Below are 55,018 nucleotides of genomic sequence, written 5' to 3'. Positions count from 1 at the left end.
ATCGGAAAAATATCGCGCCCAATGATGGTGCCGTCGCTTTGCCTGAGTACGGCCATGGGAAAAAAATATGGGCGGCTGAAATCTGCATAAGCTTCGTAGCTGAGGTTGGCCCCGCTGGGTAGTTGCACGCAGGTGCCGAATTTCTTCGAATAGAGTGCAGCAAGCGCCAGTATGCTAAACGTCGCAAGCAATAGGATAGTTGCCAGTAGCAAAAGGGTTCCTCTAAGGAATACTCCCAACATCTAATAGTGGCTCATATACGGATCATTGTGGAAGTGGTCTGTCACCATAGGGGACCAGTCGGGCGCTTTGTTCGGACAGCTTTGTGCGTGACTACTTAAGAAACAATGAATGTTGCCGGGAAATGTGTTTGGTTTGATCCAAAGCCGCGCCAGCGAGTGCCCGTGGGATGGCGCCGCCACGGCTGATAAGTGCGCTTTATGGTGCCATATCCATCCGACCTCATAGCGAGACGCAAACGCCCTCAAAGCGCCAGCCCGCCGGGACGGGCAGTCGCTGGCGCGGCGGCCTTCGGCCCTGTCCTGCGATCTAGGTCGCGAAGTCCCGATCTCCCGAACGGGGTGCCGGTCTCATTTGGCAACTTCGAGCTTGAGTACTTCTGTCGGTAGCCCCGCGTAGCTGTATGTAGCTCGTGCCAAGCGAGCTGCCCGCGAATCCCCAGTTAAGAACACGTGGCATCGGCTCGCGTTTTCAATATGCTCGCAGTCGCGAAACTGACTAATAAATCTTTCAAGATAGCGGCTTTGCCCGCCTTTCTTTGGTCTTTCAAACGCGGCTACGCCCAGACTAAAAAGAAGGAATGCAAAACTCGAAATGCTACCTGCTTCAATCTCGGCTCGCCCGAATTCTCGTGGGTAGAAACTATCAATCCCAACTGAGTCTGGCAGTTTGGAAAATAGATACTCGGCAATTTCATCGTCTGGTATTTGATCCAGTTCAGCTTGCGACCTTGGTTTTTGTTTTTTGAATTCTCTATGAAAATTTCGGGCTTCAGTGTCCAACTGGCTAATGCTCAGATCGTTAATCTCATTTTTGATTGGTTCAAACTGTGAGCGAACCATTTCTACAATCTCGCTTGGATCAAATTCGTTCTCGCAAATTATGTGCATTTCTTGGCGAAATGCTTCTATGTAGCCATCAATCGAATGGAGAATTTCTTCTCTTTCATTTTCGATATCCAGAAATCCGGCACCCATGTGAAGAGCTGCTAGCAGCCTGAGTATTTTTTCGTTGGCCAAGTGAGACTTGAGGGTAAAGTCAATTTCTTCCGGAATGACTTCTCGTACTATATTGGCTTTTAGAGCTGTCGACCGGATCTCAATCTTGGGCAGGTTGGTGACAGGGGGCAAGTAATAGGCTCCAATTCCCTCCAATGCCTCAATGAACTCAAGTGGTCTATCGCTGCGGAGAATCTCGCGAACGTGCGTGTCAGAAAACGTGATTGCCCAACTATCCAGTCGCTCAATAGCCGCCCTAAAAAGAGTAGAACCGCTTTGCGATCGGCGGAGATGGCTAATAGGGCCTTGGTCTAGGTAGACTATCTGTTGGATATTCATGCTGTCGCTATAGTGCCTTTGAGCGATGTGTTTAGTTAAGGTCTGGCTGTGTCGGAAACTGTATCGCTTCAATGTGAGTAAGAGTATCCTGAGTCGCCATCTTAAATTGCGAGAAACCCTATAGACACCCACCCCCAACACTGCTAAACGCTCCCAATCTTGCGGCCTCGGATTCGTTCCGGGGCCTCTGATATTTCTAACCGGGGACCTTCGGGGCCCTATACCCTTGGCACCTACGGGGGCCTATCACATAGCAGGGAAACCCCTGCACTTGCTAAACGGAAGACAGAAAGCATGGCACTCAAGTCGTACAAGCCGACGACGCCGGGCCAGCGCGGGCTGGTGCTGATCGACCGTTCGGAGCTTTGGAAAGGACGTCCGGTCAAGTCTCTCACAGAGGGTTTGACCAAATCGGGCGGCCGGAACAACACCGGACGGATCACTTCACGCCGCCGCGGCGGTGGCGCAAAGCGTCTCTACCGGATCGTTGACTTCAAACGGAACAAATTTGATGTGGCGGCAACCGTCGAGCGGATCGAATATGACCCGAACCGGACCGCATTCATCGCACTGGTAAAATACGAAGACGGCGAGCAGGCATATATCCTGGCTCCGCAGCGTCTGGCTGTTGGTGACAAAGTCGTGGCATCCGCCAAGGCCGACATCAAGCCGGGCAACGCAATGCCGTTCTCGGGCATGCCTATCGGTACCATCGTCCACAACATCGAGATGAAGCCTGGCAAGGGCGGTCAGATCGCACGTGCGGCCGGTACTTACGCTCAGTTCGTTGGTCGTGATGGCGGCTACGCTCAGATCCGTCTGAGCTCGGGCGAGCTTCGCATGGTCCGTCAGGAATGCATGGCCACCGTTGGTGCCGTGTCCAACCCCGACAACTCGAACCAAAACCTCGGTAAAGCCGGCCGTATGCGCCATAAGGGCGTTCGTCCGTCGGTTCGTGGTGTTGCAATGAACCCGATCGATCACCCGCACGGTGGTGGTGAAGGTCGTACCTCGGGTGGCCGTACGCCGGTTACTCCGTGGGGTAAGGACACCAAGGGTAAGCGTACCCGTAACAAGAACAAAGCGTCCCAGAAGCTGATCATCCGCTCGCGGCACGCCAAGAAGAAGGGACGTTAATCCATGTCTCGCTCTGTTTGGAAGGGTCCTTTCGTCGATGCTTACGTGCTGAAAAAAGCCGAAGCAGCGCGCGAGTCGGGCCGTAACGAAGTCATCAAAATCTGGTCGCGTCGTTCCACCATTCTGCCCCAGTTCGTGGGTCTGACCTTTGGTGTGTACAACGGCCAGAAACATATCCCCGTCAACGTCTCGGAAGACATGATCGGTCAGAAGTTCGGTGAATACTCGCCGACCCGGACCTATTATGGCCACGCCGCAGACAAAAAAGCGAAGCGGAAGTAAGTCATGGGCAAGGAAAAGAACCCCCGCCGCGTGGCTGAAAACGAAGCAATGGCGAAAACCCGTATGCTTCGCACCAGCCCGCAGAAACTGAACCTGGTTGCGCAAATGATCCGCGGCAAGAAAGTTGAGAAGGCTCTGACCGACCTGACTTTCAGCAACAAGCGTGTCGCGCAGGACGTCAAGAAGTGCCTGCAGTCCGCAATCGCGAATGCCGAAAACAACCACAACCTGGACGTTGACGAGCTGATCGTCGCCGAAGCATGGGTTGGCAAGAACCTCGTCATGAAGCGCGGTCGTCCGCGTGCCCGTGGCCGTTTCGGCAAGATCATGAAGCCGTTCTCGGAGATCACCATCAAGGTGCGTCAAGTTGAGGAGCAAGCCTAATGGGTCATAAAGTAAATCCGATCGGCATGCGCCTGCAGGTCAACCGCACCTGGGACAGCCGCTGGTACGCCGACACCAAGGACTACGGTGATCTTCTGCTGGAAGACCTCAGGATCCGTGAGTTCATCAACAAAGAGTGCAAGCAGGCCGGTGTTGCCCGTGTGATCATCGAACGTCCGCACAAGAAGTGCCGCGTTACGATCCACACCGCACGTCCCGGTGTCATCATCGGTAAGAAAGGTGCAGACATCGAAGTTCTGCGCAAAAAGCTTGCTCGCATGACCGACAGCGAACTGCACCTGAACATCGTCGAAGTGCGCAAGCCCGAGCTTGACGCGCAGCTGGTTGCCGAGTCCATCGCTCAGCAGCTGGAACGTCGTGTTTCGTTCCGTCGCGCAATGAAGCGGTCGGTTCAGAACGCCATGCGCATGGGCGCCCTGGGTATCCGGGTGAACGTCGCTGGTCGTCTGGGCGGCGCTGAAATCGCACGGACCGAGTGGTACCGCGAAGGCCGCGTGCCTCTGCACACCCTGCGTGCCGACATCGATTACGCACATGCCGAAGCGATGACCCCCTACGGGATCATCGGGATCAAGGTCTGGATCTTCAAAGGTGAGATCATGGAGCACGATCCGCAGGCACGTGACCGTAAAGCACAGGAACTCCAGGACGGCCCTGCACCTCGTGGTGCTGGTGGCGGTCGTCGCTAAGGAGGGAAAGATATGCTTCAACCAAAGCGTACTAAATTCCGCAAGATGCACAAAGGCCGGATCAAGGGTCTCGCCAAGGGCGGCTCTGATCTGAACTTTGGCACCTACGGCCTGAAAGCTCTTGAGCCTGAGCGTGTAACTGCACGCCAGATCGAAGCTGCACGTCGTGCCATGACGCGCCACATGAAGCGTCAGGGTCGCGTCTGGATCCGCATCTTCCCCGACACTCCGGTAACTGCAAAGCCGATCGAAGTTCGTATGGGTAAAGGTAAGGGTTCGGTCGACCGTTGGGCATGCAAAGTCAAGCCTGGCCGCGTGATGTTCGAAATCGACGGCGTCAATGACGACATCGCCCGCGAAGCCCTGCGCCTGGCCGCGATGAAGCTGCCGATCAAGACCCGCGTCGTGGTCCGCGAAGACTGGTAACCGAATTGGGGCTTAGGCCTCCATCGTGACAAGATTGACCCCCGCCGGGAAACCGGCGGGGTTTTCTTTTCGGGGGCTCTGCCCCCGCTGCGGCAAGCCGCAACTCCCCCGGGATATTTCGAGCCAAATGAAGCAGGGGCCTTCGTCTTCATCTGGCGAAAAATATCCCGGAGCGCGAGGCAGAGCCTCGCTAAACTCCCTATCGAAATTGCCGGGCGGTTGGTCTAATACGTCTCTATGCCAAAGATTGAATCACTCTTCGTAACCCGTCTCTACCTCGCAGCTTTGTCCGAGTTTGATCCGACGATCGACGCGGGAGAGTTGGAAAGCTCTTGCCTTGTCATCGCTGAGGATGACGAAGCCGGACAGGAATGGTGCGAAGAGAACGGCTATCCCGGCTACACCAGCTACGCCTCGCTGACTGATCTGCCTTGGCGGTTCCCGATCTTTGCCGATCTGGTAGCGGCATTGGACCAGCACGTGGCGGCCTTTGCCAAGGATTTGGAGTTCGATCTGGGTGAGGGCGCGCTGAAGCTTGAGGACTTGTGGATCAACATATTGCCCGAGGGCGGCATGCATTCCAGCCATCTGCATCCCCACAGCGTGATCTCGGGCACGACCTATGTGGCGATGCCTGAAGGGGCGAGTGCGCTGAAACTGGAAGACCCCCGCTCAGGCCGCATGATGGCCGCGCCGACGCGCCTCAAAGGAGGGCGGCGGGATTTGCAGCCGTTCATCTATTTGAAGCCGCAAGTGGGGGATGTCTTGCTATGGGAAAGCTGGCTGCGCCACGAGGTGCCGATGAACATGGCCGAGGAAGAGCGGATTTCGGTCAGTTTTAATTATAAGTGGGATTGATGGGAACGAAGTCAAGAGACTATCTTTTGAGCACGTATTCGCAAACAACTTGAGTTAGAGCTTTTGAATGGGTCGTTGGTTCTCGAAAACTGTCTTTTTCACCTCATTGGTTGCTGCGAGTTCTGGCTACAGTCAGCCTTCTGACGTAGGGCTGCCAAGTTCGGAGGAAATAATTGAACTCTACACGGCTGACACGACTGGACGTGCCCCGGTTCCGGAGCTTCTGCGAAAAGCGATGGTCGGTTTTTATGATCCAGAGTTTTTAAGAACTGAACTGCCGCAATACTCAAGAACAACTTTAAGGGCTTCTGAGCGAGTTCGGTCGGTAAGAGAAGTCGGAAAAATGGGGTTACTTGCCACTGGATTTGCTGTGTCCAAAACACTGTCCCGTGAAGAGACTATGAATTGGTACATAAACACACTTTACTGGGGTCGAAGCTGTTATCGGCCAAATGACGCCGCCCTGGTGTATTTTGGTAAGGAAATTGACGACCTTTCGCTTGGGGAGACTGCTTATCTTGTGGGAATAGTCATAGCGCCTTCAAACTTCGATCCTGACCGCTACCCCGATCTCGCAGATGAGCGCAGAAACGTGACACTAGATGAACTCGCGAAAACTGTGTTTTTCTCTGAAGATGAAATAGCTAACGCAGTTCTTGAAGATCTAAACTTCGCTCATCCGCTCGAAAAATGTGACAGACCAAGAGAACGTTGAGTTTCTCCCCAACGGATTGCTCAAACTTCCTCTTGCCACCCACCCCCTAAACCCTTATACGGCGGCATCCTGCGGTCTCCCGGCGTTGTCGGGCGATTCGTATGTCTATCATTCATCCACCAGGTCCAAGGTGACCCTGCAAGGGGGCCTTCTGGTGTTTTGAGCAAAGGAAAAAGGCGATGAACGCCCAAGAACTGCGTGACAAGACCCCGGACCAGCTCCGCGAGGAACTGGCCAACCTGAAGAAAGAAAGCTTTAACCTGCGCTTTCAACAGGCGACCGGTCAGCTGGAAAACACTGCTGGTATCAAAGCGGCCCGCCGCAATGCTGCCCGTGTCAAAACTATTCTGAACGAAAAGGCCGCAGCTGCGGCATCCGAGGAGTAATCAGATGCCCAAGCGTATCCTGCAAGGCACCGTGACCAGCGACGCCAATGAACAGACAGTAACCGTATCCGTCGAGCGCCGCTTTACGCATCCGGTTCTGAAGAAAACCATCCGTAAGTCCAAGAAATACCGGGCTCACGATGAAAAGAACGCCTTCAAGGTCGGTGACACAGTCCGCATCATCGAATGCGCACCGAAATCGAAGACGAAACGTTGGGAGGTTCTGGAGGCGTAAGCCACCAGGACTTTTCCATTTGTCGAAACCCTGGGGGACCTAAACAGAACAGCCCCCACAGGTCGGGAGAAACCACATGATCCAGATGCAGACCAATCTGGATGTTGCTGACAACTCCGGCGCACGCCGAGTTCAGTGCATCAAGGTCCTGGGTGGTTCCAAGCGTAAATACGCCTCCGTCGGCGACGTTATTGTCGTCTCGGTGAAGGAAGCCATCCCCCGCGGCCGCGTAAAGAAAGGTGACGTCCGCAAGGCCGTCGTCGTACGCACCGCCAAGGAAGTCCGTCGTGAAGACGGCACCGCGATCCGTTTCGATCGCAACGCTGCCGTTATTCTGAACAACAACAACGAGCCGATCGGTACCCGTATCTTTGGCCCCGTTGTTCGTGAACTGCGCGGCAAGAACTTCATGAAAATCATCTCGCTGGCTCCGGAGGTGCTGTAATCATGGCTGCTAAACTCCGCAAAGGCGACAAGGTCGTCGTGCTGGCCGGTAAGGACAAGGGCAAAGAGGGAACCATTTCCTCGGTCGATCCGAAAGCCGGCAAAGCAGTGGTCGAAGGCATCAACATTGCCATCCGCCACACTCGCCAGTCGCAAACGTCGCAAGGTGGTCGCCTGCCTCAGGCAAACCCGATCGAGCTGTCGAACCTGGCACTGCTGGATAAAAACGGCAAAGCAACCCGCGTTGGCTTCCGCATGGAAGGTGACAAGAAGGTTCGTTTCGCCAAGACCACGGGGGACGTGATCGATGCTTGATACCGCAACCTATACCCCGCGTCTGAAAGCTCAGTACGCCGAGACCATCAGTGCTGCTCTGAAAGAAGAGTTCGGCTACAAGAACGACATGCAGCTGCCCAAGCTGGAAAAAATCGTTCTGAACATTGGGTGTGGTGCCGAAGCCGTCAAAGATTCGAAGAAAGCAAAAGCTGCTGTCGAGGATCTGACTGCGATTGCCGGTCAACAGGCCGTTGCAACCAAGGCGAAGAAGTCGATCGCGGGTTTCCGCGTCCGTGAAGATATGCCGCTGGGCGCGAAAGTGACCCTGCGCGGCGACCGGATGTATGAATTCCTGGATCGTCTGATCACAATCGCGCTGCCGCGCGTTCGTGACTTCCGCGGTGTGAAACCGTCTTTCGATGGTCAGGGCAACTTTGCCATGGGCATGAAAGAGCACATCGTGTTCCCGGAAATCGATTTCGACAAAGTCGATGAGGTCTGGGGCCTGGATATCGTAATTGCCACCACAGCGAAAACCGACGCTGAAGCGAAAAGCCTGTTGAAAGCATTCAACATGCCGTTCAACGCATAAGCGCCGGGAGGATTGAGACATGGCTAAGAAAGCAATGATCGAACGCGAGAAAAAGCGCGAACGCCTGGTGGCCAAATATGCCGCAAAGCGTGCCGAGCTGAAAGAAATCGCGAATGACGAGAGCCGCCCGATGGAAGAGCGTTTCAAGGCGCGTCTGAAACTGGCGAAACTGCCGCGCAACAGCTCGGCCACCCGTCTGCACAACCGTTGTCAGCTGACCGGTCGTCCCCACGCTTACTACCGTAAGCTGAAGGTCAGCCGTATCGCGCTGCGCGAGCTGGGTTCTGCTGGTCAGATCCCCGGCATGGTGAAATCGAGCTGGTAAGGGAGACATAGATATGAATGATCCTATCGGCGATATGCTCACCCGTATCCGCAACGCGCAAATGCGCGGCAAGTCCACCGTTTCCACTCCGGCATCCAAGCTGCGCGGTTGGGTTCTGGACGTGCTGGCGGACGAAGGCTACATCCGTGGCTATGAAAAGACGACCGGTGAAAACGGTCATCCGGCCATCGAAATCAGCCTGAAATACTACGAAGGCACCCCTGTTATTCGTGAGCTGAAGCGGGTCTCAAAACCCGGTCGTCGCGTTTACATGGGCGTCAATGACATCCCGCAGGTCCGTCAGGGTCTGGGTGTGTCGATTGTCAGCACTCCGAAAGGTGTGATGTCGGACGCAAACGCTCGCTCCAACAATGTTGGCGGCGAAGTGCTCTGCACCGTCTTCTAAGGAGGTCTGCAATGTCTCGTATTGGTAAAAAACCGGTCGAGCTGCCCAGCGGCGTTACCGCCTCTGTGTCCGGCCAGACCATCGAAGTCAAAGGTCCGAAAGGCACCCGCAGCTTCACCGCGACCGACGACGTAACGCTGTCGGTTGAAGACAACGTCGTGCAGATCAACCCTCGTGGCATGTCCAAGCGGGCGCGCCAGCAGTGGGGCATGAGCCGCACCATGGTTGCCAATCTGATTGAAGGCGTGACCAACGGCTTCAAGAAAGAGCTGGAGATCCAGGGTGTTGGTTACCGGGCTCAGATGCAGGGCAACACCCTGAAGCTGAACCTGGGCTACAGCCACGATGTTGATTTCGTTGCTCCGGAAGGTGTCACAATCACCGCACCGAAGCAGACCGAAGTTGTTGTGGAAGGTATCGACCAGCAGCTGGTTGGCGAAGTTGCGGCCAAGATCCGCGACTGGCGCCGTCCCGAGCCGTACAAAGGCAAGGGTATCCGCTATAAGGGCGAGTTCATCTTCCGCAAGGAAGGCAAGAAGAAGTAAGGACGAACACAATGGCAAACAGCAAAAGAACCCTGTTTCTGAAGCGCCGCCTGCGCGTTCGGAACAAACTTCGCAAGGTCAACGCGGGTCGCCCGCGTCTGTCCGTGCATCGTTCGAACAAGAACATTTCTGTTCAGCTGATCGACGATGTGCGTGGCGTGACCCTGGCTTCGGCCTCGAGCCTGGAAAAAGATCTGGGCGTTGTTGGCAAGAACAACATCGAAGCGGCCACCAAAGTGGGCGCGGCCATCGCCGAGCGTGCAAAGAAGGCAGGCGTCGAAGAGGCCTATTTCGATCGCGGCGGCTTCCTGTTCCACGGCAAGGTGAAGGCTCTGGCCGACGCTGCGCGTGACGGTGGTCTGAAGATCTAAGACTAAGCGCATCCCGAAAAGTGGGAACCGGTTTTCGGATCAAGATGCGCGATATCAAAGATTGAGGGCGGGTTTCGGTCCGCCCCGATGATCCGGGGGCCTCGACGGCAGTCGAGGCTCACTTGGATTGAAGAAACGGCGCCGTATGCGCCACATGAGAAAAGGGATGCCAAATGGCAGAACGTGAAAACCGTCGGGGCCGTGGCCGCGACCGTGAAGAAACACCGGAATTTGCAGATCGTCTGGTCGCAATCAACCGCGTGTCGAAAACCGTAAAAGGTGGTAAGCGCTTTGGCTTCGCCGCTCTGGTGGTTGTCGGCGATCAGAAGGGCCGCGTCGGCTTTGGCAAAGGTAAAGCGAAAGAAGTACCTGAGGCCATCCGTAAAGCAACTGAACAAGCCAAGCGTCAGATGATTCGCGTGCAACTGCGCGAAGGTCGTACCCTGCACCACGACATGACAGGCCGTCACGGTGCCGGTAAAGTGGTTATGCGCACCGCGCCTGAAGGTACCGGTATCATCGCCGGTGGTCCGATGCGTGCTGTGTTCGAAATGCTGGGCGTCAAGGACGTTGTGTCCAAGTCGCTGGGCTCGCAGAACCCGTACAACATGATCCGCGCCACCATCAACGGCCTGCAGAAAGAGCAGAGCCCGCGTTCGGTTGCGGCACGTCGTGGTAAAAAGGTTGCAGACATCCTGCCCAAGCGGGACGAAGCGCCTGCCGCCGACGCGCCTGCTGAAGCTGAAGCGTAAGGAGAGCACGTCATGGCAAAAACAATCGTCGTCAAGCAGATCGGTTCTCCGATTCGCCGCCCCGCTGAACAGCGCGCGACCCTGATCGGTCTGGGTTTGAACAAGATGCACAAGACCCGTGAGCTGGAAGACACTCCTTCGGTTCGCGGCATGGTCAACAAGATCCCGCATCTGGTTGAGATCATCGAAGAGCGCGGCTAAGCGCCAACCTTTCGAAGCAAAAGAGACGCCTCCGATCCGTTCGGGGGCGTTTTTGTTTGCAGCACGTCAGCCACCGAGTTGAACAGGACCCGAGGACGCCACTTTTCAACCGGGTGCCCAGGATCAATTGAGGTGCATATCGTCGGATGGAAAATATCACGCTGGCCATTCCCTTAGCGCATAGCGGCTAGACCGAAACTTAGGTTGTTGGCGGTATCCGGCACGCTTATCTGACCGCTGTCCCCATAAAGGAACAGAAATAACCCGGAGAATACGCTCCGGTCAGGAAAGGACTCTCTAATGGCATATACAGCAACATCCTCTGGTCGCGGTTTCAGCGTGGCTGCCAGCCTCAGCAAATTCGTTGCGCAGGTGAGGAAATCGTTTGCGCTGCGTGCGGAGTACAGCCGCACATACTCTGAGCTGCAGGGTCTGACAGATCGCGAGTTGAACGATATCGGTGTACGTCGCTGCGACATAAAGGACATCGCGCGCGATCACACGTTCTGCTCGTAAATTGCGAACTCGGCCGTTTATCCAGAGGCGCCATTTGGCGTCTCTTTTGGATTCAGCGCCCCTCGTGTCACGGAGACGGATTTTTTCGCCAGCGGGATTGTGACGCCGTGCCGTATCAGGCAAATGCTATTGAAACGGCTTAGGTGCATCAATCCAACGGAATAAACTCTTATGGCGCGAGAATATCAGATAGGGATGCTGTGGGTCGACGGACCGCTGAGCTTTCTCGAACAGGTCTGCATCAAGTCTTATCTGGATGTCGGCCAAAGCGTACGCCTGTACACCTACGGCAACGTAACGAACATTCCAGACGGTGTAGAGCAGAGGGACGCGCGGGAAATTCTGCCCGTTTCCGAATTCATCACCCATAGCAGAACCGGCAGCCCCGCGCCGCATTCGGATAAATTTCGATACCGGATGTTGGCGCAGGAGCCAGATTTGATCTGGGCGGATACGGATGCCTATTGTCTGAAACCTTTCACAACGCCGAACGGCCACTACTACGGTTATCTCGAAGGAGAGGTGGCAATTGGTGTGCTTGCTTTGCCGCAGGATAGCGAGACTCTGGGTAAGCTGATTGAATTTACCCGCGACCCATATCGTATTCTTCCCTGGATGCCCCCACGCCACCGCAAACCGCTGGAAGAAGCGCTGCTAAACGGGACCCCAGTGAACGTTCCCGAGGTGTATTGGGGCGCTTGGGGGCCAAAGGCGTTCACATGGGCGCTAAAGCAGACAGGTGAGATCAAGTATGCGCTGCCTGAGCACGTTTTTTACCCTTTGAACTACACGCGCCGGCGTGCCCTGGCCCGACCGGGCGCAAGAGTCGACCAATTCATGCACGAAGACACAGTTTCGATCCATCTGTACGGCCGACGTATGCGGGCTATCATGCGAACCAAGTACGGTGGAAAGCCAGATCCCGAGAGCTTGATCGGCAAGTTGGTCGAAAAACATGGAATCGATCCGCTCGCAGCACCGATACAGCCGCATGGTGGGGATGAGGGAAGCGCGGCAGGCATCCAAGAATAGCGCGGTAAGTGCCTGCGGGCTTGCCAACCGGGATAAGCGGGCTTATACGCCTCCGGTGGACTTTGGTCCCAAAGAATCGAAATCAAGAAACGCCGTGGTTGACCCATTACGCTTCGGGGTCATATCCGGCTTAGGAGAAGCGATATGAAACTGCATGAATTGCGCGACAATCCCGGCGCCGCACCGAAACGGACACGCGTCGGCCGTGGTCCCGGCTCGGGCAAGGGTAAAATGGGTGGCCGTGGTATAAAAGGCCAGAAATCCCGTTCGGGTGTGGCTATCAACGGCTATGAAGGCGGCCAGATGCCGCTGTATCAGCGTCTGCCCAAGCGTGGCTTCAACAAGCCCAACCGCAAGGCATTCGCCGTTATCAACCTTGGCCTGATCCAGAAATTCGTCGACGCCGGTAAGCTGGATGCGTCAGCTGCGATCACTGAAGACGCGTTGGTTGCGTCTGGTCTGGTCCGCCGCAAACTGGATGGTGTCCGCGTTCTGGCCAAGGGTGAAATCAGTGCAAAACTGAACCTGGAAGTGACAGGTGCTTCGAAAGCTGCTGTTGAGGCGGTTGAGAAAGCGGGCGGTTCACTGACGGTCACAAAAGCCGCTGCGGCAGAGTAAGCGCTTGTGAGCGGGGCAAGACCCGCTTACATAGACGTCAGAGTTTTCCCAAACGCCGCCCGAGCCGGAAAACGGTTTCGGGCGGCGTTTCCATAAGAGAGACCGATTCATGGTATCAGCAGCAGAACAAATGGCAGCCAATACAAGCTGGTCTGCCCTGGGAAAAGCCACCGATCTGCGCAACCGCATCCTGTTCACGCTGGGTTTGTTGATCGTCTATCGTCTAGGCACCTTTATTCCGGTGCCTGGGATTGACGGTCAGGCCCTGCGTGAGTTTATGGAGCAGGCGGGGCAGGGCATCGGCGGCATGGTTTCGATGTTCACCGGCGGGGCGCTGGGGCGGATGGGTATTTTTGCTCTCGGCATCATGCCCTACATTTCTGCCTCGATCATCGTGCAACTGCTGACCTCGATGGTTCCCGCGCTCGAACAACTCAAGAAAGAGGGCGAGCAGGGCCGCAAGAAAATCAACCAATATACCCGTTTCGGCACCGTGGCGTTGGCGACCGTGCAGTCTTATGGTCTGGCCGTTTCGTTGGAATCGGGTGATCTTGCGACGGATCCGGGCCTGTTTTTCCGGATGTCGACCATGATCACTCTGGTCGGTGGTACGATGTTCCTGATGTGGCTGGGCGAACAGATCACCGCGCGCGGCATCGGCAACGGCATTTCCTTGATTATTTTTGTGGGCATCATCGCCGAAGTTCCGGCTGCATTGGCGCAGTTCTTTGCCTCGGGTCGGTCCGGTGCAATCAGCCCCGCCGTGATCGTTGGCGTGATCGTGATGGTCATTGCCGTGATCACTTTTGTCGTGTTCATGGAACGGGCATTGCGAAAGATTCACATTCAGTATCCGCGCCGACAAGCCGGTATGAAGGTGTATGAGGGTGGTTCAAGCCATCTGCCGGTCAAAGTGAACCCGGCAGGCGTGATCCCAGCGATCTTTGCAAGTTCGCTACTGCTGTTGCCAGTTACGATCTCAACCTTCTCATCCGGAGCAACCAGCGGGCCGGTGATGTCGTGGCTGTTGGCGAACTTTGGCCCCGGACAGCCGCTGTATTTGTTGTTCTTTGCCACAATGATCGTTTTCTTCGCCTACTTCTACACGTTCAACGTGTCATTCAAGCCCGACGATGTGGCGGATAACCTGAAAAAACAGAACGGCTTTGTACCGGGTATTCGTCCGGGCAAGAAGACCGCCGAGTATCTGGAATACGTCGTGAACCGCGTGCTGGTTTTGGGCTCGGCCTATCTGGCAGCTGTTTGTCTGTTGCCTGAAATCCTTCGGAACCAGTTTGCCATCCCGTTCTATTTCGGCGGTACCTCTGTTCTGATTATCGTCTCTGTGACCATGGATACGATCCAACAGGTTCAGAGCCACCTGCTGGCGCATCAATACGAAGGGCTGATTGAAAAGTCTCAACTGCGCGGCAAGGGTAAGAAACGCGGCAGGAAGGGACCCGCTCGTCGATGAATATCATTCTCCTTGGCCCCCCGGGCGCCGGTAAAGGGACGCAAGCGCGCCACCTCGTTGAAACACGCGGCATGGTACAGTTGAGCACCGGCGACATGTTGCGTGAGGCTAAGACCTCGGGCACCGAGATGGGCCAGAAGGTTGCGGCGATCATGGACGCCGGCAAGCTTGTCACCGATGAAATCGTGATCGGCCTGATCGAAGAGAAGCTGACCTCGGAAACCGGCGCTGGCTTTATCTTTGATGGCTTCCCGCGCACCTTGGCACAAGCTGACGCGCTGGCGGCGTTGCTCGCGAAAGTGGGTCAGTCGCTGCATACCGTGATCGAGATGCGCGTTGACGACGAGGCGCTGGTTAAGCGTATCACGGCGCGCTCGACATGTGGCGGATGTGGTGAAGTCTACAACGATATCACCAAGCCAATTCCGGCTGATGGTAAATGCATCAATTGCGGTAAGGAAAATGACTTCCGGCGTCGCGCAGACGACAACGAAGACAGCCTGCGCACGCGTTTGATGGAATACTACAAAAAGACCTCGCCGTTGATTGGGTATTACTATGCCAAAGGCGACCTGCGTCCGGTAAATGGACTGGCCGGCATCGAAGAAGTCACCGCCTCAATCGAGGCGATTTTGGGCTGACTGCGTGTTGGGGCTTGACGGCCCCTTCAAAAGTACATATCGACCCACATCCCTATGGGAATCATGTTTGCGTGCGGGATTCGTCCGGCGCGCTTTAACGACCTCGTACAAATGCTGGACCCTCTGGCCTCACTGCCACGGTCAAGTGTTGTGAAAAAAGGTTCTGGAGCTACGGAACCGCAACAAAAAGGAAAGTGACACGTGGCACGTATTGCCGGCGTAAACATCCCGACTGCCAAACGGGTACCAATCGCCCTCACATATATCACCGGTATCGGCAACACCTCGGCCAAAGCGATTTGCGAAGCCGTAGGCATTGAAGCGTCTCGTCGCGTCAATGAACTGTCGGATGCCGAAGTTCTGGCCATCCGCGAACATATCGATGCCAACTACACCGTCGAAGGTGACCTGCGTCGTGAAGTTCAGATGAACGTCAAGCGCCTGATGGACCTGGGCTGCTATCGCGGTCTGCGTCACCGCCGCAACCTGCCGGTTCGCGGTCAGCGTACCCACACCAACGCACGTACCCGCAAAGGCCCTGCAAAGGCCATTGCCGGTAAGAAGAAATAAGGGAGGGTCTGACTGATGGCACGTGACAAGACACGCGTTAAGCGTAAAGAGCGTAAGAACATCGCATCGGGCGTTGCCCATGTGAATTCGACCTTCAACAACACCAAGATCCTGATCTCGGATGTGCAGGGCAACGCCATCTCGTGGTCGTCCGCTGGCACCATGGGTTTCAAGGGATCGCGGAAGTCGACGCCCTACGCTGCTCAGATGGCTGCGGAAGACGCGGGTAAAAAGGCGCAGGAACATGGCGTAAAGACGCTTGAAGTCGAAGTCCAGGGCCCCGGTTCGGGCCGTGAATCTGCTCTGCGTGCACTGGCTGCAGTGGGCTTCAACATCACGTCGATCCGCGACGTGACGCCGATGGCCCACAACGGCTGCCGTCCGCCTAAGCGCCGCCGCGTGTAAGGAATTTTGAATTGAGCTGGGGCTGTGTTTTTTGCACGGCCCCAGCGCGTCATTTTAAACCTCGGGCGTCTGCACCTTGTTGGTCATGGGGCGCGGACAGGAATGGAGGGATTACATGATCCACAAGAATTGGGCAGAATTGATCAAGCCGACCCAGCTGGAAGGCAAGCCAGGCAACGATCCTGCGCGCCAGGCAACCTTGGTTGCCGAACCGCTGGAGCGTGGCTTTGGTCTGACTCTGGGCAACGCGCTGCGCCGCGTTCTGATGAGCTCGCTGCAGGGTGCGGCTATCACCAGCGTCCAGATCGATAACGTATTGCACGAGTTCTCGTCGGTCGCAGGCGTTCGTGAAGACGTCACCGACATCATCCTGAACCTCAAGCAGGTTGCGCTGCGCATGGAAGTCGAAGGCCCCAAGCGCCTGTCGATCAATGCCAAAGGCCCCGCTGTTGTCACCGCTGGCGACATCAGCGAAAGCGCCGGTATCGAGGTTCTGAACCGCGATCACGTCATCTGCCACCTGGACGATGGCGCTGATCTGTTCATGGAGCTGACCGTCAATACTGGCAAGGGTTATGTCTCGGCCGAGAAGAACAAGCCGGAAGACGCGCCCATCGGACTGATCCCGATCGACGCGATCTATTCGCCGGTCAAAAAGGTTGCCTATGACGTTCAGCCAACCCGTGAAGGTCAGGTTCTGGACTATGACAAGCTGACGCTGAAGATTGACACCGATGGGTCGATCACGCCTGAGGACGCGCTGGCGTTTGCCGCTCGTATCCTGCAGGACCAGCTGTCGATCTTCGTCAACTTCGACGAACCGGAATCGGCTGGTCGCCAGGACGAAGACGATGGTCTGGAGTTCAACCCGCTGCTGCTGAAGAAAGTGGACGAGCTGGAACTGTCGGTCCGTTCGGCAAACTGTCTGAAGAACGACAATATCGTCTACATCGGCGATCTGATCCAGAAAACCGAAGCCGAGATGCTGCGCACCCCGAACTTTGGCCGCAAATCGCTGAACGAGATCAAAGAAGTGCTGTCCGGCATGGGTCTGCACCTTGGCATGGATGTCGAGGATTGGCCGCCCGACAACATCGAAGATCTGGCGAAGAAATTCGAAGACGCGTTCTAAGCGCGTCGTCCCCAATGCCCGGGCGTCCGGGGACTGTATGGGCACTTCCGCCCCAAGGAGAGCCGGTGACACGCATCGCCGGCCAGACAAAGCAAAACGCGAAAGAAGGAACTAGAAAATGCGTCACGCACGTGGTTACCGCCGCCTGAACCGTACTCATGAGCATCGCAAGGCTCTGTTTGCGAACATGGCTGGCTCGCTCATCGAGCATGAGCAAATCAAAACAACTCTGCCCAAGGCAAAAGAACTGCGCCCGATCATCGAAAAGCTGGTTACTCTTGGCAAGCGCGGCGACCTGCACGCCCGCCGTCAGGCCGCAGCACAGCTTAAGGAAGACAAAGACGTCGCCAAGCTGTTCGAAGTTCTGGGCCCCCGCTATGCCGAGCGTCAGGGTGGTTACGTCCGAATCCTGAAGGCTGGCTTCCGCTATGGTGACATGGCTCCGATGGCGATCATCGAATTTGTTGATCGTGACGTCGACGCCAAAGGCGCGGCGGACAAAGCCCGCGTTGCCGCCGAAGAGGCCGCAGACGAAGAATAAGAAAGCCCAAGCTTTCCTGATCAGGCCCCGCGTTCCAAACGCGGGGCTTTTTCCTTTCCACGTACAAAAATTTATATTTGATCGCGGCAACCCATCGAAAGCGATTGTGTTGTGGACCAGCGTCTTCTTTCAAATGATATGTCGGCCGGACCCCTGACGTTACCAAACCTGATAGTCTGATGGTGCTACAAAAAAACACACGCGGCCAGCATTGCCGCTGTGTCGAACCCGCTCCCCATGCTTGCATTACCTTTCACGGACGCGCATATCCATCACAACTCTGTAGGTGGAGGTCACTATGTTCCGCGCGACACTTATTGCTTCTTTGTTGGCCTGCGCTTCTATGGCGTCCGCTGACACCCGCGTTCCGCAATCGCAGGCCGAAATCAGCATAGGATTTGCGCCGGTCGTCAAGCAGGCGTCGCCGGCGGTCGTCAACATCTATGCCAAGATTGTCAGGAGGGGCCGGGCGAACCCCTTCTTCTCGGACCCGTTTTTTGAAGATTTCTTTGGCGGGGGGTTTGGCGAGCCGCGCCCGCGGGTTCAAAACTCGCTTGGATCGGGTGTGATCCTGTCCGCCGATGGCTACGTGGTGTCCAATTACCACGTGGTAGGATCAGCCACCGAGATTCGCGTGGTGACGACGGATCGCAGAGAGTATTCGGCGCAAGTGGTGCTGGGAGATAAGGAAAGCGATATCGCCATTCTCAGGTTGGATGGGGCCAAAGACCTGCCATTCCTGCAACTGCGCGACTCGGACCATGTTGAGGTGGGTGAACTGGCGCTGGCCATTGGCAACCCGTTTGGGGTTGGGCAGACTGTATCGTCCGGTATAATTTCAGGACTTGCCCGAACAGGCGCGGCCACAGGGAATGCGCGCGGCTACTTTATTCAGACTGATGCGGCCATCAATCCGGGAAACTCCGGAGGGGCCTTGATCGACGTGAACGGCGACCTGATTGGAATCAATACCGCTATCCTGACACGTTCTGGTGGCTCTAACGGGATCGGTTTTGCCATTCCGGCGAACCTGGTGGCAGAGTTCCTACGACAAGCGCAGCAGGGCAATGACAGTTTCGTCAGCCCATGGGCTGGGATGGCCGGCCAGCACATGAGCGCCGATATTGCGGAATCACTAGGTCTGGTTATGCCGCAGGGCGTGGTAATTTCCGACCTTCATCCGCTTAGCCCTTTGGCTGATGCGGGTTTGCAGGTGGGTGACGTAGTTACCCATGTAGACGGGGATGAGGTGAACTCGCCCGCCGAGATGAAGTTTCGAATGTCCGTGGCAGGGGTTGGTGGCACCTCGGTCGTGACCCGTTTACGCGGTGATGAACAGGCCGATGTTGAAGTTGCCTTGATCAAAGCGCCTGAGACCCCACCAGCTGAGGAAACCGCGCTGGATGATCGGACAGTGATGCCGGGCCTGACGGTCGCGCGCATCAATCCGGCGGTGATTGCCCAGATGGGTCTGCTTTTGTCGCAGACCGGCGTTGTTGTGGTGGATGCTGGCCGCTATGGCGGCCGGTCGGGCCTGCGTGTGGGTGATGTGATCAGCAGTATCAACGGTGTACAAATCGAAAATCCCCGCGATGTGGTGGATGCGCTGACCAACCCCGGTCGTCGGTTTGTCTTTGATCTTCTGCGCGGGGGCCGTTCCGTTTCCCTGCGGTTCCGGCTGTAGAACCTTGGGTGATCTGTTCGATACCGGGGCGACCGAGCCTGCATCTTCCGCCCATCGCCCGCTGGCGGATCGGTTGCGACCCAAGTCGCTTTCCGAGGTAATCGGGCAAGAGCAGGTATTGGGTCCGGATGCTCCGCTGGGGGTGATGCTGGCTTCGGGCAGTTTGTCTAGCTTGGTGTTCTGGGGGCCGCCAGGCGTGGGTAAAACCACTATCGCGCGGCTGCTGGCGCAGGAAACCGATCTGCATTTCGTCCAGATCAGCGCCATTTTCACTGGTGTACCCGACCTGAAGAAAGTGTTCGAGGCGGCCAAGATCCGGCGGCAGAACGGGCAGGGAACGCTGTTGTTCGTGGATGAAATCCACCGCTTTAACAAGGCTCAGCAGGATGGGTTCTTGCCGCATATGGAGGATGGGACGATCCTGCTGGTTGGGGCAACGACGGAAAACCCGTCTTTTGAGCTAAACGCGGCGCTGCTCAGCCGGGCGCAGGTTCTGGTGCTGGAACGTCTAAGCCTTGCTGATCTGGAACGCCTGACGCAGCGGGCAGAGAAAGAGCTCGATCGCGCATTGCCATTGACTGGCCCCGCGCGCGAGGCACTGCAGGAAATGGCGGATGGCGACGGGCGGGCGCTTTTGAACCTGATTGAACAGATCGCGGCCTGGAAGGTCGATGCGGCCCTCGACCCGGACGCGCTGTCGACACGACTGATGCGCAGGGCGGCGAAATACGACAAATCCGGCGATGAGCATTACAACCTTATCTCAGCCCTTCACAAATCAGTACGGGGGTCTGATCCGGATGCCGCCCTGTACTGGTTTGCAAGAATGCTGACGGGGGGCGAGGACCCAAGGTATCTGGCGCGCCGTATCACCCGGATGGCGGTTGAGGATATAGGTCTGGCCGATCCGCAAGCACAGGCGATCTGCCTGCAGTCATGGCAAACCTATGAGCGGCTTGGCAGCCCCGAGGGTGAGCTCGCTCTGGCGCAGGCGCTTGTTTATCTGGCGTTGGCACCAAAATCGAACGGTGGGTACGTGGGGTATAAAGCAGCGATGCGGTTGGCCAAACAGTCGGGCAGCGAGCCGCCGCCAAAGCATATCCTGAATGCTCCGACCTCGTTGATGAAGGATCAGGGATATGGCGCGGGCTATGCGTATGATCATGATGCCGAAGATGGGTTTTCGGGTCAGAACTATTTCCCGGACGGGATGGAGCGGCCCGAGCTCTACCAACCGGTCGAACGCGGATTTGAGCGTGAGTTGAAAAAACGACTGGACTACTTTGCCAAGCTGCGCGCGCAGCGTAACAACTAAGTTCCGCCGCGTAAGGGGCGACAGGTGAGGCAAAACGCGTTTCCTTTGGGGCCTGAGACCCGAGGGAGGAACCGCATGACTGTCTCAATCGAAAAAACCGAAGATGTCTGGACCATCATCCATGACCGTCCGCAAGCCCGCAACGCTGTAGACACAGAACACGCCAAAGCACTGGTCGCCGCATTTCTGGAGTTTGAACATAGCCCGGCCAAGGTTGCCGTATTCTGGGGCAAGGGTGGTAATTTTTGTGCCGGTTGGGATTTGAAACTGGCGGCCACTCTTGCAGACAGAGAGCTGGGCGAGGCCTATTTTGAAAAACATGCTTTCCCGATCGGGTCTGCGCCCTCGACGCTTGGTCCGATGGGACCGTCTCGTTTGGAGTTGTCCAAACCGGTGATCGGGGCAATTGAAGGTGCCGCTGTGGCGGGCGGTATGGAGCTTGCCCTGTGGTGCGATATTCGTGTGATGGCGGAAACGGCGTATCTGGGCGTTTATTGCCGCCGCTGGGGGATTACACTGATGGATGGCGGCACGATTCGCTTGCCGCGGCTTGTCGGACAGGGCAAGGCGCTTGAGATCGCCCTGACCGGGCGCAAGGTTGAAGCAGATGAATGCTATCGCATCGGTCTTGCCGAAAGGGTTGTACCGCATGGAGAGGCTCGGGCGGTTGCCGAGACTATGGCCCGTGAAATTGCCCGTTTCCCGCAAGCGGCTGTACGGGCCGATCGCCGGTCGATCATCGAGACACGCGGTATGCCGGTGCGGGATGCGCTCAAAGTTGAATGGGCCAATGGTCTTGAGGCGATCCGTCGCGAAGGCACGGCCGGGGCGGGTCGTTTCCGCGATGGGGCCGGTCGGCACGGGGATTTCAAGAACATCTGACCGCCTTGACTCTTGGCCCTTTGCGCGCCACAGACGCGCATGTTTTCTTGGGCACTTACAGACTGGTTGGTCGCGCGGATGATCCGTGCGGCGCAGGAGATATCGGCATGAGCGGCGTACAGATGATCACCGTGGAAAAAGGTGATGGCGACCAGCGGGTTGACCGCTGGCTGCGCCGTCTGTTTCCCCATGTCAGTCAGGGTCGCATCGAAAAGATGTGCCGCAAGGGCGAGTTGCGGGTTGAAGGCAGTCGCGTCAAGGCCTCGACCCGGCTTGAGGCTGGTCAGGTCGTACGCGTACCGCCATTGCCTGACGCCGATCACAAGCCCGCCGAGGTCAAAAAGGCTGTGTCAGAGGCTGATGCCAAAATGATCCAGTCCTGCGTGATCTACCGCGATGATCATGTGTTGGCGCTGAATAAACCGCATGGTCTGCCGGTGCAGGGCGGCAGCGGCCAGACGCGCCATGTGGACAGCCTGTCCGAGGCTCTGCGCTTTGGATATGATGAGAACCCCCGCCTCGTGCATCGATTGGACAAGGACACCTCGGGCGTTCTGCTGATGGCGCGTACGCGCGATGCCGCCAAGGGGTTGACCGCAGCTTTCCGTCACCGCGACACGCGCAAAATCTACTGGGCGCTGGTGGCCGGGGTGCCGACCCCATACCTAGGTGAGATCATGACCGGGTTGGTCAAGGCCTCGGGTCACGGCAAGCAGGGTGAGGGCGAAAAGATGATCGCCGTGCATCTGAACGAAATCAACGACACGCCGGGCGCGAAACGGGCGCACACACTCTATGCAACATTGTACCGGGTGGCAGGGCGCGCCTCATGGGTGGCGATGGAGCCGATCACGGGCCGCACACATCAGTTGCGGGCGCATATGGCAGCGATCGGACATCCGATCATCGGTGACGGGAAATACGGTGGATCGGGGCAAGAGAACCTTGGCGATGGCTGGGGCGCGCAACTTGGCGGGATCATCAGCAAGAAGCTGCACCTGCACGCCCGGCAAGCGTCGTTCCAGCATCCGGTAACCCGCAAGACCATCACCGTCACGGCACCGCTGCCAGACCATATGAAACAAAGCTGGGACACTTTCGGATGGACTGAGGATCTGGCGGCCGACGATCCGTTTGAGGACCTACAATGAGCGCACCTTTGCGTTTGGTGCTGTTCGATGTCGATGGCACGCTGGTCGACAGTCAGGGCAGTATCGTGGCGGCGATGACCGCCAGTTTCGATGCGTTGTCGCTGCCGGTCCCTGAACGAGAGGCGATTTTGTCCATCGTGGGGCTGTCCTTGCCCAATGCCATGGCGCGCCTGGTGCCCGAGTGTACGGGTGCCGATCAGCGGCGGCTTGTAGAGGGCTATAAACAGGCCTATCACGCGCAGCGGCTTGAACAGGGCGCCGCCAGTTCACCGCTCTACCCCGGTGCGCGCGATACCATTGAGGCATTGCATGCCGTCCCCGAAATTCTGTTGGGCGTGGCGACTGGAAAATCGCAGCGCGGGCTGGATGCTTTGGTTGAGGCACATGGGTTAGAGCGCTATTTTGTGACCCGGCAGGTCGCGGACCACCATCCGTCCAAGCCGCATCCTTCGATGATCGAGACGGCGCGCGGCGAAACCGGGGTGAGCGCGTCCAATACTGTGATGGTCGGCGACACCCGGTTCGACATGGACATGGCGCGCGCCGCGGGTGTCCCGAGCGTCGGCGTGACATGGGGCTACCACGACAGGTCGGCGCTGGACGGGGCAACCTGCTTAATTGAAACTTTTGACCAGCTGCAAGGGACGCTGGACACAATTTGGACCTGAAGGCATGAGCGACTGGAAGCCGAAACGATTTTGGACCGAGAGTGCGGTGGTCGACGCCGAAGGAGGCTACACCGTCGAGCTGGACGGTCGCCGAGTCAAAACCCCGGCCAAGGCTGCCTTGATCCTACCGACGCGTTCCATGGCGGAAGAGGTCGCTGCGGAATGGGACGCTCAGCAAGATGTGATTGACCCGACAGCGATGCCGTTCACACGGTCGGCAAATGCCGCGATCGACAAGGTGCGCCACCAACACGCCGAAGTTGCGGATATGCTTGCCGACTATGGCGATTCGGATTTGCTGTGTTACCGCGCAACGCACCCGCAAGAGTTGCAAGAGCGTCAGGCCGAACAGTGGGACCCGGCCCTTGACTGGGCGGCTGACATGCTCTCAGTACGGTTGCGGCCCGTGGTCGGTGTGCTTCATCAGCCGCAATCTGAAATGGCGCTGACCCCGCTAAGGCAGCGAGTTCATGAACTTAACGATTTCCAGCTGGCTGCCTTTCACGATCTTGTCAGCCTGTCTGGGTCGCTGATCCTTGGGTTCGCTGCGGCCCAAAACTGGCGTGCCGCGGAAGAAATCTGGCGAATTTCCCGGCTCGACGAGCTTTGGCAGATTGAACAATGGGGCCATGATGACGAGGCGCACGCTGTTTCAGAAACAAAAAGGACTGCGTTTTTGCACGCCAAAAAGTTCTTTGACATCTCGGTTTGATCCCACAAAGCCCAATTTTCCAACGTCGGGCGAGTCATCTTTGAGATGACTCATCGTTTTCCCTGATCCGGCCCTTGACGTTTGTTTATGATTACGCCCAAACTCATGCCCACTAAAGGGGAGACACCTTTGGGGAAACCTTTCCGGCACCAAAGGTGCTGGACAGAACCGTCCCTGGACCGGGACGGCAAATCAGGAAGAGGTAAAAATGAAAAAATCCGTAATCTTGGGCGTGGCAACGATCGCCGGCTTGGCTGCTGGCGCAGCTGCGGCAGGGACCGCCGACGATGTCAAAGCACGCGGCAAGTTGAACTGCGGCGTTGCAACCGGTGTACCCGGCTTTGCCAGCCCTGATGCCAACGGCGAGTGGCAGGGCTTTGACGTGGCTGTCTGCCGCGCAGTCGCAGCCGCCGTTCTGGACGATCCGATGGCTGTTGAGTTCATTCCTACCACCGGTAAAACACGCTTTACCGCGCTGGCTTCGGGCGAGATTGACATGCTGGCCCGTAACACCACCTGGACTTTCAGCCGTGACGTCGATCTGAAGTTCGAGTTTGTCGGCATCAACTACTACGATGGTCAGGGTTTCATGGTTCCCAAGGCTCTGGGCGTAAGCTCGGCCAAGGAACTGGACGGTGCGACCGTCTGCATCCAGACCGGCACCACGACCGAGCTCAACCTGGCGGATTTCTTCCGCATCAACAACATGAGCTACGAGCCGGTTCCGATCGAAACCAACGCCGAAGCGCAGCAGCAGTATCTGGCTGGTGCCTGTGACGTTTACACGACCGACGCATCCGGCCTTGCGGCCACGCGCGCAACGTTTGAAAACTCGGGCGATCACGTGATTCTGCCTGAAATCATCTCGAAAGAGCCGCTGGGCCCGCTGGTCCGTCACGGCGACAACGAGTGGGGCGACGTGGTTCGCTGGACGTTGAACGCACTGATTGCAGCAGAAGAACTGGGCGTGACCTCGGCGAATATCGACGAGATGGCAGCCGGTACCGACAATCCCGAAGTAAACCGCCTGCTGGGTTCCGAAGGCACCCTGGGTGAGATGCTGGGTCTGGACGCAACGTGGGCGCAGCGCGCGATCAAAGCCGGTGGTAACTACGGCGAAGTGTTTGCCAAGAACATCGGTGAGGAAACGCCGATCGGTCTGGCACGCGGCCTGAACGCACAGTGGACTGACGGCGGCCTGCTGTACTCGCCACCGTTCCGCTAAAATCCACGGAAAAGGGCGCTGGGTAACCTGCGCCCTTTTTCAAATCAGAATGCTACGGGTGTCGCAAGAGCGGGGAAAACCTCGCCGGACATAAAGCACCCGAAATGCACGGGGACTCCACAATATGTCGACCATGACAGATCCGCCGAAAGCCGATTTTCGGTTGTCGATGCTTATAAACGATACCCGCTATCGGTCTCTTACCTTTCAAGTGATCGCGGCAATCGTTATTGCGCTTTCCATCTGGTATCTTGGGAACAACCTGATCCAGAACCTTCGGGCCGCCGGGCTCAACATCTCTTACGAATTTCTTGGCGATCCAGCCGGATACGACATTAACCAGCGTCTGGTTGAATATGACAGCCAGTCCTCGCATGCACGCGCTGCTATCGTTGGTTTGCTGAACACGCTTTTGGTGGCGTTTCTTGCGTGTATCACAGCCACGATTTTTGGCGTTATCGCGGGTGTTCTGCGCCTGTCCAAAAACTGGCTCGTATCCAAATTGATGGCGATCTATGTCGAGATTTTCCGGAACATCCCGGTGTTGATCTGGATCCTCATCATCTTCTTCATCATGACCGCCGTTTTGCCCAGCCCGCGCGCCTTTCGGGGCGAGGATCCGGCGTCCAGCATGGTGCTGGATCTGTTCGCGTTCACCAATCGCGGCGTGTACATTCCGCGTCCGGAGTTTACCAACGGACTGTTCGGCGTAACCTTCCTGAACTGGCTTCTGGTTCTGGTGGTTTTGGTTGGTTCGTGGTTTGCCTCCAGAGAGATCGAGAAACGCGCGACGAAAACACAGGAACTAACAGGTGTACGGCCTAAAACCATGCTTGTGAAACTTGCGGTTTGGCTGGCGCCGTTTGGCATCCTGATGTTTCTGATGGGCCTGACTTGGAATGTCCCTGAACTGAAAGGCTTCAACTTCAGCGGCGGTATCAAGGTCGGTGGTCCGCTGATTGCTCTATGGTTTGCCTTGTCGATCTATACCGGTGCCTTCATCGCCGAAAACGTTCGGGCCGGTATTCAGGCAATCAGCAAGGGACAGACCGAAGCTGCGGCCGCGCTGGGCTTGCGTCAGGGACGCATCATGAACCTTGTGATCCTGCCCCAAGCCTTGCGGGTTATCATCCCACCGCTGATTTCGCAGTACCTGAACATCACCAAGAACTCGTCGCTGGCGATTGCCGTTGGATATGCGGATATCACCGCAACATTGGGCGGTATCACGCTGAACCAGACGGGCCGCGCGATCGAATGCGTTCTGTTGTTGATGTTGTTCTACCTTACGGCGTCGCTGCTGATTTCGATGGGTATGAACATCTACAATGCCTCCGTTAAGTTGAAGGAGCGCTGAGCCATGAGTGACCAAACAACCAACCCAATCGCTTTCGTGGCCGAGGGTACCATCCCACCAGCGCCACCGCCTGCAAATGAAACGGGTATCGTCAAGTGGTTGCGCGAGAATCTGTTCTCGGGCGTTACCAATACTGTTCTGACGGTTTTGTCTCTGCTGCTGATCTATGTGCTCGTAAAGAACACAATGCCATGGATTTTCAACGGTGTGTGGCAAGCAAACTCTCTGTCCGAATGCCGCGAGATTCTCGCCGGTAAGACTGGTGCGTGTTTTGCGGTTCTGACCGAGCGGTGGCCGCAACTGATCTACGGGTTCAAATACCCCGAGGAGGCCTACTGGCGGCCAAATCTGGCTTTTGTGCTGATGTTGGTGGCATTTGCGCCGGTGCTTTTCTTTGATCTGCCGCGTAAGATGCTTCTGTTCACGGCAGTCTATCCCTTCTTGGCTTTCTGGCTGATATGGGGTGGCACCATTCTTGTGCCGCTGGTCGCGCTGATCGGCTGTGTGGGGGCCTCGTTGGTTTTCCGGAAACTGGGCAGCAACAGCTTTGCCGCCGGGTTTTTTGGGGCCATCGCGACTGCGCTGGTCATCTGGAACGTCGGCGGAGCCCTGATACCGGAAGGCGCGTCAGACAACGCCTGGCTCACGGCGGTTCCCAGCCGCGATCTTGGCGGTTTCATGCTGAACATGATGCTTGGTGTGACCTGTGTATCTTTGTCGGTGCCGCTTGGGATCGCCCTTGCTTTGGGTCGCCAATCAAACATGCCGCTGATCAAGTGGGTCTGCGTCATCTTCATCGAGTTCATCCGTGGCGTGCCACTGATCACGCTGCTGTTCGTGGCCTCGGTGATGCTGGCGTATTTCTTCCCGCCTGACAGCACGGTCGACCTGTTCCTGCGGGTTGTGATCATGATCACCATGTTCTCGGCCGCCTATATCGCCGAGGTGATCCGTGGTGGTCTGGCAGCCCTTCCGCGTGGGCAGTACGAGGCAGCAGACAGTCTGGGCCTTGATTACCCGCAGGCGATGCAGTTGATCATTCTGCCGCAGGCGTTGAAGATTTCGATTCCAGGTATCGTGAACGTGGCCGTGGGCCTGTTCAAGGATACCACGCTGGTTTCGGTTATCTCGATGTTTGACCTCGTGGGCATGATCCGCGGGCCGATCCTGGCATCGACCCAATGGAACGGCGTCTATTGGGAGCTTCTGGGCTTTGCCGCGCTTCTGTTCTTCGTCGTCTGTTACGGCATCTCTCAATATTCTCAGTGGCTCGAGCGTCGCCTTGCCACAGATCATCGTTAAGGAGTTCAACACATGTCTGAACTTGCAATTGACCGCGAAATCGACCGCTCCAAAATGCAGGTGAGCGACGAGGTCGCCATCGAAATCAACGGTATGAACAAGTGGTATGGGTCCTTCCACGTTCTGCGTGATATCAATCTGACCGTGAACCAAGGCGAGCGGATTGTTATTGCCGGGCCGTCGGGTTCGGGCAAATCCACCCTGATCCGCTGCTTAAACGCGCTGGAGGAACACCAGCAGGGTAGAATCGTTGTGGATGGGACCGAGTTGTCGAATGACTTGAAAAATATCGACAAGATCCGGTCCGAGGTTGGCATGGTGTTCCAACACTTCAACCTGTTCCCGCATCTGACTATTCTGGAGAACTGCACGCTAGCCCCGATCTGGGTGCGTAAGACGCCCAAGAAAGAGGCCGAAGAGCGCGCGATGCATTTCCTGGAAAAGGTGAAAATCCCCGAACAGGCGGACAAGTATCCCGGCCAGCTTTCGGGCGGTCAGCAGCAGCGTGTGGCGATTGCCCGCTCGCTCTGCATGATGCCGCGGATCATGCTGTTCGATGAACCCACATCAGCGCTTGACCCAGAGATGATCAAAGAGGTGCTCGACACCATGATCGAGCTGGCCGAGGAAGGCATGACAATGCTCTGCGTGACGCATGAGATGGGTTTTGCCCGTCAGGTCGCTAACCGCGTGATCTTCATGGACGCGGGTCAGATCGTGGAGCAGAATGAACCGGAAGAGTTCTTCAACAACCCGCAAAGCGAACGGACCAAGCTGTTCCTGAGCCAGATTCTGGGCCACTAATTCCGATAAAACTAGAAAAGAAGGCGGGGTTTTGCCCCGCCTTTTTTCATTCCAAAAGTTCGCGCGGAATGACAAATCCCTGCACCGCGCCGCTTTTCCAGCGCACCTTGGCCCAGTCGGTCGTATCGAACCGGATCACGGTCGTTGCGCAGGTCGGGTAATCAAGAAACCGGGGATGATCAGGTGCTTGCCGGACGATACGGTTTGCAAAGGCACCGATACCCGGATTATGCCCGAGCAAAAGCACGGTTCGCCCTGTGGCACCGGACAGCTCGTGTAAAATGTCTTCGGGATCGGCGTGATAGAGTGTGTGGTGAAAGCTTACCTTTTCCGCCCGCAGTTTCATCAGATCCCAAGTTTCGCGTGTGCGGGCCGAGGTTGAACTCAGCACCTCGTCAGGCAACCAGTTGTTAGCACGCAGCCACGCGGCAATCGCCGGGGCCGACTTGCGCCCCCGTTTGTTCAGTGGGCGGTCATGATCGTCCAGGGACAGATCACCCCAGCTGGATTTTGCGTGACGGGTCAGGATCAGCATGCGGGTCATGACGGGTGGAAAGCTCTCATGTGGTGGGCGGATTGTTCCGGATCGCGCCCTGCATTCTTGCTTAGCGGGCAGGACAGCCGCGCAAGGCAACCGCCGGTCATGCAGGTCTGGCCTTCGACCGTGCTCAGATGACTGTGGCAAGCGCCCACGTCATAAAAACTGTGGTTGTTCAGTGCGCCCACCGGACAGGCTTGGGCGCATGGAGCCGCGCAGGTCACACACGGAGAAATACCGGTCACTTGGGGAATTGAAAACTCCTCGGCAAAATGCAGCGCGCCCCGGAAGGAAATCATCATACCTACCGTGTCGTGCACCAGTGCGCCTACGGGGCTACTAAATGTACGGCCAGATTTCAGCGCCCAATCGATAAACGGGGCGTAGGGTGGGCCGCCGAACGGAAAATGCGCCTCGGCCCCGAGATCGCGCGCCAATTCACCGATGACACGCGACGACCACCTGTCTACGGGGTGTGCGCTCAGCCATTCAGGCGCGGATTTCAGCTTTGGCCAAAACGCTGATCCGGCACCCAGCAGGATCAAGGTCCCGCCTTCCAGTTGCTTTGCCCCTGTCAGCCGTGGATGTAGCGCGCCCATGACGATCAGGCCGACGGTCTGTATCGCCTGGTCCACATGGTCGTAGGCAATGGAAGAGGAGGTCGGGTTTGGTCCGGTCATGTCTCCTCCGCTGCGTTGATTAGTCTGGCCGGATCAGCGAACCGGCGCCGTGTTCGGTAAACAGCTCTAACAGTACAGCGTTTGGTGCGCGCCCGTCCAGAATGACCACAGCGCGAACACCGCTGTGCAGCGCGTCCAGCGCCGTTTCCGTCTTTGGGATCATGCCACCTGCGATCGTGCCGTCCATCGTCATTTCACGAATCTGACCCGCCTTAAGCTCGGTCACGACCTCGCCACCTGCGTTCTTCACGCCCGAAACATCCGTCAGCAAAAGCAGCCGGTCTGCTTTGAGCGCGGACGCGATGGCACCAGCAGCGGTATCGCCGTTGATGTTGAAGGTCTCACCATTCTTACCTGCACCGAGGGGGGCGATTACCGGGATTACATCATGCGCGAACAGATCTTGCAGGATCTTCGGGTTCATCTCGGACGGTGCGCCGACGAAACCCAGGGAAGGATCAGCCTGATCGCAGATGATCAGGTTCGCGTCCTTGCCCGACAGGCCCACCGCCGTGCCGCCCTGTCTGTTGATTGCCTGAACGATGCGTTTGTTGACAAGGCCGGACAGTACCATCTCAACCACTTCGACAGTGGCCCTGTCTGTGACGCGTTTGCCGTTTACGAATTCGGACTGGATATTCAACTGGCTCAGCATCGCGTTGATCATCGGCCCGCCGCCATGCACGATCACTGGGTTGACACCCACCTGGCGCATCAGAACGACGTCACGAGCAAAGCTTTCCATCGCTTCGTCGCTGCCCATGGCGTGACCGCCCAGCTTGATGACGACAATCGCCCCATCATAGCGCTGAAGATATGGCAAAGCGCTGTTCAAGGTGGCGGCGGTGGCGATCCAGTCCCGGTTCATTTCTCTTGTCTTCATGGCTGCTGTCCCTCTGGGCTCCCGTGTTAGGGCCTTTGCGGGGTGGTGCCAAGACCGGATAGCGGAAACAACGGCAGAGAACGGGCCGTTTTGCATGCGCAGCCAGGGCTCGGTCAGCTTTTCGTGCGTTTCACGACCGGGATCTTGCTGAGCGGTAGTAGGTCAATCACCCCCACCGCCAGCAAGATCAAACCTACCAGCGGGCAGGCCCGCAACGCCAACAGGGGGCAATAGTAAAACGGCAGGGTTATTCCAGATGTGCGATGATCGAACGAAGGATCGGTATTCCGTCACCTTTTTCGGATGAGGTAAGCACGATCTCCGGAAAAGCGGCGGGATGTTTCGACAGCGCACCACGCACCTGGTCCAGTACCTTTTCACGGTCCTTGGCCTTGACCTTGTCGGCCTTGGTCATCACGCATTGGAAAGTAACAGCGCTGGTATCCAGCAATTTCATGATTTCGGCGTCGACCGGCTTAACCCCGTGGCGCGAGTCGATCAGGACAAAGGCCCGGCGCAGGGTCTGACGGCCGCTCAGGTACTGTTTCAGCAACCGCTGCCATTTCTCCACCACCTTCACCGGCGCATTGGCATAACCATAGCCGGGCAGGTCAACCAGATAAAGCTCGGGGCCTTGGGTGAAAAAGTTGATCTCCTGCGTGCGGCCCGGTGTGTTAGAGGCACGCGCCAACCCCTTGGTGCCCGTCAGTGCGTTGATCAGGCTGGATTTACCCACGTTTGACCGGCCTGCAAAGCACACCTCTAATCTGTCTGGCGCAGGCAGGCCGTCCATTGCGACCACGCCCTTGATGAATTCGGACGGGCCCGCGAACAATTTGCGCCCGCGCTCCAATTCCATGTCGTCGGGCTCAGATGCTAGCGGAAAGGGAAGGGTGCTCATATAATCTGTACCTTGTCACCAACCGAGATTTCGCCGCCTTTGACTACTTCGGCATAAACGCCAAAATCCTGATGCCCCCACGTTTCAAGAGCACCAAGGGTGTCGGCATCGCGTTGGCCGGTATCCGGGTTGGCAGTTGTTGCCAGGCAGCGGGTGATACGTTCGCGCACTCGGAATATTGCCTTTCCGATCCGAACGTCGCGCCCTAGCCAGTCGAACTCTTCCCACAGGGGCATTCCGTCAATCCAGATATTACCGCGCCAGCGATGGATCGATAGGTCCTGTTCCAGTTTTTGTCCAACCGCCCGGTGAGACGCCATATTGCATAGGCTGATCGAAGGGAAATCGCTGTCGGTCATCCCGCGACCCGGCACTCGAATAATCCGGGTCGAGGCTGCCCGGTCTGCCGGCATCAAGGGTCTGACCCACTCCAGAAAAACTTGTGGCTGACTATCAGGGGCAAACGTCAAATCTGGACGATCCGGGTGAGACAGTGTCACTCGTTCTCCGTCCACGCTTGCCGAGATCGCCATCAACTGCGGTGCCTTCGCGCAACGACTGAAATTGGCGCACGGAGCCCAGTCCGAACCGTCTGCCGTGGATGCCTCATGCGCGACGGCCCAAACACGATCTCCGGGCATCGTTTGCCCGGAAATCATGTTTACGGTTTTCACGGCCTCGCGACCATGGCTTTTAATCGGGTGCCGCCAAATTTGGGTTACCTCACCCGTCATTTATCATCCGCTTTTGACGACCGCTTGAAGCTGGACTTGATGTTGCCAAACACGTCCGGCTTGTAGCCCTGGCTGCGCATGATCAGGTATTGCTGGGTGAACGTTATGGTGTTGTTCGCGATCCAGTATACCACCAATCCGCTGGCAAAGCCGCCCAGCATGAACATGAACACCCACGGCATCCAAGCAAAGATCATTGCCTGCGTCGCGTCGGTTGGTGCCGGGTTCAGCTTTTGCTGAAGCCACATCGAAATGCCCAGCAACAGCGGCAGGATGCCAATGAAGATCAGCGCCATCAGGCTTTCAGGTTGCGGACCAGCCCAGGGTAGCAGCCCAAAGAAATTCATGATCGAGGTCGGGTCGGGTGCGCTCAGGTCCTGGAATGGCCCGAACCAAGGCGCCTGACGCAGTTCGATCGTGACAAAGATCACCTTGTACAGTGAGAAGAAGATCGGAATCTGCAGAAGGATCGGCAGACAGCCCGCAGCCGGGTTCACTTTCTCCTTTTTGTACAGTTCCATCATGCCCTGTTGCATCTTCTGACGATCATCGCCAGCGGCCTCTTTCAGGGCCTCCATCTGCGGTTGGAGCTCTTTCATCTTCGCCATCGAGACGTAGGATTTGAACGCCAACGGGAACAGGATCGCCTTGATGATCAGTGTCAGGCCGATGATGGACCAGCCCATATTGCCGATCAAAACATTGATGTTGTGCAGCAGCCAAAAGATCGGCTTGGTCAGGAAGAAGAACCAGCCCCAGTCGATGCTGTCGATGAACTTGTACACACCTTGTGCCTGATATTCGCGGATGGTCTGCCATTCCTTGGCACCTGCGAATAGCTGCGTAGTGACCTCTTCCGTGGCGCCAGGAGCGACGGTCAGGGTCGGCAGAACGGTTTCGGTCTGATAGATATTCCGACGCGGATCAAACTTTGCGGCTGCCTTGAATGCGGTTCCCGGCTCGGGGATCAGCGTGGTCATCCAGAAGTGGTCGGTGAAACCGATCCACCCATCCTCTTTGATCTGGAACACCTCGGCCTGCGCACGTTCATTCGGGTCGATATCGAAATCTCGTACATCGCCATAGTCGATCTCGGTCAGCGTGCCATCCGCCATGCCGATCACGCCTTCATGCAGAATGAAGAAGTTTTTCAGACCGGGCAGGTCCCCATCCTCACCGATGCCGTGGCGGGCGAGGATGCCGTAAGGTGCCATGCCGACCTCGGTCGCCGAGTTGTTTTCGACCGATTGAGTGACCGTAAACATATAGTCTTCATCTACCGAGATCACGCGGCGGAAGGTCAAACCGTTTTCGTTGTCCCATCTCAGGGTGATTGGGGTGTCGACGCTCAGCGCTTCACCCTCTTCCACGGTCCACAGCGTGTTTGGGCCGGGTACATCCGCGCCACCAACACCAGCACCAGGAGCCCACCCGTAGAGGGCGTAATAAGCCGATTCTGAACCGACCGGATACAGCAACTCAACAATTGGTGCGCCATCGTCGATGGAAACCTTGTAGTCTTTCAGGAACAGCTCATCGATCCGGCCACCCGACAGCGACAGGCTGCCTTTCAGACGGGGGGTGTCGATCTCAACGCGCGGGGCCTGCTCATCGGGCAGGGTCTCTTCGGTGGCAGTCGTCGCCTCACCAACGGTGCCAGTGCCCGCGGCGCTGGGTGTTTGAACCTCATTGCCCTCAACAGTGGCAATCTCGGTCTCGTTGGGTGTGGGTGTTGGTTCCGGAGGGGGGAACAGCACGAACCAAACAAGGATCACGAGAAAGCTGAGCGCGGTTGCAAGGATAAGATTCTTGTTTTGATCGTCCATCGGGGACAGCCACCTTAAGCAGTGAAACACACTCGGTGGGTTCAACAGAGTGCAGGCCCAAAGGTCAAGCGAATTCGCCCGACATTTCGTCACGGTTTGCGTTTCTATGCCTTAAATTCACGATTAATGGCCAGTCTTTCGCTCAATCCTTGGCATTGCGGTGATCTTGCTTTGATACTCCGCAATCCAGCCAAATGTGTTCTCGAACGGCATTGGCTTGCCAATGCCGAAGCCCTGAACATGGTTGCAGCCCAATTGCGCCATCAAGGCGTGCTCACCGCGGGTCTCGACCCCTTCGGCCAGCGTTTCTACGTTCAACCGCTCAGCCATCGTCAGGATGGCGCTGACAAGTTGTTGCTGGCTGGCGTCGCGATCCGCTTTTGCAACAAAGGATCGGTCAATTTTGATGCGCCTGACGTCAAAGCGCTTGATCGACGCGATCGACGCATGCCCTGTGCCAAAGTCGTCCAGATCAATGCAGCACCCAAGCTTGGCCATACCAGTCACATTACGCGTGATTACATCGTCTGGCCTGCGGGAAAAAACGGTTTCCAAGATCTCAACAGCCAGCCGGTCTGGCGCCAGGTCATTCTGGTCCAATTCCCATTTCAGACGATCTATCAGCGCAGGATCGCGCAACTCGTCTGATGAAAAATTCACGCCAATTCTTGGAATTGCAATCCCGGCACGGTCCCAATCGCGCATGGCGGCAAAGGCATGGCGCCGCATCGTCTGACCGAATTTTACCATAAGTTCGGCCTGCTCAGCAAAAGGCAGGAAAACCTGAGGTCCTAAAATTCCCTTTTGCGGGTGTTCCCAGCGGGCCAGCGCCTCAAACCCCGTGACTTGCCCGGTATCGGTTGAGACCTGAGGTTGAAACCACGGACGGATTTCACCATTGTCCAGTGCCGCCTCTAACTCTCTGCGCAGATTGGCCCGCAGACGCGACCTACGCTGCGTTTCGCTTGAAAATGCACGAATGGTCGAAAGCCCGTTGCGTTGTGCCTCGCTTAAAGCGGCTGAGGCAGCGTCGATCCATTCTTCGTACCGGTCCCCGGCCACGCTGGACACAAGGCAAAATCCGATCGAACAAGATGCGTAAACTCCAGCGCCGTTTAGCGCAAAAGGCTCTTCCACAACGGCCTGAATGCGCCCGGCCATCTGGATGCAGGCTTCAAGGTCCAAGCTGTGAGAGGGGTGCAAACCGATTGCAATCTTGTTGGGCTCCAGCCTGGTGGCTACGTCTTGCGAGCGGATAACGGTAAGAATGCGGCTACTGAATTGATCGGCCAGGTGATTTGCGGCTGAGTTTCCGTGGTGGTCCAGAAAGTCAGAATAATCGTCCAGCGCAACAAGGACGCAGGCTGACTCTGATCCGCTGGACGTTGCGGTATCAAAAAAACCTTCCAACTCGGCGGCAAAACTGTCGAGGGCCAACAATCCACCCAGAAGGCGGGGGCGCTTTTTCTGCTTGCTGGTCCTAGAGTCAAACGCAGCGGCACCAATACAAATCAGCGGTAGGCCAAGCGCAACGACCACCAGCGCCCGCTCGCCCCCCAGCCAAAAGGCCGCAAGGCTTATGGCGGGCAGAAACGCCAACGCGGCGGGGTTGTTAAGCATGGAAGCAAGCGCAGTGATATAGCGTTCGAGCTTGATATGTTTCCACATCGGTTTTCCGGGCCTTTACGTTGGGCATAGAACGTCTGTAGCCACCGTAGAAAACCAATCTGAGCGAGACGTTAACGTAGCTGGGGAATTTCGCCCGAATTTTCGTCTGTTTTGCGTGGGTTTAGCGACAGATTGGCAAAGTCGAACAGTTTCGGATCCAGCAGGTGCGAGGGCCGTGCGTTGGTGAGCGCCCGGAACATCACCTGCCGCCGACCGGGGCTGTTCTTTTCCCACTGATCCAGTATTTGTTTAACCTGCTGGCGTTGCAATCCGTCCTGGCTGCCGCAAAGATCGCAAGGGATGATCGGATAATTCATCGAGGTGGCGAATTTCTCGCAATCAGCCTCGGCTACATGGGCCAGTGGGCGGAACACGAAAAGATCGCCTTCTTCGTTTACCAGTTTTGGCGGCATCGTTGCCAGACGCCCGCCATGGAACAGGTTCATGAAAAAGGTCTCTAGGATGTCATCGCGATGGTGACCAAGTACTACGGCCGAGCACCCCTCTTCACGTGCGACACGGTACAGATTGCCCCGGCGCAGACGTGAGCACAGCGCGCAATAGGTGCGGCCCTGCGGAACCTTGTCTACAACTACGGAATAGGTGTCCTGGTATTCGATCCGGTGCGGCACATTCATGCGTTCCAGGAACTCGGGCAGGACGGTTGCCGGAAATCCGGGCTGGCCCTGGTCCAGGTTGCAGGCCAGCAGGTCGACAGGCAGTAGTCCGCGCCACTTCAGTTCGTAGAGGACCGCAAGCAGGGTGTAGCTGTCTTTGCCACCGGACAGGCAGACCAGCCAGCGGGGTGGTTTGCCATCTTTTTCGTGGGCGGACGGGTCCACCATGCCGTAATGCTCGATGGCTTCGCGGGTCTGGCGTATGATACGTTTGCGCAGCTTCTTGAACTCGGTGGTCGAGGGCGCGCCAGCAAAAAGCGGGTGGATATCGTCAGCGTCGTCAAACATGCGCAGCCCCTACAGCAGTTGGTGCGACCGGGCAAGTGCGGCGTTAGCCTAACCGCGCTAGCAGAGCGTCCGTGTCCAGCCCGGCCACCGATCCGGGAATGCGCCCACTGTGGCCTGAAAGGCGGGTGGCGATGAAACCATCAGCGACCGCGTCAGGGCCGTTTTGCAGAAGTTGAGAGGCGGTTAGCAACAAAGCAGTGCGTTCAGCGAACCAGCGCGCCTCGGCCTCAGCCGGAAGGGCAGGCCAGCGCTCACGATGCGCCCTCAGCGCGGCGTCATATGCGCGATCTGCGCCCTTTGCGGCATTCAGCTCGGCCCCCAGCACTTCCGCGGCCAAAGGCTCGCGCGACAGGGTTCGAAGGATATCAAGGCAGATCACGTTGCCTGAACCTTCCCATATTCCGTTCAGCGGAGCCTCTCTGTAAAGAAGAGGCAGGGGCGTGTCCTCGACATACCCCATGCCGCCCAACACCTCCAAAGCTTCTGCTACAACCACAGGGCAGCGTTTTGTGTTCAGGAACTTAGCCAGCGCAACACTAATCCGGGCGAAAGCTCGGTCTTCGGCGGTATGGCCATCGAAAGACCGCGCCACGCGCATCCCCAGCGTCAGGGCACCCTCCCAATCCAGCACCAAGTCAGCCAGAACCGCACGCATAAGGGGCTGGTCCAGCAACCGGCGTTGGAAGGCGGTCCGATGCGTCACCCAGTGATGCGCCTCGGACAGGGCGGCGCGCATCAGGCCAGCCGGGGCCATTGCCGTGTCAAGCCGCGTGTGATGCACCATTTCCAGGATGGTACGGACCCCTGCGCCTTCCTCGCCCAACTGAAAGGCCAGTGCGTCGTGAAATTCGATTTCCGCCGATGCGTTGGACTTGTTGCCCAGCTTGTCTTTCAGGCGCATCAGATGGATTGCGTTGCGCTCACCCTCTAACCACCGGGGGACGAGGAAACAGGTCAATCCCTCTGGGGCCTGCGCCAGTGTCAGGAAGCCGTCCGACATCGGGGCCGAACAGAACCACTTATGCCCGCGCAACCTCCAGTGATCGCCATCCCTCAGGGCGCGCGTTGTATTCGCGCGCACGTCCGACCCGCCCTGTTTTTCGGTCATTGCCATCCCCAAAGTAGCGCCGGTCTTTTCACCGATGGGCTTTGTCGCGGGGTCATACCGGGGCGACATCAGCTTTGGGTGCCAAACCGACGCTATGTCACCATGGGCGGCGATTGTGGGGATCGCGGCGTAGGTCATGGTCAGCGGGCAACAATGGCCGGGTTCGATCTGGCTGGCGATGTAGACCATGGCCGCGTGGGTCGCATGGCCGCCCGGCTCTCCGTCCCACGGCAGTGTGGCGTAGCCGGCGGATCGGGACAGGCGCATCAGGTGGTGATAGGCGGGGTGAAACCGCACCTCGTCCAATCGCCGTCCACCGGGATCGAATTGTTTCAGCTCTGGCGGATGGCGGTTGGCTTCGCGGCCAAGCTCTCGCACCTCAGCTTGGCCAATGGTTTGTGCGTATGAAATCAGCGGGTCGGTGCGTCCCCCGGTCAATCCAACATTCGCTTGCAGCACCGGGTCTGTCGCCCACAGGTCCTGATCCCCGCGTGCAGGTGGTTGGTTCAGAACGTCATGGGTGGGCAGAGAGTGGCGCGCGTCAGATGTCATCAGGACCTCGGGCAGTTCGGGTCCAAGTGTTCAGCGGAGGGTGCCGCCGGTCAAGCCTGACTAGGGGTCATGCAGGATCGTCTTTGCGATCCGGAACCGGGTCGTACCCATCACCACCCCAAGGATGGCAGCGCCCGATCCGCCGGGCGGCCAGCCACGCGCCTTTTACGGCGCCGTGTTTCTCTAACGCCTCCAGTGCATAGGCTGAGCATGTGGGCTGATACCGGCAATTGAAGCCGACCCAAGGGCTGAACACCAACCGATAGGCTCGCACGGGCAGGGCGAAAATACGCGCAAGCAGAGTCATGTTCCGGCCCCGTGGATTTTACGCAGGGCATATCGCAAATCCGCAGCCAGCAAGTCGAACGGACGAGCGGCAGTCACCTCAGCTCGGCCAATCAGTACGTAATCCCACCCGTCCTGGCCGTTGACGGGCAGAACAGCCCGCGCGGCCTCGCGCAGCCTGCGCTTGGCGCGGTTGCGGGCGACTGCATTTCCAACCTTTTTGGAACAGGTAAAGCCAACGCGAATTCCGTTCGCCTCATCGGGCGCACGTTTGCGGGCCTGTACCATCATCGAGGATGTGCCCTGTCTGCACGCGCGCGCGGCTTTCAGGAAATCAGACCGTTTCCTGAGCACAGTCAAGGGTTCGGGTGCGCAAACGGACGCCGCCGGGGGCATATCCCCGGGGTGGTTCTTACCATCCACAGGGGCCTCCGGCGGCGTCATGTTCATAACCTGATCGGTGAGCGGGTTACGCGCTCAGCGATTTACGACCGCGGGCGCGGCGTGCATTCAGGATCTTGCGGCCGGCCTTGGTGGCCATGCGCGCGCGGAAACCGTGGCGGCGTTTGCGAACCAGGTTCGAAGGCTGATAGGTGCGTTTCATCGCTCCGTCTCCAATCTATGCGGTCGGGTGCAGCGCGGATTCGCCTGCCCGTGGTGTTCGAAGCCCGTCCTCTACTGGGTAGCGGGAGCTAAGTCAAACCCCTAGGTGGGGGTTTTGGCGCCTTTTGCAACAATTCTGTAACCACACCCCGCAAAAGGTTTCAAAACGTGGGGTTTAGGGCCCAATACCGTCACTTTAAGGGTCGCAGACATCAAGGCGGCGTGAAGTCCCTGTTGCTTGGCCCCTCGACGTCGCATGTTGTGTTCTAATGAAACGCAAAAAACCGGACAGTTCCATGAGCGATATTACCCAGGCCCGACGCAGCGGGCTTGCGCGACACATTCCTTTGCTGGTGATTCTCACCGTTGCCACGGTGGGCTTTTTCACGCTTGGCGATTACCTGACATTTGAGACGCTGCGCGACAACCGCGAGGCGCTGTTGGTTTGGCGTGATACGCATTTTTGGTTGCTGGCTGCTGGTTTCGTCTCTGTTTACATCCTGATTGTCGCCTTTTCGCTGCCAGGCGCGGCCGTGGCCTCGATGACCGGCGGGTTCCTGTTCGGCTTATTTTCAGGGACCGTTTTCAACGTTTTCGCCGCCACGATAGGTGCGTCTGCAATCTTTTTGGCGGCGCGGTGGGGCTTGGGTGAATCGCTGACAGCACGGCTGGAATCCTCGGAGGGGACGGTCAAGAAACTCAAGGACGGCCTGCACGAGAACGAAATCCCGGTTCTGTTTCTGTTGCGCCTTGTTCCCGTTGTGCCATTTTTCGTGGCCAACCTAGTGCCGGCGCTGGTTGGCGTGAAGTTCCGCAACTTTCTGATCACCACGGCGCTGGGCATTATTCCTGGTGGCATCGTCTACACCTGGATCGGTGTGGGGTTGGGTGGCGTGTTCGACCGGGGTGAAACACCGGATGTCTCGCTGTTGTGGGAGCCGTTTGTGATTGGCCCCATTCTGGGTCTGTGCGCGCTGGCCGCGTTACCGATTGCCATCAAAGCTCTGCGCGGCAAAAAGGGCGTCTGATTTCATGAAAGACCTGAAAACGGATATCCTGGTGATCGGGGCTGGGTCGGGCGGTTTGTCCGTGGCCGCAGGTGCCAGCCAGATGGGCGCGAAGGTCGTCCTGCTGGAAGGCCACAAAATGGGCGGCGATTGTCTGAATTTCGGCTGTGTGCCGTCCAAGGCATTGATCGCCAGTGGCAAAGCGGCCCATGGTCAGGCAAACGCCTCTGCACTTGGCGTTGCAGATGTTGTCCCGCAGGTGGATTACGCGGCCGCTAAGGATCACGTTCATGACGTGATCGCCCAGATCGAGCCAATGGACAGCCAGGAACGGTTTGAGGGGTTCGGTGTCACGGTGATCCGTGAATATGGCAGCTTCGTCTCTCGGACCCAGGTACAGGCTGGTGATCAGCTGATTACGGCACGCAGGATTGTCATTGCCACGGGCTCGTCGCCTTTGGTGCCGTCGATTCCGGGGCTGGAGCAGGTTCCATACTTCACCAATGAGACGATTTTCGATCTGCGCGAAAGGCCTGAGCACCTTCTGATAATCGGTGGTGGTCCAATCGGCATGGAAATGGCGCAGGCGCATATCCGTCTTGGATGTGACGTGACCGTGATTGAAGGCCAGAAAGCGCTGGGCAAGGACGACCCCGAGGCGGCCGCTGTTGTGCTGGATACACTTCGTGCCGAGGGCGTGGCCATTCATGAAAATGCGACGGTCGCACAGATCCGCGACAACAAGGGCGTCGTTGAAGTTGTGACCGAGAACGGAGAAGTATTCTCGGGTTCACATTTGTTGCTGGCGGCCGGGCGTAAGGCCAATACAGACCGCTTGAAACTTGAGGCCGCAGGGATCGAGCCGACCCGCGCCGGGATAAAGGTGGATGCGTCTCTGCGCACCACGAACCCGAAAGTCTATGCTATCGGTGATGTCGCGGGTGGCATGCAATTCACCCATGTGGCGGGCTATCACGCCGGGGTCATCATCCGCTCGGCCCTGTTTGGTTTGCCGTCAAAGGTCAAAACGGCGCATATTCCATGGGCCACCTATACCGACCCGGAACTGGCGCAGGTCGGACTGACCGAAGCGCAGGCACGTGATAAACATGGCGACAAGGTCGAGATTGCGCGCTTTGACTATCACCACAACGACCGCGCGATCTCGGAGCGGAAGACTAAAGGTTTCATCAAGGTCATGGTCGTAAAGGGCCGCCCGGTGGGTGCCACGATTGTTGGCCATCAGGCCGGAGAGTTGATCAACTTGTGGTCGTTGGCTTTGGCAAATAACCTCAAAATGGGGCAGATCGCCGCAATGGTTTCGCCCTATCCGACGATCGGAGAGCTTAACAAACGCGTCGCGGGAGCCTATTTCACCCCAAGGCTGTTTGAGAATCAGACAGTTAAACGCGTGGTCGGGTTTATCCAACGCTGGATGCCCTGATCGGAAAGGGGGCGCAATTTGAACTCGCTGTCGGGCCGATTTCTGATCCTGACCACGGTCTTCGTAATGTTGGCCGAAGTCCTGATTTTTGTACCCTCAATTGCGCGGTTCCGCGAAGATTTCCTGCTCAATCGGCTTGAGCGCGCCCAGATCGCTTCATTGGCCCTGCTGGCCGACGACATGCTGGCACAAGAACTTGAGGCCGAGCTTTTGGCCAATGCTGGTGTCTACAATGTGGTGTTGCGGCGCGACGAGGTGCGTCAGCTGATGCTGTCCTCACCCATTCCCGAGCCCATCGCCCATACCTACGACCTGCGCGACGCCGGGCCGTGGATTCTGATCAAGGATGCTCTGTCGCGCTTGTTCACCCCGGAAAACGAAGTCATTCGGGTTATTGGTGAGCCGGTAAAAGATGCAGGTCTGTTGATTGAGGTCACCATAGACAGCATGCCGCTGCGTGCCGCGATGACCGACTATGGGCTACGCATTCTGGGCCTGTCCTTTGTCATCTCGATTATCACCGCGTTTTTCCTGTTTCTTGCCGTTCGCGTGGTCTTGGTGAAACCAATCAAAAGCGTTGTGGGCTACATGCAGCGATATGCGGGCGCGCCAGAGGACGCGCGTGGTATCATCTCGCCCAATTCAAAAGTGACCGAACTGCGTGAGGCTGAAGAGGCGCTTCAGAAACTTCAGACAGAACTGACCCAAGCCCTGAAACAGCGTGAACGTCTGGCACAACTGGGGGGTGCGGTCGCCAAGGTCAGCCATGATCTCCGAAATATCCTGACCTCGGCGCAGTTGTTCACTGACCGGATCGAAACCAGTGACGACCCCTTGGTGCGGCGAATGGCACCGAAACTGGTGAACTCGATCACGCGGGCTGTGTCCCTGTGCGAAAGTACGCTGGCCTTTGGCCGCGCCGAAGAACCCGCACCCACCCTGACAATGGTGCCCCTGCGCGATGTGGCCGAAGACGTGGTGTCCAGCGAGAAGCTCGCCATCGGCGATGCCTGCGTCGAGATTGTCAACGACGTGCCAAAGGACCTTGTGGCGCGCGCGGACCCAGAGCAGATTTTCCGCGTCATGATGAATTTGGTGAGAAACGCCTTTCAAGCGCTGGCTGCGTCCGGAAAACCCGGAAAAATTACGATTACCGGCTATGCGGGTGAAAATGACTGGTGCATCGAAATCAAGGATAACGGTCCCGGCTTGCCACCCAAAGCGCGTGAAAACCTGTTCACACCGTTTCAGGGCGGGGTCCGTAAAGGAGGATCGGGTCTTGGTCTTGCTATCTCGCAAGAGCTGGTGCGCGGACATGGCGGCGATCTGGTTTTGAAAGAGACAGGCCCTGAGGGAACCACCTTTGAATTTCGGCTGCCTCGGGGTGACGTGACTTTTTAGACTTTTTTTGAAGAATCGCCTTGCACCTCCCCAGAGCTAGGTCTAAACACCGCCTCACCAACGCGGACCGATAGCTCAGCTGGATAGAGTACTTGACTACGAATCAAGGGGTCGGGGGTTCGAATCCTCCTCGGTCCGCCACTTGGTAAGCCCAACATCATGTAAAATAAAGCAAAACTGGGACTTTGAGTTTTTCTGCCCCACATTTTGCCCAACATATGGTGTATTTCCGATGTCTTTTCTTTTTCGTTTCTGAACTCGAACTACCCATGCGCTGTCCTGCGAGTGTCGGGTTCTCAAACACCAAATTAGAAAGGAAACGAGATGGTGAAAGAATCTCCCAAAGACATCTGCGACGACATTCTTGGCCTCGCAATGGAAGCGAACGCGCTAGCGATCTGTTTAGACAACATGCTTCATCACGCTGTTGGCGGTATCGGTGACTTAAGCTTGGAAACCCGAAACTCCTTGGATGGTACTGCTAAAGCTCTTCGAAGATCAAAGGACGGCGTTGTCGAAGGCATAGAACAAATCGACTTAGCGACTGATTGGAGGCAAACAGATACCCTACCAGAGAGATGCGCTATCGGGTGCTCCTGACAGACGATACCACAGAAGCCTAAGAACCGACTGCGCGGTCCACTCCAGTGACCTAATCTTATTGCATTAAAAAGATCGAACTGAGGCTTGGGATCGAACGTACCACCAATCGATTTGGGTTGGTCAAATTAGCTCGGACGTCAGCAGTGCGGACAAACCTGATGGGGTGGATGGCTCCTGCTTCAACCGGCGTCGCAAGGCGCCATAGTCCAGGTGTCAAAGTTTGGTTATGAGAGGAGCCACCCCATGCAAGTCACCACAATTGGCGTTGATCTGGCCAAGAACGGTTTCCAAGTCCATGGGATCACCGCTCCGGAAGAAGTGGTGTGCAACAAGCCGCAAAGGAGGGCGCAGTTTCTGCCGTTCTTTGCGAAGTTGGAGCCCTCTCTAATCGGCATGGAATCCTGCAGCAGCGCACATCATTGGGCCCGCGAACTCACGAATCTGGGCCATGAGGTTCGGTTGATTCCCCCGATGTATGTGAAGCCCTACGTCAAACGCGGAAAGCCAGATGCCATTGATGCCGAGGCGATTTGCGAGGCTGTGACCCGACCAACCATGCGTTTTGTGTCGATTAAGACCGCCGAACAACAGTCTCTTCTGTCGCTGCATCGGGCGCGCGATCTTTTGGTCAGCCAAAGGACCTAACTGATCAATGGCTTGCGTGGCTTAGTTGCTGAGTTCGGTATTTACATCCCAAGAGGGCTGGCGCGCGTCATTGGTTTTGCAGAAAATATCGCTATTGGCGAAGTGCCCGACTTGCCAGACATCGCCAACGAGGTGATCCGTAACCTGTCCGAACAACTCATGGCTCTGCATAGGCGGGTCCGATGATACGAGGAATGTCTGAAGCAAGTGGGCAAAGAAGATGAACGGGTGCGCTTGTTGCGCACGATCCCGGGCGTGGGTGCCGTAACGGCGTCTGCGATCATCGCCAGCATCGGCGATGGGCACCAGTTCCGAAACGGCCGGGAGTTTGCTGCCTGGCTGGGTCTGACCCCTGCAAACAAATCCAGCGGCGGCAAGGAGAAGCTGGGGCGGATCACCAAGATGGGTGATCAATATTTGCGCTCTCTGCTTGTCGTCGGCATGACATCACTCGTTCGACAAACACGGTCTCACCCCGAACGTGCCAGCAAGTGGCTGACATCACTGCTCGAACGCAAGACCGCGCGGGTTGCAACTGTCGCTATGGCCAATAAGACCGCCCGGATCGTCTGGGCGGTGCTCACCCGAAACGAACCTTACAGCCCACGCGCCGCTGTCTAAAACGAAAGATACATCGAGTTAGCAAGACCCGCGAGATAATGGTGCATAAGTCTACCGCCAAAACCAGGACACTCCGCCGAATGGCGCGGGCATGACAGCCCGCAAAGCTGATAGGACCTTGGTTTGCGGAACCCATCAGGGCCAGCGTTCAAATCCGCGCAAACAGGCCGGACACATGACTGCTTCTGACAAGTGCACAAATCTAATCAAAAATGTCTTGCTATGCAGGAGCCATCCACACACGCCGTTCGCTCCTTCGTGGCACGATTAGTCGAAGTGAACGACCACTGTGCGGGCTGAACGGTCATTGGTAAGTGCGACCATTTCATGAATGCCGCCACTTCTGGGCACCTCTCGTATTTCCACTGACCTAGAACCTTGTAGTCTCGCGGGCAGTGCCAAATCTGGGTTGAGAAGAAGTGTGCGTCGCCTTTCTGGCTTCTGGCACCGGCATCAATTGCCTCAGTCCGCAGGCTCCAAAAAGCGCGGCACCGAACATTTCGCAGGTTTCCTCAAGCAGTGTCACGTAACGGCCGTTGTCCATTTCGTGAAACCACATGAAGGCTGAAACCATCTCTAACCCAAGTGCAGCGCCAAAATAGACGAGTGCACCAAGGACTAGATATCGCCTTGGTGCAGCATCCATGCCGTACACCACAAAACGAAATCCAAGCAGCACGAGTATCGCAACAACCGCGAAACCGTAGTAGACCCACTCCCACGCGAACAACCCGCTCCCTTCAATCCCCTTCGTTAGGTAGGTACCAACTGGCTCATGTACCTGAGCAGCATCGTCGAACGCCGCGAGAAGAACTACAACCGCAAGACCAAGCCAATGCCAGCGCCACGGATTCCTATCGGAAAATGCCTGCGCGGCCGCCAAAGCAATGAAGCCGCTGGATACAATAAGGAGTAAAAAATTAATGAATGTTGGCGCGTTTGATTCTTCACCAACCCAAAACACCTCGAAGGCAAGTCGCCCGATTTCACTGTCGGTGGCATTCGATAAAACAAGAGAAAAGCCAGCCAGCGCCGATGTAGGAATAATAACTGCGGCTGCCAAAAAAAGGTATTGGAAAGGAGATGGTAAATTCGGCACTCTAAACTTTGCTCTCCTAGTTTCAAAACGGACTATTAGCTTAGAGGCAGTTTTTTAAAGGTAAATTGCATTGCCGAAATTACGTGATTTGTAAGAAGCTTTTGGCTATTTGGTCGCATCAATTCAGGTTTCAACAGTCTTATTGTTTCCGAAAAATTACTAAAAAAACTTGGGGCCAGGAGTCATAAACAGTAGATGACTGTTGCTAAGAGGAAGATCTTGGTGCAGAGGTCATAGCGGATGGCCGAGCGCCTCTAACCCTTAAGCCTGCCAAACAATATCTCTATGCTGTTTCGACATATGTATTTGCGCTCGTCGTATTTGACCGACGTCTTGCGCTGCTTTCGGCCTTCGCTGAATGGAAACATTTAGCATTTTCGTTTATGGCAGCTTGGGACTCAAAGCGGATAATTGAAGTTCAACAATAGGGAGCATCCATGGCCAGAAGCTTCGAGCATACCAACCCGAGGTCCCGCAAGCCGGATGATTTCAAGGGCACGTGGAAGGGGCGGAATTACCGCCGTGGTGTATTCAGGGCCTTGGCTGTGAACTTGCTGATTTTCTGCGCGATCTTTGGCTGTGCGATCTATGTTGTTCACGTCAAGGATGAGGCGAGACAGAATCCCAGAGTTTGGACTCTGGGTTCACAATAAGGGGCAACGTCCGCCGTGCGGGACATAACAGTAATTCGCTTTCACCGCTGAAATAACCGCATCCAGCCAAGTCGGACATTCGGAACCAAGCTTCATAAACTCCGCGGTACACAACGGCACCGCCAGTTGCAGCAGTTGTTTTGACGATCGTAACCGACCCCTTTAAGCCGCTGCCTGTTTTGTTTAAATTCGCACCGCGAGTTCTCCAAGCTGGTCCCAATAGAGCAACTTCTTTTAATCACTCGTTTTTTGCTTTAGCACATTTGTTTGTTTCGGAACTTGGTCGGTGTCATTCCGGTCTGACCTCGGAAGAAGCGAGTGAAATGGGACTTGTCAGAATAACCGAGCAACAGACCAATCTCCGCAATTGTCATCTGGTCTTCTATGAGGTGCTCTTTGGCGACATCGACACGCAGCCGTTTGATTTCGCGGGGTAGCGTTGTGCCTTGTTTCTGAAGCGCTTTGAGAAACCGTTCAGGTTGTATTCCCAACAAACCGGCCACTACCTCCGGCCCCAAATCGGTTTCATCCAGTTTGTCGCGTAAGACAGATCGCAAGGCTGCCACCACGGTTACGTCTTGATCTCGTCGCGGTGAGGTTATGTGTTTGGCAGAGCCCTCAGAAACATGGCGCAAAAACAACCATTCCACTGGAAAACTAATTTGCATTCCGGGATCAGTCCCAAGGCCAACCTCGATCCCTTTGTAGTCGATAGGCAGGCCATTGATATATCTGCTTTCCCATCGCACACGAGAAGCATCCCATGAATCTCCGACGACGGTTTGTAATAGGCGTACGTAGATTGCGGCACCAAAACCGGTCACCTGAATGGGTGGGACAGTTGGTTCCTGTTGCCTCTTGATACGATAAGTCGCTTTGTCTGCTTCGATAACAAGGCTGTGCCGCACAGAATTGGACTCCTGCGGTACAAGCCCAACGAAGCGCGTAAAAAACTCGAACAGCGTTTTTGTAGACTGCAGGGCTTGAGCGAACGGTGGCCATTCTTGCAGGTCAAACGTCTCCCCGACATTCAGTCCAAGGTATCGATCCCCGGACAAGTCCGAGAAGGCATTTAACAGGCCGTAGACCAACTCCGAATGGACGTAGACCGATGGGTCGGACAGCAGTTCGGCTTTCAAGCCGACTTGATCCAAGGCGGGTTGAGGATTGATGTCCCGGTCAGTGAGATGCCGCAGAAACGGAGCAGCCAATGAGAGGCGAACAAAGCCCTCGCTATGTTCTTGAGAGGTGGAGTTGAATGGCATTCTCGTCACCCTTTCAGGGTCAAATGCTGTGCTCAGTGGCCATTTTTGTGGTCACATTCGAACATCCTAATGCGAAACTGGCAACCGAGGCAAAACTTTCCGGGCTACAGTTGGCAAAACAGGAATATGAAGGGAGTACTTATGTCCGGTCTACGAATGTCGCTTTGCTCGACGGCTATTGTCGCTGCAGGTCTTTCTTTGTCAACGTCCGCGCAGGCTCAGGATCAAGAAGAACCCCTAACGCTGTTTACCAACGTGCATGTTTTCGATGGCGTGAATGAACAGCGTATCGAGAATGCAAGCGTATTGGTCGAGGGCAACCTGATTAAGGCCGTATCAACCGATGCGATCGATGCCCCCAATGCCACGGTTATTGACGGAGAGGGGCGGACACTGACCCCCGGGTTTATCGAACTGCACGCGCACCTGATGCTGATGGGCCCGACCCTGCCTGCGATGGAGGCCAACACAACGTGGGAAGACTTTGCCATACACGGTGCGCGGATGGCCGAGATGTATTTGATGCAGGGCTTCACCACAGTCAGGGATGCAGGTGGCGCCAATGGCGGGCTGCGCCGCGCAATTGACGCAGGCCAAATTGAAGGACCGCGTTACTTTCCGTCCGGTGCATTTATCGGAACGCGCGGCGGTCATGCTGATTTCGCGAATTTCACCGCTCCACCGGGCTCAGAGACCAACATGAGCCGTCTGAACTTGGCGCAGGAGGTGAGCGGTGTCGACGACGTCTATAGGTTTGCGCGCAACAATTTCCGAATGGGTGCGACCCAGTTGAAGTTCATGCAATCCGGCGGTGTCGTTTCGGCCTTTGACCCATGGCAACTACTGGCCGGATCGCCTGAGGAAATCAGGGCCGCTGTGCAAGTCGCCAATGAGTATGGCAGCTATGTCATGGCGCATTCGTACCGCAAGGAAGCGATCCTGAGTGCGCTTGATGCAGGCGTCATGTCCATCGAGCACGGCTTTTCGTTTGACTGTGAAATTGCCCAGGTCATGAACGAAAAAGGCGCATACATTACCACCAACCTGACGGCCTTCGATCCCGGGCTGCTCGATATTCCGGCAGTGGCAAACGTCCCGTCGAGCCTTGCCAAAGCCAAGTCTGCATCGGCAACATTTGCAGGCTACATCGACAATATGAAGGAATGTCCGGTGAAGCGAGGGTTCCAGACTGACTGTGTTGGTTCGGTTGAGGCCTGCAATATCCAGATTGCCTACGAAAAGCACCTGAACAACGAGTTTTTCGGGCCCTACACATCCATGGTCACGCTGACATCGACGGGTGGCGAGGTGGTCGCTTTGTCAGGTGACTTCATGAACCCGTATACCGCTGGGAAACTGGGTGTGATTGAAGAAGGCGCCTATGCGGATATCCTGCTGATCGACGGTAACCCGCTCGAGGATTTCTCGGTCGTTGGTACGGGCGATCAGTGGTTCGGTGCCGACCCGAGGCCCGAAAGCCCCGAGACGATCCGACTGATCATGAAGGACGGTGTGATCTACAAAAACACACTGGATTGACCAGATAAAGCAGCCGGAGAGCATTCATGCGAAATTGGTTTTGCTCCGCAGTATTCGCAGGGTTGGTTTTGTGCGGTCATGTTGCCACGGCCACGCCTGAAACCGCATTAGATTGGGCCGACCTGCCAGCCCCATCTGCGCAGGTCTTTGAAGACCCTTATCGAGATCTTAGTCCTGAACAATTTGACGATGTTCTTTACGTCGTTCGACTGCGTGGCAGGCTGCAGCAGGATGGTGGCAGCGAAGAAGAACGGCAAAAGTGGCAATCGCTTTTGACCGAGACCGAGGATGCCTTGGCTGCTGATGGAATTGATATCGACTGGCTGCTCGATCAGCGCGAAGTCGTAATGGAGCGTCGAAGAAAGGCTGGGACAAACGGAAATCCGCAATTTGATGGTAAAACAATCACACTGGCGGGCTTTGCCATACCTGCTCCGAGTGATCCGGACGGTCGACCTGTGGCTTATCTGGTGCCAGAAAGAGGGATGTGCAGTCACATGCCTCCACCTCCGCCCAACCAGATGATCCGTGTGCGGTTGAACGGGGACTGGACGCCCAGCTATTTCCATGAACCCGTTCGGCTGACGGGCATGCTGACTATCGACCCTTCTATTCAAAATATGATGGTTGTGGATGGCCTGATGCCTATGAATGCGACCTTCCAGTTGGAAACGGAACGTGTCGAAACGCTCGAAACCAAGGCGGACAGGCTGGAATGGAAGCAGCGTGCCGCTGACCGCATCCGCGCGGCAGGCAACCGCAAAACCGGTGGGGCAAAGGCGCCTGAATGATAAGACTTCTGGTTGCTACACTGAGTATTGCTGTCACTGGCACGGCCTCGGCTCAGGGACTATCCGGTCCATCTTCGGTCGAAGCTGATCTACAGCCCGGAGATGGCCTGACCGATCCACAATATCGTTCTGATTTCCCACGCAATATCGCACCGGGTTGGTTCGGGTGGAAAGACCGGCTGGCCGAGGGTGGGTTTCGGTTCAACATTGATTACTTGGCGTTGGGCCAAACCACAAACTCTGATCTGGGAACCGGCGAAGCGGCCAGCGGCATTGCGCGTTTCTACGGGACTTGGCAGGCAACTGAACGGGGTTCTCTGACATTCAAGATCGAAGACAGGCACAGTTACACCGATGTTGCTCCGCAAATCCTTGGGCTGGATGGTGGAGCCCTTTCGATCACAGGGACAGCCTTCAACGATAATGGTTTGTTATTGACCAACCTGTTCTGGACCCAAAGGGCCGAGAACGGTTCGTGGACGCTGCAAGTCGGGCAGATTGATGTAACGGATTTCGTGGATATCTACGGGTTGGTAAGCCCCTACAGTGGTTTCCAAAACCTGTCATTCAATACCAACCCGACAATTAACGCGCCCAACCAAGGACTTGGCATTGCCGGTGGAATAAAGCTGAGCGAGAACCTCTACGCCGTTGCGAGCGTCTCAGACGCAAACGCCGACCCGTCTGATCCAAATTTCGATGTATTTAACGATGGCAATCTCTTCAAATCACTCGAACTTGGTTACACCTCCGGCTTTGATCGCATCTACTTCGACAATATCCATTTGACCTTTTGGCATGCGGATGCCGCTGACGATGGTAGCCGAGCAGAGGACTACGGTGCTGCTTTTTCTGCTGCATGGTTTGTTGACAATAAGTGGATGCCGTTTTTCCGCGCAGGGGCTTCAAAGGGGACCGCAGCGCTTTATGAGCGGTCGGTTTCTGCCGGTCTGGGCTATTATGGTCGCAACACCGATCTGGCCGGTGTGGGCCTGAACTGGGCCGAGGCAAGAGGCATAGACGGCGATCAATTCACGCTCGAGGCATTCTACCGTTTTTCGATCTCACCTGGGCTGCAGATCACGCCGTCACTGCAGTTCATTTCTGACCCGCTTCTGAACCCTGATCAGGACCAAATTACCCTGTTCGGCCTAAGAACACGGATCGTTTTCTAATACGAGGTAATCGCACTCGGAAAAAGGGTTGCGTCAATAGGCGAATGAGGTAGGAGACAGGACTTTGAAACGTCCGCTTTATCTGCGCCTTGCCGTCGTTGGGGCATAGCGCAGTATACGTCAAACTGCGCTCGCTGCGGACCCTAGCCGCAGCGTTGATGAATGGCAGCTATCTTTACAGGATCAGAATTGAATGACGCGATTTATCGATTTGTTGAGGTTTTGGAAGTCGATTGTGTCAGAAATCAGTGACATTCCACACATAATGTTGAAAGTCACACGAACCTGACCCAACCGTCATAGTTGGACCAGAAACTAGGTGAACGTTCGACATCAGATGGCACGCCCGATGTTGGATGTCAGTTGAATTTGACCTTTGCGTCATCAACTAACACGCCGCCCCCAGTTCATACTCCCGCAGGCAGTTTGGTTTGATCTGACTTCCCTTTCGGAAGATCAGAGCTGATTTGTAGGTCAGAAAGCGAAGCTGCCTGTTCCTGCTAATCTGCCACAAGGCGAACGCGGGAGGGGGCGAGGCAACGCTATTCGACAGGGGTGGTGCGGCCCGCAGGCAAATCCGAGGACACGGCCCTGTTTAAAAGAGTTGCCCGAGGGGGAGGGCAACGTCCTCACCCTGACGGCTAGGGGCGTTTGGCTTGTCCAAGTCCCGCTGGCCCACGAAAGGAAAGCGGCAGGGAGAATGCCCTCCACCATTGGCGATTTCTACATTCTGTCATACCGCAAAAGTGACAGTCCGGCCCATTCCTGCCATTCGACCCTGTTCACCGTCGCTGCGATGTGGCCCGTTAGAAGAAACATTCACTGCGCCCGCGAGTTAGTTGCGTGACCTGAGGTCGGGAGAGCGGACAAAGTGGGCCTTAGGCACCTTGCGCGAACTCAAATCTCGTGAGAACTAGTTATGCTAAACGGTAATGTTGAGTTGCATCAATTTCCCCCGGTTCGAGTTCATATAACCTCTTCGCTAACCAAAGTCGGAGGTAGGTCATGAGAACCGAAGTTGCCATGGTCGTGGTAACGCTCGCAATAGGCCTGTTCTTCGCAACGTGCATTGTCCTTGTAGAGCCACTCTTCCTCCTGGGCATGCTACGGCCGATGCTCGGCATACCTTTCTTCGTCGGCTTCTTCTTTGCGTGGTGGTTCCACAAGCTTGGCTACTTTGGAGGATGGGCGTCGCGCGGTGCATTGGTTTTCGGGCTTGTCGCCTTGCCATGTGCAATTGCGCTGCCGATCCTAATTGAGGTGATTGGAGCCCATCTTGAAAAGGAAAAAGTCGAGCTTCCCATTTCGGCGACTGTGTACAGTGAAAGTCCAGACGGTCGCGAGCTAAGATTTGAGTCGGCCGAAAGCGTCGAAGCGCTGATGCTTCACTTCGAAGACGAACTCGGGATCGAACGCTGGCTCGAGGTCAGTTTTGTTGAGTGGAGTAAGAGTCGAACTGCTGAACGCTATGACGGCTACGTCGGCACTGCCGACCAAGAGTTGAAGGTCCGCCTTTTTCACTGCGAGCAGCTGGTGTGCGGCATTGTGGTTTGGCCGAAACATGAAGCAAACCTCGTATACTTCACCGCCGCCTTCGGCCTAATTGTCCTTTGCATTCTGGGAGTTTTCCCACCTCTCCGTGACCTGTTGCGATGATAGATTCTAGTGGCGCTCGCTTCACGCCATCCGAATGAGTAGGTATCCGCTCACAGCCGACGGTCATTGCGCGTCATTTAATCGGCAGCTTCGGGCTCAAGGCAAACATTCGCCAGATTTCATAGATCGACGGCTCTGCGGGCGTAGCCGCCTATAGTGAGGGTAAAGGAAAGTTTCATTGCGGCCACCAGCTAAAGATAGTTCAGCTGTTTGGTTACCCAGAATAGAATTTCGGCAAGGATTCCTATTGCGCCTGCTTCTTCAGTCATTACCAAGGCTGTACCTGATGTACCAAAAGGTAGCGACTCAAGACCTGAAACGTCAGATAACTCGATCAACACCGGGTAGCTGGAAATACCAGCAAGCTCTCGGATTGAAGGAAGGCCTGCGCGCAGATCCAGTGTCCCCTCGGCAGATCCAACTGGCATAGCGACAATGATTCCCGAGAGTTCTGCCCCCGGCCGTGTACGCAGTGCCAACCTGATCTCGTCTCCGATATTCACATTTTGACGACTGGATTGCGGGAGGGAGGCTACAATGGCGAAATCCAACGGATCAATAAAGGTTATCGCACCTTGAAAAGTGGTGGCGCGATTTCCGGGTCTTAGTGTTACAGCAGCAACGACACCATTTCCTGGTGAATGAACCTCTGTCTCTTCAAGACTCCATTTGGCTTGTTCCAAAGCCATTTCAGCTTCGACAATTGCGGCGTCTCGACCATCAATAGTAGCAGAAATTCGACGCTCCAGCCCCTTCTTGCGTGCTTCAGCTGCGCGGATACTAGCGGTCAATTGATCAATCGTCGCAACGGCTTCTTGGAGTTGAAATGTCGTCGATGCACCTCGTTCTTCCAATTGGATGATGTCGTCACGCCTTTGCTGCCCGAAGAGTAGTTGGACATTCAACGACTCGATTTCTGCTTCGGCTGCAGCGAGATCAGTCTGCAACTGATCTGCCGAAGCCTTAGCTGTTTCAAGAGAAGCCTCAAGGCGTGATACTTCAGCTGCAAACACTTCGGGATCGATTTTGAAGAGTAGATCACCTTCATTAACGGATTGATTGGCCTCGACAGCCACCTCGACAACAGTTCCGGAAACGTTAGGTGCGATGTTTGTCTCAATTCCTTGAACTGAAACCGGCCCTGTCGGCGTTGTGTGGTTGAGAGCTCCCAAGACCACAAGGGCAATTACTGCAGCGCCACCATAGATCACCGTTTTCCAGAAGCCGTTCCACGGAAGCCATTTGAGTTTAGAAAACACTAACCAAATCAAGCCGAAGTAAAGACTCAAAACGATGAGCATCAATCAACCTCCGTAACCACGCCAGCTCACTATTGCGTCAATAATGCGATAAAAATTGAGTTAATAGTCAAGTGCGGCCAACAATTCTTTGCAATCTTCTGAAAACAATAACCTTCTTGGATTCCGGCTTGCTCAAGTAACTTTGAAAGTCCTGTTTGGGCCCGGAGCCGCCATGCGGCAGAGCGGCGGATAGGGTTGGAACAGCTGCCCGGAAGCGGTCATTCCCGGGGCGCAGTTTATTGCTCATCTTCTGTAGTGTAGATCATCGCAAGGGTTTTCAGCGACTGGAAGCGGTCTTTGGACGAAACAGGGCTGAACGACGGCCCAGAGCCGAGGGTGTGTGGAAACTCGCGTAATTTCTCCTTGCTGAAGGTTTTCTGCCGTCTACGTCGGCCAGCCTCGGTTTATGGGCGACATTGGCGCC

Annotated in this window: 62 protein-coding genes, 1 tRNA gene and 2 pseudogenes (1 of these 65 cut by a window edge); 47 read left to right on the top strand and 18 right to left on the bottom strand. The window is 56.3% G+C overall.

Features of this window, described 5'->3' with window-relative positions; genetic code table 11:
- Positions 1 to 212, bottom strand: partial view of a hypothetical protein gene (locus AVO44_RS19365; protein ID WP_157770056.1) — the beginning only. It extends 268 nt beyond the left edge of the window; the window shows 212 of its 480 coding nt (coding positions 1–212); it begins with the start codon at positions 210 to 212; its stop codon lies beyond the left edge, outside the window.
- Between the two features lie 378 nt (positions 213 to 590).
- A complete protein-coding gene (locus AVO44_RS19360) occupies positions 591 to 1,577 on the bottom strand; it encodes a hypothetical protein (RefSeq protein ID WP_068340781.1) in 987 nt (328 codons plus the stop codon).
- Positions 1,578 to 1,871: 294 nt separating this feature from the next.
- Between AVO44_RS19360 and rplB the strand changes: the two genes are divergently transcribed.
- From rplB to AVO44_RS19175, 37 genes are all read left to right on the top strand, one after another.
- Complete coding sequence (gene rplB, locus AVO44_RS19355) at positions 1,872 to 2,714, top strand: 50S ribosomal protein L2 (protein ID WP_008757664.1); 843 nt, start codon at positions 1,872 to 1,874, stop codon at positions 2,712 to 2,714.
- 3 nt (positions 2,715 to 2,717) lie between these two features.
- On the top strand, positions 2,718 to 2,996 hold the full coding sequence (gene rpsS, locus AVO44_RS19350; protein WP_005980699.1) for a 30S ribosomal protein S19: 279 nt from the start codon (positions 2,718 to 2,720) through the stop codon (positions 2,994 to 2,996).
- Between the two features lie 3 nt (positions 2,997 to 2,999).
- Positions 3,000 to 3,380 carry a 50S ribosomal protein L22 gene (rplV, locus tag AVO44_RS19345; RefSeq protein ID WP_039538267.1) on the top strand — a complete coding sequence of 127 codons (381 nt, stop codon included), beginning with the start codon at positions 3,000 to 3,002 and terminating at the stop codon, positions 3,378 to 3,380.
- Positions 3,380 to 4,090, top strand: coding sequence for a 30S ribosomal protein S3 (rpsC, locus tag AVO44_RS19340; RefSeq protein ID WP_068340778.1), 711 nt, complete (start codon positions 3,380 to 3,382; stop codon positions 4,088 to 4,090). Before rplV ends, rpsC begins: the two co-directional genes overlap by 1 nt.
- Before the next feature lie 12 nt (positions 4,091 to 4,102).
- Positions 4,103 to 4,516, top strand: a complete 414-nt coding sequence (gene rplP, locus AVO44_RS19335; protein ID WP_058283513.1) for a 50S ribosomal protein L16 — start codon at positions 4,103 to 4,105, stop codon at positions 4,514 to 4,516.
- Positions 4,517 to 4,753: 237 nt separating this feature from the next.
- Entirely contained in the window at positions 4,754 to 5,374 is a 621-nt protein-coding gene (locus AVO44_RS19330) for a 2OG-Fe(II) oxygenase family protein (RefSeq protein WP_068340777.1), read from the top strand.
- A gap of 67 nt (positions 5,375 to 5,441) precedes the next feature.
- The gene (locus AVO44_RS20845; protein ID WP_082677589.1) at positions 5,442 to 6,089 is read left to right on the top strand and encodes a transglycosylase domain-containing protein; all 648 of its coding nucleotides are present in this window, start codon (positions 5,442 to 5,444) and stop codon (positions 6,087 to 6,089) included.
- Between the two features lie 179 nt (positions 6,090 to 6,268).
- Entirely contained in the window at positions 6,269 to 6,475 is a 207-nt protein-coding gene (gene rpmC / locus AVO44_RS19320; protein WP_010437082.1) for a 50S ribosomal protein L29, read from the top strand.
- Positions 6,476 to 6,479: 4 nt separating this feature from the next.
- Entirely contained in the window at positions 6,480 to 6,710 is a 231-nt protein-coding gene (rpsQ, locus tag AVO44_RS19315; RefSeq protein WP_068340771.1) for a 30S ribosomal protein S17, read from the top strand.
- A 76-nt stretch (positions 6,711 to 6,786) separates the two neighbouring features.
- On the top strand, positions 6,787 to 7,155 hold the full coding sequence (rplN, locus tag AVO44_RS19310) for a 50S ribosomal protein L14 (protein ID WP_068340767.1): 369 nt from the start codon (positions 6,787 to 6,789) through the stop codon (positions 7,153 to 7,155).
- A gap of 2 nt (positions 7,156 to 7,157) precedes the next feature.
- Positions 7,158 to 7,469 carry a 50S ribosomal protein L24 gene (gene rplX / locus AVO44_RS19305; protein ID WP_068340764.1) on the top strand — a complete coding sequence of 104 codons (312 nt, stop codon included), beginning with the start codon at positions 7,158 to 7,160 and terminating at the stop codon, positions 7,467 to 7,469.
- A complete protein-coding gene (gene rplE, locus AVO44_RS19300; RefSeq protein WP_068340746.1) occupies positions 7,462 to 8,022 on the top strand; it encodes a 50S ribosomal protein L5 in 561 nt (186 codons plus the stop codon). Before rplX ends, rplE begins: the two co-directional genes overlap by 8 nt.
- 19 nt (positions 8,023 to 8,041) lie before the next feature.
- Entirely contained in the window at positions 8,042 to 8,347 is a 306-nt protein-coding gene (rpsN, locus tag AVO44_RS19295) for a 30S ribosomal protein S14 (protein WP_068340744.1), read from the top strand.
- A 13-nt stretch (positions 8,348 to 8,360) separates the two neighbouring features.
- Complete coding sequence (gene rpsH / locus AVO44_RS19290) at positions 8,361 to 8,753, top strand: 30S ribosomal protein S8 (RefSeq protein ID WP_068340741.1); 393 nt, start codon at positions 8,361 to 8,363, stop codon at positions 8,751 to 8,753.
- Positions 8,754 to 8,764: 11 nt separating this feature from the next.
- Positions 8,765 to 9,298: a 50S ribosomal protein L6 gene (gene rplF, locus AVO44_RS19285; RefSeq protein ID WP_068340739.1), complete on the top strand. Its 534-nt coding sequence runs from the start codon at positions 8,765 to 8,767 to the stop codon at positions 9,296 to 9,298.
- An 11-nt stretch (positions 9,299 to 9,309) separates the two neighbouring features.
- Entirely contained in the window at positions 9,310 to 9,669 is a 360-nt protein-coding gene (gene rplR, locus AVO44_RS19280; RefSeq protein ID WP_068340737.1) for a 50S ribosomal protein L18, read from the top strand.
- Positions 9,670 to 9,842: 173 nt separating this feature from the next.
- Positions 9,843 to 10,421 carry a 30S ribosomal protein S5 gene (gene rpsE / locus AVO44_RS19275; protein ID WP_068340735.1) on the top strand — a complete coding sequence of 193 codons (579 nt, stop codon included), beginning with the start codon at positions 9,843 to 9,845 and terminating at the stop codon, positions 10,419 to 10,421.
- Positions 10,422 to 10,433: 12 nt separating this feature from the next.
- Positions 10,434 to 10,622: a 50S ribosomal protein L30 gene (gene rpmD / locus AVO44_RS19270; RefSeq protein ID WP_008757946.1), complete on the top strand. Its 189-nt coding sequence runs from the start codon at positions 10,434 to 10,436 to the stop codon at positions 10,620 to 10,622.
- Between the two features lie 300 nt (positions 10,623 to 10,922).
- Complete coding sequence (locus AVO44_RS19265) at positions 10,923 to 11,138, top strand: DUF1127 domain-containing protein (RefSeq protein ID WP_068340734.1); 216 nt, start codon at positions 10,923 to 10,925, stop codon at positions 11,136 to 11,138.
- 171 nt (positions 11,139 to 11,309) lie between these two features.
- The gene (locus AVO44_RS19260) at positions 11,310 to 12,170 is read left to right on the top strand and encodes a hypothetical protein (RefSeq protein WP_068340731.1); all 861 of its coding nucleotides are present in this window, start codon (positions 11,310 to 11,312) and stop codon (positions 12,168 to 12,170) included.
- A 144-nt stretch (positions 12,171 to 12,314) separates the two neighbouring features.
- Positions 12,315 to 12,788, top strand: a complete 474-nt coding sequence (gene rplO / locus AVO44_RS19255) for a 50S ribosomal protein L15 (protein ID WP_068340729.1) — start codon at positions 12,315 to 12,317, stop codon at positions 12,786 to 12,788.
- A 109-nt stretch (positions 12,789 to 12,897) separates the two neighbouring features.
- Positions 12,898 to 14,262: a preprotein translocase subunit SecY gene (gene secY / locus AVO44_RS19250; RefSeq protein ID WP_068340727.1), complete on the top strand. Its 1,365-nt coding sequence runs from the start codon at positions 12,898 to 12,900 to the stop codon at positions 14,260 to 14,262.
- Positions 14,259 to 14,903, top strand: a complete 645-nt coding sequence (locus tag AVO44_RS19245) for an adenylate kinase (protein WP_068340725.1) — start codon at positions 14,259 to 14,261, stop codon at positions 14,901 to 14,903. The genes secY and AVO44_RS19245 overlap by 4 nt, the downstream gene beginning before the upstream one ends.
- A gap of 201 nt (positions 14,904 to 15,104) precedes the next feature.
- A complete protein-coding gene (rpsM, locus tag AVO44_RS19240) occupies positions 15,105 to 15,473 on the top strand; it encodes a 30S ribosomal protein S13 (protein WP_068340723.1) in 369 nt (122 codons plus the stop codon).
- Positions 15,474 to 15,488: 15 nt separating this feature from the next.
- The gene (gene rpsK / locus AVO44_RS19235; protein ID WP_068340720.1) at positions 15,489 to 15,878 is read left to right on the top strand and encodes a 30S ribosomal protein S11; all 390 of its coding nucleotides are present in this window, start codon (positions 15,489 to 15,491) and stop codon (positions 15,876 to 15,878) included.
- Between the two features lie 115 nt (positions 15,879 to 15,993).
- Entirely contained in the window at positions 15,994 to 17,010 is a 1,017-nt protein-coding gene (locus AVO44_RS19230) for a DNA-directed RNA polymerase subunit alpha (RefSeq protein ID WP_068340717.1), read from the top strand.
- A gap of 118 nt (positions 17,011 to 17,128) precedes the next feature.
- Complete coding sequence (gene rplQ / locus AVO44_RS19225) at positions 17,129 to 17,551, top strand: 50S ribosomal protein L17 (RefSeq protein WP_039538314.1); 423 nt, start codon at positions 17,129 to 17,131, stop codon at positions 17,549 to 17,551.
- A gap of 298 nt (positions 17,552 to 17,849) precedes the next feature.
- Positions 17,850 to 19,235, top strand: a complete 1,386-nt coding sequence (locus AVO44_RS19220; protein WP_068340716.1) for a trypsin-like peptidase domain-containing protein — start codon at positions 17,850 to 17,852, stop codon at positions 19,233 to 19,235.
- 4 nt (positions 19,236 to 19,239) lie between these two features.
- Positions 19,240 to 20,550, top strand: coding sequence for a replication-associated recombination protein A (locus AVO44_RS19215; RefSeq protein WP_068340715.1), 1,311 nt, complete (start codon positions 19,240 to 19,242; stop codon positions 20,548 to 20,550).
- Between the two features lie 75 nt (positions 20,551 to 20,625).
- A complete protein-coding gene (locus AVO44_RS19210) occupies positions 20,626 to 21,432 on the top strand; it encodes a crotonase/enoyl-CoA hydratase family protein (RefSeq protein ID WP_068340714.1) in 807 nt (268 codons plus the stop codon).
- 107 nt (positions 21,433 to 21,539) lie between these two features.
- Positions 21,540 to 22,583: an RluA family pseudouridine synthase gene (locus AVO44_RS19205; RefSeq protein WP_068340792.1), complete on the top strand. Its 1,044-nt coding sequence runs from the start codon at positions 21,540 to 21,542 to the stop codon at positions 22,581 to 22,583.
- The gene (locus AVO44_RS19200) at positions 22,580 to 23,251 is read left to right on the top strand and encodes an HAD-IA family hydrolase (RefSeq protein WP_068340712.1); all 672 of its coding nucleotides are present in this window, start codon (positions 22,580 to 22,582) and stop codon (positions 23,249 to 23,251) included. The genes AVO44_RS19205 and AVO44_RS19200 overlap by 4 nt, the downstream gene beginning before the upstream one ends.
- A gap of 4 nt (positions 23,252 to 23,255) precedes the next feature.
- Positions 23,256 to 23,963, top strand: a complete 708-nt coding sequence (locus AVO44_RS19195) for an ATP12 family chaperone protein (RefSeq protein WP_068340710.1) — start codon at positions 23,256 to 23,258, stop codon at positions 23,961 to 23,963.
- A gap of 208 nt (positions 23,964 to 24,171) precedes the next feature.
- Positions 24,172 to 25,188, top strand: coding sequence for an amino acid ABC transporter substrate-binding protein (locus tag AVO44_RS19190; protein WP_068340708.1), 1,017 nt, complete (start codon positions 24,172 to 24,174; stop codon positions 25,186 to 25,188).
- A gap of 124 nt (positions 25,189 to 25,312) precedes the next feature.
- Complete coding sequence (locus AVO44_RS19185; RefSeq protein WP_068340706.1) at positions 25,313 to 26,545, top strand: amino acid ABC transporter permease; 1,233 nt, start codon at positions 25,313 to 25,315, stop codon at positions 26,543 to 26,545.
- Positions 26,546 to 26,548: 3 nt separating this feature from the next.
- Complete coding sequence (locus AVO44_RS19180; protein WP_068340705.1) at positions 26,549 to 27,847, top strand: amino acid ABC transporter permease; 1,299 nt, start codon at positions 26,549 to 26,551, stop codon at positions 27,845 to 27,847.
- Positions 27,848 to 27,859: 12 nt separating this feature from the next.
- On the top strand, positions 27,860 to 28,651 hold the full coding sequence (locus tag AVO44_RS19175) for an amino acid ABC transporter ATP-binding protein (RefSeq protein WP_068340703.1): 792 nt from the start codon (positions 27,860 to 27,862) through the stop codon (positions 28,649 to 28,651).
- Positions 28,652 to 28,697: 46 nt separating this feature from the next.
- On the opposite strand, the gene AVO44_RS19170 is transcribed toward AVO44_RS19175, so the two are convergent.
- The 12 genes from AVO44_RS19170 to rpmH all read right to left on the bottom strand — a co-directional run bounded on the left by AVO44_RS19170 (position 28,698) and on the right by rpmH (position 39,395).
- On the bottom strand, positions 28,698 to 29,195 hold the full coding sequence (locus tag AVO44_RS19170) for a SixA phosphatase family protein (protein ID WP_068340702.1): 498 nt from the start codon (positions 29,193 to 29,195) through the stop codon (positions 28,698 to 28,700).
- Positions 29,192 to 29,869: a ferredoxin gene (locus AVO44_RS19165; RefSeq protein ID WP_068340701.1), complete on the bottom strand. Its 678-nt coding sequence runs from the start codon at positions 29,867 to 29,869 to the stop codon at positions 29,192 to 29,194. The genes AVO44_RS19170 and AVO44_RS19165 overlap by 4 nt, the downstream gene beginning before the upstream one ends.
- A 19-nt stretch (positions 29,870 to 29,888) precedes the next feature.
- Positions 29,889 to 30,752 carry an acetylglutamate kinase gene (gene argB / locus AVO44_RS19160; protein WP_068340700.1) on the bottom strand — a complete coding sequence of 288 codons (864 nt, stop codon included), beginning with the start codon at positions 30,750 to 30,752 and terminating at the stop codon, positions 29,889 to 29,891.
- A gap of 247 nt (positions 30,753 to 30,999) precedes the next feature.
- The gene (gene yihA, locus AVO44_RS19155; RefSeq protein WP_068340699.1) at positions 31,000 to 31,653 is read right to left on the bottom strand and encodes a ribosome biogenesis GTP-binding protein YihA/YsxC; all 654 of its coding nucleotides are present in this window, start codon (positions 31,651 to 31,653) and stop codon (positions 31,000 to 31,002) included.
- A complete protein-coding gene (locus AVO44_RS19150; protein ID WP_068340695.1) occupies positions 31,650 to 32,387 on the bottom strand; it encodes an MOSC domain-containing protein in 738 nt (245 codons plus the stop codon). The genes yihA and AVO44_RS19150 overlap by 4 nt, the downstream gene beginning before the upstream one ends.
- Complete coding sequence (yidC, locus tag AVO44_RS19145; protein WP_068340692.1) at positions 32,384 to 34,213, bottom strand: membrane protein insertase YidC; 1,830 nt, start codon at positions 34,211 to 34,213, stop codon at positions 32,384 to 32,386. The genes AVO44_RS19150 and yidC overlap by 4 nt, the downstream gene beginning before the upstream one ends.
- Before the next feature lie 123 nt (positions 34,214 to 34,336).
- Positions 34,337 to 35,881: a putative bifunctional diguanylate cyclase/phosphodiesterase gene (locus AVO44_RS19140; protein WP_068340689.1), complete on the bottom strand. Its 1,545-nt coding sequence runs from the start codon at positions 35,879 to 35,881 to the stop codon at positions 34,337 to 34,339.
- 71 nt (positions 35,882 to 35,952) lie between these two features.
- Positions 35,953 to 36,846: a tRNA 2-thiocytidine(32) synthetase TtcA gene (gene ttcA / locus AVO44_RS19135; protein ID WP_068340687.1), complete on the bottom strand. Its 894-nt coding sequence runs from the start codon at positions 36,844 to 36,846 to the stop codon at positions 35,953 to 35,955.
- Positions 36,847 to 36,889: 43 nt separating this feature from the next.
- A complete protein-coding gene (locus AVO44_RS19130; protein ID WP_068340684.1) occupies positions 36,890 to 38,506 on the bottom strand; it encodes an acyl-CoA dehydrogenase family protein in 1,617 nt (538 codons plus the stop codon).
- Between the two features lie 67 nt (positions 38,507 to 38,573).
- Positions 38,574 to 38,813: a membrane protein insertion efficiency factor YidD gene (gene yidD / locus AVO44_RS19125; RefSeq protein ID WP_068340675.1), complete on the bottom strand. Its 240-nt coding sequence runs from the start codon at positions 38,811 to 38,813 to the stop codon at positions 38,574 to 38,576.
- Positions 38,810 to 39,235, bottom strand: a complete 426-nt coding sequence (gene rnpA / locus AVO44_RS19120; RefSeq protein WP_068340791.1) for a ribonuclease P protein component — start codon at positions 39,233 to 39,235, stop codon at positions 38,810 to 38,812. Before rnpA ends, yidD begins: the two co-directional genes overlap by 4 nt.
- Before the next feature lie 25 nt (positions 39,236 to 39,260).
- Positions 39,261 to 39,395, bottom strand: coding sequence for a 50S ribosomal protein L34 (rpmH, locus tag AVO44_RS19115; protein ID WP_005980833.1), 135 nt, complete (start codon positions 39,393 to 39,395; stop codon positions 39,261 to 39,263).
- Between the two features lie 295 nt (positions 39,396 to 39,690).
- Here rpmH and AVO44_RS19110 point away from each other — a divergent pair, with 295 nt between their 5' ends.
- The 5 genes and pseudogenes from AVO44_RS19110 to AVO44_RS19085 all read left to right on the top strand — a co-directional run bounded on the left by AVO44_RS19110 (position 39,691) and on the right by AVO44_RS19085 (position 45,115).
- A complete protein-coding gene (locus AVO44_RS19110; protein ID WP_068340673.1) occupies positions 39,691 to 40,422 on the top strand; it encodes a TVP38/TMEM64 family protein in 732 nt (243 codons plus the stop codon).
- Between the two features lie 4 nt (positions 40,423 to 40,426).
- A complete protein-coding gene (locus tag AVO44_RS19105) occupies positions 40,427 to 41,845 on the top strand; it encodes a dihydrolipoyl dehydrogenase family protein (RefSeq protein WP_068340671.1) in 1,419 nt (472 codons plus the stop codon).
- An 18-nt stretch (positions 41,846 to 41,863) separates the two neighbouring features.
- Positions 41,864 to 43,246, top strand: coding sequence for a sensor histidine kinase (locus AVO44_RS19100; RefSeq protein WP_068340669.1), 1,383 nt, complete (start codon positions 41,864 to 41,866; stop codon positions 43,244 to 43,246).
- 64 nt (positions 43,247 to 43,310) lie between these two features.
- Positions 43,311 to 43,387 (top strand) — tRNA-Arg (locus AVO44_RS19095).
- Positions 43,388 to 44,092: 705 nt separating this feature from the next.
- A pseudogene (locus AVO44_RS19085) lies at positions 44,093 to 45,115 on the top strand (IS110 family RNA-guided transposase).
- Positions 45,116 to 45,485: 370 nt separating this feature from the next.
- On the opposite strand, the gene AVO44_RS19080 reads toward AVO44_RS19085, so the two are convergent.
- Both AVO44_RS19080 and AVO44_RS21385 read right to left on the bottom strand, forming a co-directional pair.
- Positions 45,486 to 46,214, bottom strand: coding sequence for a hypothetical protein (locus AVO44_RS19080; RefSeq protein WP_157770055.1), 729 nt, complete (start codon positions 46,212 to 46,214; stop codon positions 45,486 to 45,488).
- Between the two features lie 182 nt (positions 46,215 to 46,396).
- Positions 46,397 to 46,564 (bottom strand): annotated as a pseudogene (locus tag AVO44_RS21385) (IS5/IS1182 family transposase); the annotation flags it as partial.
- A gap of 87 nt (positions 46,565 to 46,651) precedes the next feature.
- Here AVO44_RS21385 and AVO44_RS19075 point away from each other — a divergent pair.
- Positions 46,652 to 46,867 (top strand): hypothetical protein, encoded by a 216-nt coding sequence (locus AVO44_RS19075; RefSeq protein ID WP_068340664.1) that lies wholly within the window; start codon positions 46,652 to 46,654, stop codon positions 46,865 to 46,867.
- Positions 46,868 to 47,121: 254 nt separating this feature from the next.
- Here AVO44_RS19075 and AVO44_RS19070 read toward each other — a convergent pair whose 3' ends face one another.
- Positions 47,122 to 48,132 carry an AraC family transcriptional regulator gene (locus AVO44_RS19070; protein WP_068340662.1) on the bottom strand — a complete coding sequence of 337 codons (1,011 nt, stop codon included), beginning with the start codon at positions 48,130 to 48,132 and terminating at the stop codon, positions 47,122 to 47,124.
- Between the two features lie 126 nt (positions 48,133 to 48,258).
- Here AVO44_RS19070 and AVO44_RS19065 point away from each other — a divergent pair, with 126 nt between their 5' ends.
- The 4 genes from AVO44_RS19065 to AVO44_RS19050 all read left to right on the top strand — a co-directional run bounded on the left by AVO44_RS19065 (position 48,259) and on the right by AVO44_RS19050 (position 53,293).
- Complete coding sequence (locus tag AVO44_RS19065; protein ID WP_068340660.1) at positions 48,259 to 49,671, top strand: amidohydrolase family protein; 1,413 nt, start codon at positions 48,259 to 48,261, stop codon at positions 49,669 to 49,671.
- Positions 49,672 to 49,697: 26 nt separating this feature from the next.
- A complete protein-coding gene (locus AVO44_RS19060; RefSeq protein WP_068340657.1) occupies positions 49,698 to 50,462 on the top strand; it encodes a DUF3299 domain-containing protein in 765 nt (254 codons plus the stop codon).
- Entirely contained in the window at positions 50,459 to 51,637 is a 1,179-nt protein-coding gene (locus AVO44_RS19055; RefSeq protein ID WP_068340655.1) for a carbohydrate porin, read from the top strand. The genes AVO44_RS19060 and AVO44_RS19055 overlap by 4 nt, the downstream gene beginning before the upstream one ends.
- Positions 51,638 to 52,642: 1,005 nt before the next feature.
- A complete protein-coding gene (locus AVO44_RS19050; protein WP_157770054.1) occupies positions 52,643 to 53,293 on the top strand; it encodes a hypothetical protein in 651 nt (216 codons plus the stop codon).
- Positions 53,294 to 53,484: 191 nt separating this feature from the next.
- Here AVO44_RS19050 and AVO44_RS19045 read toward each other — a convergent pair whose 3' ends face one another.
- Positions 53,485 to 54,594 (bottom strand): HlyD family secretion protein, encoded by a 1,110-nt coding sequence (locus AVO44_RS19045; RefSeq protein ID WP_068340651.1) that lies wholly within the window; start codon positions 54,592 to 54,594, stop codon positions 53,485 to 53,487.
- Positions 54,595 to 55,018: the final 424 nt, after the last annotated feature.

It is taken from the genome of Ruegeria profundi, assembly GCF_001507545.1.
Lineage (GTDB): Bacteria > Pseudomonadota > Alphaproteobacteria > Rhodobacterales > Rhodobacteraceae > Ruegeria > Ruegeria profundi.
Note: the sequence above shows the minus strand (reverse complement) of the source record. Positions and strands in the feature narration are given on the sequence as shown.

Coding starts and splice junctions, on each gene's coding strand:
- argB (WP_068340700.1), bottom strand. CDS start 30,752: ATGAAGACAAGAGAAATGAACCGGGACTGGATCGCCACCGCCGCCACC.
- AVO44_RS19205 (WP_068340792.1), top strand. CDS start 21,540: ATGAGCGGCGTACAGATGATCACCGTGGAAAAAGGTGATGGCGACCAG.
- rpsE (WP_068340735.1), top strand. CDS start 9,843: ATGGCAGAACGTGAAAACCGTCGGGGCCGTGGCCGCGACCGTGAAGAA.
- rpmC (WP_010437082.1), top strand. CDS start 6,269: ATGAACGCCCAAGAACTGCGTGACAAGACCCCGGACCAGCTCCGCGAG.
- rpsS (WP_005980699.1), top strand. CDS start 2,718: ATGTCTCGCTCTGTTTGGAAGGGTCCTTTCGTCGATGCTTACGTGCTG.
- rplN (WP_068340767.1), top strand. CDS start 6,787: ATGATCCAGATGCAGACCAATCTGGATGTTGCTGACAACTCCGGCGCA.
- rpmH (WP_005980833.1), bottom strand. CDS start 39,395: ATGAAACGCACCTATCAGCCTTCGAACCTGGTTCGCAAACGCCGCCAC.
- rplV (WP_039538267.1), top strand. CDS start 3,000: ATGGGCAAGGAAAAGAACCCCCGCCGCGTGGCTGAAAACGAAGCAATG.
- AVO44_RS19200 (WP_068340712.1), top strand. CDS start 22,580: ATGAGCGCACCTTTGCGTTTGGTGCTGTTCGATGTCGATGGCACGCTG.
- AVO44_RS19140 (WP_068340689.1), bottom strand. CDS start 35,881: ATGTGGAAACATATCAAGCTCGAACGCTATATCACTGCGCTTGCTTCC.
- AVO44_RS19190 (WP_068340708.1), top strand. CDS start 24,172: ATGAAAAAATCCGTAATCTTGGGCGTGGCAACGATCGCCGGCTTGGCT.
- yidD (WP_068340675.1), bottom strand. CDS start 38,813: ATGACTCTGCTTGCGCGTATTTTCGCCCTGCCCGTGCGAGCCTATCGG.
- rpsH (WP_068340741.1), top strand. CDS start 8,361: ATGAATGATCCTATCGGCGATATGCTCACCCGTATCCGCAACGCGCAA.
- AVO44_RS19060 (WP_068340657.1), top strand. CDS start 49,698: ATGCGAAATTGGTTTTGCTCCGCAGTATTCGCAGGGTTGGTTTTGTGC.
- secY (WP_068340727.1), top strand. CDS start 12,898: ATGGTATCAGCAGCAGAACAAATGGCAGCCAATACAAGCTGGTCTGCC.
- AVO44_RS19055 (WP_068340655.1), top strand. CDS start 50,459: ATGATAAGACTTCTGGTTGCTACACTGAGTATTGCTGTCACTGGCACG.
- AVO44_RS19165 (WP_068340701.1), bottom strand. CDS start 29,869: ATGACCGGACCAAACCCGACCTCCTCTTCCATTGCCTACGACCATGTG.
- AVO44_RS19185 (WP_068340706.1), top strand. CDS start 25,313: ATGTCGACCATGACAGATCCGCCGAAAGCCGATTTTCGGTTGTCGATG.
- AVO44_RS19180 (WP_068340705.1), top strand. CDS start 26,549: ATGAGTGACCAAACAACCAACCCAATCGCTTTCGTGGCCGAGGGTACC.
- ttcA (WP_068340687.1), bottom strand. CDS start 36,846: ATGTTTGACGACGCTGACGATATCCACCCGCTTTTTGCTGGCGCGCCC.
- AVO44_RS19075 (WP_068340664.1), top strand. CDS start 46,652: ATGGCCAGAAGCTTCGAGCATACCAACCCGAGGTCCCGCAAGCCGGAT.
- AVO44_RS19230 (WP_068340717.1), top strand. CDS start 15,994: ATGATCCACAAGAATTGGGCAGAATTGATCAAGCCGACCCAGCTGGAA.
- rnpA (WP_068340791.1), bottom strand. CDS start 39,235: ATGACGCCGCCGGAGGCCCCTGTGGATGGTAAGAACCACCCCGGGGAT.
- AVO44_RS19210 (WP_068340714.1), top strand. CDS start 20,626: ATGACTGTCTCAATCGAAAAAACCGAAGATGTCTGGACCATCATCCAT.
- rpmD (WP_008757946.1), top strand. CDS start 10,434: ATGGCAAAAACAATCGTCGTCAAGCAGATCGGTTCTCCGATTCGCCGC.
- AVO44_RS20845 (WP_082677589.1), top strand. CDS start 5,442: ATGGGTCGTTGGTTCTCGAAAACTGTCTTTTTCACCTCATTGGTTGCT.
- yidC (WP_068340692.1), bottom strand. CDS start 34,213: ATGGACGATCAAAACAAGAATCTTATCCTTGCAACCGCGCTCAGCTTT.
- AVO44_RS19065 (WP_068340660.1), top strand. CDS start 48,259: ATGAAGGGAGTACTTATGTCCGGTCTACGAATGTCGCTTTGCTCGACG.
- AVO44_RS19195 (WP_068340710.1), top strand. CDS start 23,256: ATGAGCGACTGGAAGCCGAAACGATTTTGGACCGAGAGTGCGGTGGTC.
- AVO44_RS19360 (WP_068340781.1), bottom strand. CDS start 1,577: ATGAATATCCAACAGATAGTCTACCTAGACCAAGGCCCTATTAGCCAT.
- AVO44_RS19150 (WP_068340695.1), bottom strand. CDS start 32,387: ATGACGGGTGAGGTAACCCAAATTTGGCGGCACCCGATTAAAAGCCAT.
- AVO44_RS19110 (WP_068340673.1), top strand. CDS start 39,691: ATGAGCGATATTACCCAGGCCCGACGCAGCGGGCTTGCGCGACACATT.
- AVO44_RS19170 (WP_068340702.1), bottom strand. CDS start 29,195: ATGACCCGCATGCTGATCCTGACCCGTCACGCAAAATCCAGCTGGGGT.
- rpsQ (WP_068340771.1), top strand. CDS start 6,480: ATGCCCAAGCGTATCCTGCAAGGCACCGTGACCAGCGACGCCAATGAA.
- rplO (WP_068340729.1), top strand. CDS start 12,315: ATGAAACTGCATGAATTGCGCGACAATCCCGGCGCCGCACCGAAACGG.
- rpsC (WP_068340778.1), top strand. CDS start 3,380: ATGGGTCATAAAGTAAATCCGATCGGCATGCGCCTGCAGGTCAACCGC.
- rplQ (WP_039538314.1), top strand. CDS start 17,129: ATGCGTCACGCACGTGGTTACCGCCGCCTGAACCGTACTCATGAGCAT.
- rplF (WP_068340739.1), top strand. CDS start 8,765: ATGTCTCGTATTGGTAAAAAACCGGTCGAGCTGCCCAGCGGCGTTACC.
- rplB (WP_008757664.1), top strand. CDS start 1,872: ATGGCACTCAAGTCGTACAAGCCGACGACGCCGGGCCAGCGCGGGCTG.
- AVO44_RS19175 (WP_068340703.1), top strand. CDS start 27,860: ATGTCTGAACTTGCAATTGACCGCGAAATCGACCGCTCCAAAATGCAG.
- rplP (WP_058283513.1), top strand. CDS start 4,103: ATGCTTCAACCAAAGCGTACTAAATTCCGCAAGATGCACAAAGGCCGG.
- AVO44_RS19265 (WP_068340734.1), top strand. CDS start 10,923: ATGGCATATACAGCAACATCCTCTGGTCGCGGTTTCAGCGTGGCTGCC.
- rplE (WP_068340746.1), top strand. CDS start 7,462: ATGCTTGATACCGCAACCTATACCCCGCGTCTGAAAGCTCAGTACGCC.
- AVO44_RS19330 (WP_068340777.1), top strand. CDS start 4,754: ATGCCAAAGATTGAATCACTCTTCGTAACCCGTCTCTACCTCGCAGCT.
- yihA (WP_068340699.1), bottom strand. CDS start 31,653: ATGAGCACCCTTCCCTTTCCGCTAGCATCTGAGCCCGACGACATGGAA.
- AVO44_RS19070 (WP_068340662.1), bottom strand. CDS start 48,132: ATGCCATTCAACTCCACCTCTCAAGAACATAGCGAGGGCTTTGTTCGC.
- AVO44_RS19130 (WP_068340684.1), bottom strand. CDS start 38,506: ATGACATCTGACGCGCGCCACTCTCTGCCCACCCATGACGTTCTGAAC.
- AVO44_RS19050 (WP_157770054.1), top strand. CDS start 52,643: ATGAGAACCGAAGTTGCCATGGTCGTGGTAACGCTCGCAATAGGCCTG.
- AVO44_RS19260 (WP_068340731.1), top strand. CDS start 11,310: ATGGCGCGAGAATATCAGATAGGGATGCTGTGGGTCGACGGACCGCTG.
- AVO44_RS19045 (WP_068340651.1), bottom strand. CDS start 54,594: ATGCTCATCGTTTTGAGTCTTTACTTCGGCTTGATTTGGTTAGTGTTT.
- rplX (WP_068340764.1), top strand. CDS start 7,158: ATGGCTGCTAAACTCCGCAAAGGCGACAAGGTCGTCGTGCTGGCCGGT.
- AVO44_RS19105 (WP_068340671.1), top strand. CDS start 40,427: ATGAAAGACCTGAAAACGGATATCCTGGTGATCGGGGCTGGGTCGGGC.
- AVO44_RS19245 (WP_068340725.1), top strand. CDS start 14,259: ATGAATATCATTCTCCTTGGCCCCCCGGGCGCCGGTAAAGGGACGCAA.
- rpsN (WP_068340744.1), top strand. CDS start 8,042: ATGGCTAAGAAAGCAATGATCGAACGCGAGAAAAAGCGCGAACGCCTG.
- AVO44_RS19220 (WP_068340716.1), top strand. CDS start 17,850: ATGTTCCGCGCGACACTTATTGCTTCTTTGTTGGCCTGCGCTTCTATG.
- rplR (WP_068340737.1), top strand. CDS start 9,310: ATGGCAAACAGCAAAAGAACCCTGTTTCTGAAGCGCCGCCTGCGCGTT.
- rpsK (WP_068340720.1), top strand. CDS start 15,489: ATGGCACGTGACAAGACACGCGTTAAGCGTAAAGAGCGTAAGAACATC.